Annotated in this window: 44 protein-coding genes (2 of these 44 cut by a window edge); 25 read left to right on the top strand and 19 right to left on the bottom strand. The window is 45.8% G+C overall.

Annotated features, from left to right (window positions below; genetic code table 11):
- A protein-coding gene (locus L5L91_RS06850; RefSeq protein ID WP_263235971.1) for a S41 family peptidase crosses the window boundary here: on the top strand, positions 1–1431 show its 3' portion. It extends 126 nt beyond the left edge of the window; the window shows 1431 of its 1557 coding nt (coding positions 127–1557); its start codon lies off the left edge, out of view; its stop codon occupies positions 1429–1431.
- Positions 1432–1492: 61 nt separating this feature from the next.
- Here L5L91_RS06850 and L5L91_RS06845 read toward each other — a convergent pair whose 3' ends face one another.
- From L5L91_RS06845 to L5L91_RS06825, 5 genes are all read right to left on the bottom strand, one after another.
- Positions 1493–3229 (bottom strand): hypothetical protein, encoded by a 1737-nt coding sequence (locus L5L91_RS06845; protein ID WP_263146428.1) that lies wholly within the window; start codon positions 3227–3229, stop codon positions 1493–1495.
- Between the two features lie 402 nt (positions 3230–3631).
- Positions 3632–4417 (bottom strand): monofunctional biosynthetic peptidoglycan transglycosylase, encoded by a 786-nt coding sequence (mtgA, locus tag L5L91_RS06840; RefSeq protein WP_212600420.1) that lies wholly within the window; start codon positions 4415–4417, stop codon positions 3632–3634.
- A gap of 753 nt (positions 4418–5170) precedes the next feature.
- On the bottom strand, positions 5171–5953 hold the full coding sequence (locus tag L5L91_RS06835; protein WP_263146435.1) for a phosphoadenylyl-sulfate reductase: 783 nt from the start codon (positions 5951–5953) through the stop codon (positions 5171–5173).
- Positions 5946–7643 (bottom strand): assimilatory sulfite reductase (NADPH) hemoprotein subunit, encoded by a 1698-nt coding sequence (gene cysI, locus L5L91_RS06830; RefSeq protein WP_113939010.1) that lies wholly within the window; start codon positions 7641–7643, stop codon positions 5946–5948. Before cysI ends, L5L91_RS06835 begins: the two co-directional genes overlap by 8 nt.
- A 99-nt stretch (positions 7644–7742) precedes the next feature.
- On the bottom strand, positions 7743–9542 hold the full coding sequence (locus L5L91_RS06825) for an assimilatory sulfite reductase (NADPH) flavoprotein subunit (protein WP_263235969.1): 1800 nt from the start codon (positions 9540–9542) through the stop codon (positions 7743–7745).
- Positions 9543–9961: 419 nt separating this feature from the next.
- Here L5L91_RS06825 and L5L91_RS06820 point away from each other — a divergent pair, with 419 nt between their 5' ends.
- The 3 genes from L5L91_RS06820 to L5L91_RS06810 all read left to right on the top strand — a co-directional run bounded on the left by L5L91_RS06820 (position 9962) and on the right by L5L91_RS06810 (position 13586).
- Entirely contained in the window at positions 9962–11488 is a 1527-nt protein-coding gene (locus tag L5L91_RS06820; RefSeq protein ID WP_263146441.1) for a Re/Si-specific NAD(P)(+) transhydrogenase subunit alpha, read from the top strand.
- An 11-nt stretch (positions 11489–11499) separates the two neighbouring features.
- Positions 11500–12984 (top strand): Re/Si-specific NAD(P)(+) transhydrogenase subunit beta, encoded by a 1485-nt coding sequence (pntB, locus tag L5L91_RS06815; RefSeq protein ID WP_105251576.1) that lies wholly within the window; start codon positions 11500–11502, stop codon positions 12982–12984.
- Positions 12985–13205: 221 nt separating this feature from the next.
- Entirely contained in the window at positions 13206–13586 is a 381-nt protein-coding gene (locus L5L91_RS06810; protein ID WP_263235968.1) for a hypothetical protein, read from the top strand.
- Between the two features lie 196 nt (positions 13587–13782).
- On the opposite strand, the gene L5L91_RS06805 is transcribed toward L5L91_RS06810, so the two are convergent.
- The 4 genes from L5L91_RS06805 to hldE all read right to left on the bottom strand — a co-directional run bounded on the left by L5L91_RS06805 (position 13783) and on the right by hldE (position 17421).
- Entirely contained in the window at positions 13783–14367 is a 585-nt protein-coding gene (locus L5L91_RS06805; RefSeq protein WP_263235967.1) for a hypothetical protein, read from the bottom strand.
- Between the two features lie 168 nt (positions 14368–14535).
- Positions 14536–15015 carry a TetR family transcriptional regulator gene (locus tag L5L91_RS06800; RefSeq protein ID WP_006082899.1) on the bottom strand — a complete coding sequence of 160 codons (480 nt, stop codon included), beginning with the start codon at positions 15013–15015 and terminating at the stop codon, positions 14536–14538.
- A 151-nt stretch (positions 15016–15166) separates the two neighbouring features.
- Positions 15167–15994 (bottom strand): hypothetical protein, encoded by an 828-nt coding sequence (locus L5L91_RS06795; protein ID WP_263146449.1) that lies wholly within the window; start codon positions 15992–15994, stop codon positions 15167–15169.
- Entirely contained in the window at positions 15991–17421 is a 1431-nt protein-coding gene (gene hldE / locus L5L91_RS06790; RefSeq protein WP_263235966.1) for a bifunctional D-glycero-beta-D-manno-heptose-7-phosphate kinase/D-glycero-beta-D-manno-heptose 1-phosphate adenylyltransferase HldE, read from the bottom strand. Before hldE ends, L5L91_RS06795 begins: the two co-directional genes overlap by 4 nt.
- Positions 17422–17524: 103 nt before the next feature.
- Between hldE and L5L91_RS06785 the strand changes: the two genes are divergently transcribed.
- A complete protein-coding gene (locus L5L91_RS06785; protein WP_168822581.1) occupies positions 17525–18451 on the top strand; it encodes an LpxL/LpxP family Kdo(2)-lipid IV(A) lauroyl/palmitoleoyl acyltransferase in 927 nt (308 codons plus the stop codon).
- A gap of 91 nt (positions 18452–18542) precedes the next feature.
- Here the strand turns inward: L5L91_RS06785 and L5L91_RS06780 are convergent, their stop codons facing one another.
- Positions 18543–20273, bottom strand: coding sequence for a potassium/proton antiporter (locus L5L91_RS06780; protein WP_105251569.1), 1731 nt, complete (start codon positions 20271–20273; stop codon positions 18543–18545).
- A gap of 895 nt (positions 20274–21168) precedes the next feature.
- On the opposite strand from L5L91_RS06780, the gene L5L91_RS06775 reads away from it, so the two are divergent.
- A complete protein-coding gene (locus tag L5L91_RS06775) occupies positions 21169–22083 on the top strand; it encodes a L,D-transpeptidase family protein (RefSeq protein ID WP_105251568.1) in 915 nt (304 codons plus the stop codon).
- Between the two features lie 92 nt (positions 22084–22175).
- Here the strand turns inward: L5L91_RS06775 and L5L91_RS06770 are convergent, their stop codons facing one another.
- Positions 22176–23003, bottom strand: coding sequence for a M14 family metallocarboxypeptidase (locus L5L91_RS06770; protein WP_105251567.1), 828 nt, complete (start codon positions 23001–23003; stop codon positions 22176–22178).
- Positions 23004–23219: 216 nt separating this feature from the next.
- On the opposite strand from L5L91_RS06770, the gene L5L91_RS06765 reads away from it, so the two are divergent.
- Together L5L91_RS06765 and L5L91_RS06760 are read left to right on the top strand one after the other, a co-directional pair.
- On the top strand, positions 23220–24638 hold the full coding sequence (locus L5L91_RS06765; protein ID WP_263235965.1) for a M16 family metallopeptidase: 1419 nt from the start codon (positions 23220–23222) through the stop codon (positions 24636–24638).
- Entirely contained in the window at positions 24635–26200 is a 1566-nt protein-coding gene (locus tag L5L91_RS06760; protein ID WP_263235964.1) for a M16 family metallopeptidase, read from the top strand. Before L5L91_RS06765 ends, L5L91_RS06760 begins: the two co-directional genes overlap by 4 nt.
- A gap of 44 nt (positions 26201–26244) precedes the next feature.
- Here L5L91_RS06760 and L5L91_RS06755 read toward each other — a convergent pair whose 3' ends face one another.
- Entirely contained in the window at positions 26245–27042 is a 798-nt protein-coding gene (locus L5L91_RS06755; protein WP_263236005.1) for a polymer-forming cytoskeletal protein, read from the bottom strand.
- A gap of 281 nt (positions 27043–27323) precedes the next feature.
- Here L5L91_RS06755 and zapE point away from each other — a divergent pair, with 281 nt between their 5' ends.
- From zapE to L5L91_RS06740, 3 genes are all read left to right on the top strand, one after another.
- Positions 27324–28610 (top strand): cell division protein ZapE, encoded by a 1287-nt coding sequence (gene zapE / locus L5L91_RS06750; RefSeq protein WP_263235963.1) that lies wholly within the window; start codon positions 27324–27326, stop codon positions 28608–28610.
- A gap of 581 nt (positions 28611–29191) precedes the next feature.
- Positions 29192–30211, top strand: a complete 1020-nt coding sequence (locus tag L5L91_RS06745) for a methyl-accepting chemotaxis protein (RefSeq protein ID WP_263235962.1) — start codon at positions 29192–29194, stop codon at positions 30209–30211.
- Between the two features lie 26 nt (positions 30212–30237).
- Positions 30238–30816, top strand: coding sequence for a methyl-accepting chemotaxis protein (locus tag L5L91_RS06740; protein WP_263235961.1), 579 nt, complete (start codon positions 30238–30240; stop codon positions 30814–30816).
- Between the two features lie 124 nt (positions 30817–30940).
- Here L5L91_RS06740 and L5L91_RS06735 read toward each other — a convergent pair whose 3' ends face one another.
- On the bottom strand, positions 30941–31939 hold the full coding sequence (locus tag L5L91_RS06735; RefSeq protein WP_173242949.1) for a LysR family transcriptional regulator: 999 nt from the start codon (positions 31937–31939) through the stop codon (positions 30941–30943).
- Positions 31940–32077: 138 nt separating this feature from the next.
- Here L5L91_RS06735 and L5L91_RS06730 point away from each other — a divergent pair, with 138 nt between their 5' ends.
- Positions 32078–33037, top strand: a complete 960-nt coding sequence (locus tag L5L91_RS06730) for a sodium-dependent bicarbonate transport family permease (RefSeq protein WP_263168337.1) — start codon at positions 32078–32080, stop codon at positions 33035–33037.
- A gap of 77 nt (positions 33038–33114) precedes the next feature.
- Here L5L91_RS06730 and L5L91_RS06725 read toward each other — a convergent pair whose 3' ends face one another.
- A complete protein-coding gene (locus L5L91_RS06725; RefSeq protein ID WP_113939024.1) occupies positions 33115–34086 on the bottom strand; it encodes a sensor domain-containing diguanylate cyclase in 972 nt (323 codons plus the stop codon).
- Positions 34087–34203: 117 nt separating this feature from the next.
- A complete protein-coding gene (gene glnE / locus L5L91_RS06720; RefSeq protein WP_113939025.1) occupies positions 34204–37059 on the bottom strand; it encodes a bifunctional [glutamate--ammonia ligase]-adenylyl-L-tyrosine phosphorylase/[glutamate--ammonia-ligase] adenylyltransferase in 2856 nt (951 codons plus the stop codon).
- Between the two features lie 238 nt (positions 37060–37297).
- Here glnE and L5L91_RS06715 point away from each other — a divergent pair, with 238 nt between their 5' ends.
- The 8 genes from L5L91_RS06715 to L5L91_RS06680 all read left to right on the top strand — a co-directional run bounded on the left by L5L91_RS06715 (position 37298) and on the right by L5L91_RS06680 (position 44331).
- Positions 37298–38269, top strand: coding sequence for a hypothetical protein (locus L5L91_RS06715; protein ID WP_263146478.1), 972 nt, complete (start codon positions 37298–37300; stop codon positions 38267–38269).
- A gap of 13 nt (positions 38270–38282) precedes the next feature.
- Complete coding sequence (locus tag L5L91_RS06710; protein ID WP_263235957.1) at positions 38283–39182, top strand: DUF350 domain-containing protein; 900 nt, start codon at positions 38283–38285, stop codon at positions 39180–39182.
- A 4-nt stretch (positions 39183–39186) separates the two neighbouring features.
- The gene (locus tag L5L91_RS06705; RefSeq protein ID WP_263235956.1) at positions 39187–40911 is read left to right on the top strand and encodes a polyamine aminopropyltransferase; all 1725 of its coding nucleotides are present in this window, start codon (positions 39187–39189) and stop codon (positions 40909–40911) included.
- 78 nt (positions 40912–40989) lie between these two features.
- Positions 40990–41403: a YjfI family protein gene (locus tag L5L91_RS06700; RefSeq protein ID WP_105251554.1), complete on the top strand. Its 414-nt coding sequence runs from the start codon at positions 40990–40992 to the stop codon at positions 41401–41403.
- A gap of 11 nt (positions 41404–41414) precedes the next feature.
- Positions 41415–42104 (top strand): PspA/IM30 family protein, encoded by a 690-nt coding sequence (locus L5L91_RS06695; RefSeq protein ID WP_028761835.1) that lies wholly within the window; start codon positions 41415–41417, stop codon positions 42102–42104.
- Between the two features lie 163 nt (positions 42105–42267).
- A complete protein-coding gene (locus L5L91_RS06690) occupies positions 42268–42921 on the top strand; it encodes a hypothetical protein (RefSeq protein WP_173242934.1) in 654 nt (217 codons plus the stop codon).
- 101 nt (positions 42922–43022) lie between these two features.
- Positions 43023–43352, top strand: coding sequence for a hypothetical protein (locus L5L91_RS06685; RefSeq protein ID WP_028761837.1), 330 nt, complete (start codon positions 43023–43025; stop codon positions 43350–43352).
- 154 nt (positions 43353–43506) lie between these two features.
- Positions 43507–44331, top strand: coding sequence for an ion transporter (locus L5L91_RS06680; protein ID WP_105253058.1), 825 nt, complete (start codon positions 43507–43509; stop codon positions 44329–44331).
- An 83-nt stretch (positions 44332–44414) separates the two neighbouring features.
- Here the strand turns inward: L5L91_RS06680 and L5L91_RS06675 are convergent, their stop codons facing one another.
- Positions 44415–45911 (bottom strand): inorganic triphosphatase, encoded by a 1497-nt coding sequence (locus L5L91_RS06675; protein WP_263235953.1) that lies wholly within the window; start codon positions 45909–45911, stop codon positions 44415–44417.
- A 231-nt stretch (positions 45912–46142) separates the two neighbouring features.
- Between L5L91_RS06675 and L5L91_RS06670 the strand changes: the two genes are divergently transcribed.
- From L5L91_RS06670 to putA, 4 genes are all read left to right on the top strand, one after another.
- Positions 46143–46823, top strand: a complete 681-nt coding sequence (locus tag L5L91_RS06670) for a TIGR00153 family protein (protein WP_105251552.1) — start codon at positions 46143–46145, stop codon at positions 46821–46823.
- A 26-nt stretch (positions 46824–46849) separates the two neighbouring features.
- Positions 46850–48139, top strand: coding sequence for an inorganic phosphate transporter (locus tag L5L91_RS06665; RefSeq protein WP_113939029.1), 1290 nt, complete (start codon positions 46850–46852; stop codon positions 48137–48139).
- Positions 48140–48363: 224 nt separating this feature from the next.
- Entirely contained in the window at positions 48364–48915 is a 552-nt protein-coding gene (locus tag L5L91_RS06660) for a TIGR04211 family SH3 domain-containing protein (protein ID WP_105251551.1), read from the top strand.
- 537 nt (positions 48916–49452) lie between these two features.
- Positions 49453–52647: a bifunctional proline dehydrogenase/L-glutamate gamma-semialdehyde dehydrogenase PutA gene (gene putA, locus L5L91_RS06655; protein ID WP_263146490.1), complete on the top strand. Its 3195-nt coding sequence runs from the start codon at positions 49453–49455 to the stop codon at positions 52645–52647.
- Positions 52648–52791: 144 nt separating this feature from the next.
- On the opposite strand, the gene L5L91_RS06650 is transcribed toward putA, so the two are convergent.
- From L5L91_RS06650 to L5L91_RS06640, 3 genes are read right to left on the bottom strand one after another with little or no spacing between them, the layout of a single operon-like run.
- Positions 52792–53637, bottom strand: coding sequence for a hypothetical protein (locus tag L5L91_RS06650; protein ID WP_263161533.1), 846 nt, complete (start codon positions 53635–53637; stop codon positions 52792–52794).
- Between the two features lie 5 nt (positions 53638–53642).
- Positions 53643–55253: a hypothetical protein gene (locus tag L5L91_RS06645; protein WP_263161530.1), complete on the bottom strand. Its 1611-nt coding sequence runs from the start codon at positions 55251–55253 to the stop codon at positions 53643–53645.
- 22 nt (positions 55254–55275) lie between these two features.
- A complete protein-coding gene (locus L5L91_RS06640; protein ID WP_263161527.1) occupies positions 55276–56829 on the bottom strand; it encodes an OmpA family protein in 1554 nt (517 codons plus the stop codon).
- 348 nt (positions 56830–57177) lie between these two features.
- Between L5L91_RS06640 and L5L91_RS06635 the strand changes: the two genes are divergently transcribed.
- Positions 57178–57671 carry the 5' portion of a DUF599 domain-containing protein gene (locus L5L91_RS06635; protein WP_263235952.1) on the top strand. 250 nt of this gene lie beyond the right edge of the window, so 494 of the gene's 744 nt are visible here — the first part of the coding sequence; its start codon is at positions 57178–57180; its stop codon lies off the right edge, out of view.

Here is a 57671-nt window from a genome sequence, read left to right as displayed (position 1 = left end):
CGCCAAGATCTCTATGCCTTATTGGATCAAATCGAGCAACACTCAGCGTTTTATGCCTTAACGGCCGACAAAGCCAACCCGCAGCTTAAATTTATGGCTAGCCTTATTGTTGAACAGTATCAAGATATTACTCCCAATGATCGCTTTGCTGCTGAAGTCACTAAATTACTCAATACCCTCAAAGATCCAGGCGCTCAAGTGCATAACTTCGATGATCAAAGCGGCGATCTCCCGTTAACGCTAAGGCCAGTCAACGACCAATGGTTAGCCTTGGATAACGGTAATAATCCAGTCAACAACGACTTCCCCTTTATCACTCATATCGATGGTTTACCTATGAGCAAATGGGTAGCGACCAGCCAAGCCTACTTACCTGAGCCGACAAAACAGAGCCAAGAAATGCAGTTACCTTGGCTGAAAAAACTTAACCTACTGCGCGAAGACTTAGGACTCAGCATAAAGCCCTATGTAGTCATTACGCTAATTAATGATGACCTGCAAAGCCAGCAGGTGACTCTCGCCCTGCCAAGCCATAAACCGCAAGTTCAATTAGCAACTATCAGTGAAAAAGACGAGACTCAAGATATTAATGTGCTCGAGTTTATTAACCAATTATCTCAATTTGAACGCACCGAATTTCAAGACATGCCAAATCAATTAGAGACGGTCAACAATACGACGGTCAAACTTAAGATCAGCGATCTCTACGCCTTTGAATTAGATAAAGAACAACAGCAAGAACTGCTCAAAGGCATGACACATCCATTACTGATCATTGATTTACGTGATGCCAGTGGCTTTAGTCCGAAATTATTGACTATGCTGTCGCGATATCAAGATGCGGATTTAAATAACACTTTAGCACCTAACGTGATGGGATTTGCGCACTATCGCCGCTCACCAGAGCTGAGAAATGACTATCTACAGCCGCTCAATTTTATGCCTCTGGATGCGTTAGAGTACAGTCAACCTAAGCTCAAATCTCTCACCCGTAACTTACCCTCTGTCGATAAAGAGAAATTCAGCCCTTGGTATGTTCGCACTAAGCCTGCGGTGGCTCCTGAAGGGCGAAATCGCTTAGCTCTACTCGTGAGTCCCCATTGTCGCCAAGAATGCGAGTGGATTGCCTATCGTACTAAATCTTGGTCTAGGGCAAATTTGATTGGTGAAAAAACCTCAGGCGACTTTGCACGTCAGTATCATTTCAAACTGCCAAACAGTGGATTAAACATAAGATTCAGCAGTTCGTTAACCTATGATGCACAGGGGCAACTCCTGTCCGGTATCGGGACTGAACCGGATATTTTGCTCCCTCAGAACAGTGATATTCAATGGCAAGGGCTCGTTAGTTTAATGCGCTCCGCCAAGCCAAAAGCACAACTTGTACTGCCAGCACAGCACACTAAGTTGGCTCAAGCTAAGCTAAATTAAGCCAAAAAAAGAGCCAGCAATCTGCAGGCTCTTTTTAAGCAAATATGAGTTTACTAACGCATTACTTCTTTTCAGTCGCTTTAGAATTGGCGACTGAACCTATGACCAAGCCTTGCTTATTCACATCAAAGCTCATTTGAACTCGCATGTTGTAATCTTTAAGCATTTGCATTTCTTCAGGGATCGGCTCACCGCTCATTTCTAACAGTGTAAGCACTGGCGTAAACATCTTGCCGTAATCAGCAGACAAGCTGTACATGCCATTCGCTGACAGTTTCTCGCCTGCTAATTTGTTGGCTAAAGCTAAGCCTTTATCACCGCTATACACCACTAAATGTTGACCTTTAATCGCCAGCATTGGCTTAACACCTAACTCTGGAGGCAACATCAATATTGGAGATAAATCAGTAGCATCGCCGTTATCGGCTAATTGCACTTCAGCCAGCATAGGGGCGAAAGGTTTGACCATATTGAACAACATGGATGGGTTTTCGGCGCTAAGGCTGACTAAAGCATCTAAGCTTTCTAACTTAGGCTCTTGATCTTGTGTGCTCATTTTAAAATCGAGCAATGAAACGCTCATGCCTTTCACACCGTTAGCCATGCCAGTAAACATGCCTAGCATAGCAGGGCTCTGTTGGCTCAACTCAGCCTGCAACTCTGCCAATGGTGTACAGGTCAGTTGTGGCTTTTGCAGATCATCCCAAATAGCCGTTAATGAAGGGGTAATTTCATTGATATCTAAACCTATACCCATGGAGAAGATTGTGCTGTCGATATCCGCCAGATGCGATGGAATAAAACCACGCATCTTTTGCATTGCCGCAAGAATAGGTTGATTCTTCGTTTCGACAACAAATGAAGCCGCCATATGGCTTTCTTTTTCAGTCACAGAAAACGCCGTTAAACCAGCAACGGTACGCGGCCAGTTAGCGGCAATCGCAGTCAGTTCGGTACGACATTCTGGTGTTCTGATTTGAGCTAATGGATCTTCACCCTCACTTTCATCAGCAAAAAATTGAGTCAGTTGCTTAGCTAGCATATTGCTATCTGCAGAGGTCAATGCCTTTACAATTTCCACATGGTTAATAAAGCTAATGCTGTCATCTTTAAAACCATGGGTCTTAATAATATCTTCTAATATGCCAGAAGCGGCTAATGACTGCGGCGCCTTCTTAATACCAAATGCCATTTCTAATAACTCAGGCTCGGTAATAGAGGTGCTGAAAGTCATCGTTAATATGCCATCTTTCTGGGCAAATAACAGTTCAGCTTTCTCTGCTGAGCTTTCATCCGATAGTGCATAAGCGCGATAATCAACATCGCCCACTTTACGCATTTCGTGGGTTACACCACTGTCTTTTTCGGCTTTATCTAATACAGCCCAAAATGCTTCAGCCTGATTAACATCAATCTTTAATACTGGCAAAGCACCTAAAGTATAAATATAAGGTTTAACTTCATCGGGGAAACCGAAGGTTTTTAACAGTAAGGCAGGATCTTTCATCCCATCCATATACTGCTGATAAATGCTAACGAAGAACTTGCCCATAGGGCTATCCTGCACACCGAGTTCATCAAGCGTGTTACTTGGATATTGCTGATAATTTCCAGAAATAGACTGTAAATACGCTTTTAACGGGAAGGGTTTTAACTGGCCCGAAAATATCGGCGTATCGGCAGGCACATAGTCGAGCAAAGGATTAGCAGAGGCACTAGAACCCGCGCCATTCTGCATATACCAATAACCACCAGCACCTGCTGCAATAATTGCCGCGGCAATCACAATCTTTTTCATTTAAGAAACTCCATTTAATGACATTCAATTTTATGAAAACAATACCTAAAGAACTCACCTTAGGTATTTAAATATTTATCCGCTCTTACATATCCCTTACGCAGATAATGCAAAATCAGAAAACACAACAACTCAGCCCTACGCAATACAAACCCAGTTTAAAATGCTTAGGCTAAGCGAAACTAAGGTATAAAATTTTCCCGATAATTTAACATTAAACCGACACAGAAGCGAACAGGATAGGAGTTCGCAGCATTAAAAACGCATTAGAATTAACGTTTATTAAACATAACTCCAATCTTATTTCAATTCGGTAATAAAACATCTCAAAGTCATCGACGATTAAGCAAAGAACTCAATGACAAATTAAGCTCATCTCACTCAAACTACCTCACCAGAGCGTCATCGTGCTTCGTGGACTTTTTTAAGCGTGACGTCACCTAGCTGACGCATTTGCTTACGGATCCAAGCAGAGCGCTGCTGCACATACGATGACGGTGGAGACACCTTATAGCGCCAAGGATTGGGTAAAATGGCTGCGAGTAATGAGGCCTCGTATTGGGTAAGTTTTGCCGCTGACTTTCCAAAATAATGCTTTGATGCCGCTTCGGCGCCGTAAATGCCTGGGCCAAATTCTACAATATTTAAATACACTTCAAGAATACGCGACTTATCCCAAGTCAACTCCATCAATAACGTAAACCAAGCTTCCAATCCCTTACGAAAGAAACTGCGACTCGACCACATAAAAAGGTTTTTCGCCGCCTGCTGACTTAAGGTACTTGCCCCGCGGACTTTGGTACCTTTTTGGTTGTATTTCAGTGCCGAACTTATCGCGGCTAAATCGAATCCAGTATGCTCAACAAAACGTTGATCTTCCGCAGCAATCACAGCCAATTGTAATTCGGGAGAAATTTGCGCTAAATCGCGCCATTGATGCCTGATCTCACCGATAGGAGCAGGTGGAAATAAGGCACGTTCGATACGCCAAGTCCACATAGGAGGATCGACGAATCGTAGTAGGATCACTAATAAAATTGAGCAAATAAATACCCAAACTAATCCCTTAAATAACCAAGACAATAAACGACGAAAACCACGCTTTCGTCTCTGAGGTGCTGGGTCACTCGACTTATTGACACTTGGACGCCTGACATGATCTCGCATCGCATATAAAGGGGCCGTCATTTATACCATCTCATCCACACACTCTCATTTCTTGTTTCTCATCTATCCAGTCAATCCCATTACAAGGATTCTTTGGGGCAACCTAGGCTTACAGAAAATATTCTAAAGCTTTACGCGAGTTGCAAGCTGATCATGCTACGAGAGTAAAGGAAACACCAAGGATATCTTACTCGATAATCAAAGATAGGTTGAGAAATAACCATAACAAGAACAAATCACTATTGGAGATTGACTGGGGTCGACTTAACTTGACCTCGGCAGCTTTGACGACAGCTGACCGAGGTAATGATGGCTGATTAACGAGAGCTAGCAAGTCAATCAAACTGCTTGATACTCGCAGGTGCGAGTCAGGTTTTCAACGCTTTCACTGCATCCAATCAAGCCATATCGATACACAGCAAACCCAGCCCATAAATACCGATATACAACAACTTAACCTCATAAAAGACATGAATCATGTCAATTAACGCAGTAAAACGCTTCAAAACCATCTACGGGAACTTCAAAATATAGCGCAGGCTTAACCAATGTGCATAACTCTGTGAGTAAAAATGTACAACATTTTTAGCATTTAAAAATGAATGCAAACTAACTCTATGAATATCAATCTATCTTAGTTAAATGACGCTTAAATGACATCACTTAACTTCCTCGACAATCCAGAGTATTAAATTCAATCCCACTTATCTTAAAATGATAAAAAAACGCCCCAAACTAAGTTGAGGCGTTTAATATTTAAAATCAATAAAATGACTAGATTTCGTAGTGCAGACCACACTCACGTTGTAGGCCATTAAAGCGAGTTTCTTCCTCTGTCATACCTAATTCGAGTGGTTTACTCGAATGGGTATCCCCCACAGAAACATAGCCTTGGTCCCAAAGTGGATGGTACGGCAAGTCAAATTGAGTCAGATAGAGGTGCACATCTTTATTCGACCACTCGATAATCGGCAGTAACTTAAAGCGAGTACCATGAATCGCCAGTATCGGCAACGCCTCACGGGTACTGGCTTGACTGCGTCTAAGCCCAGCAAACCAAGTGCCGACTTCAAGCTCGGCTAAAGCGCGTTGCATAGGCTCAACTTTGTTGAGACGGTTGTATTGCTCTAGCCCGTCTACCCCTTGCTCCCACAACTGACCAAAGCGTGCCTCTTGCCATGCAGATGTCATCACTGCTTGATACACTTTTAAATTCAGCGATAAACGCTCTGTCAGTTCATCGATAAACTGATAAGTCTCAGGGAATAAATAACCCGTATCCGTGAGGATAACCGGAATATTCGCCTGTGCCTGACTCACCATATGCAGCATCACTGCGGCTTGAATCCCAAAGCTTGAGGACAGCGCATGATTACCGGGCAAATAAGTTAAGCCCCATAGCACCCGCTCTTGTGCGCTTAATCCACCTAAGAACTGATTAATACGTTCAAGCTCTATCGCTTGCTCTGCCTTAGGCGCACTCAATAATGCCTTGAGTTCGGCAGCGCTGACCACAGTCGGCACTTTATCACTGGTTTTTTGCTCAATATCAGCCATGAAAATCCTTAGCGGCATCGATCACCGCCTTCACTACACCCACGCGGACGGTGAAGTTACCAAAGGTTTCGCCTGCATCACGCTCTACGGCGTAGCGGCCAAACAGGGCATCCAATTCGGCGAGAATGTCCGCCTCTTGGATATTTTCTCTGTGCATTTTGTTCAAACGAGTCCCTTCAAAACTTGCACCTAAGTACAAGTTATAACGACCCGGCGCCTTACCCACAAGCCCAATTTCAGCGGCAAATGGGCGGGCACAGCCGTTAGGACAACCCGTCATACGCACGACAATCGCTTGCTCGCTGATGCCGTGTTTTGCCTGTAGCGCATCGATATGATCGATAAACTCAGGGAAATAACGCTCGGCTTCCGCCATCGCTAATGGACATGTCGGCAACGCCACACAGGCAATCGAGTGACCGCGGGTTTGCGTCAACACTTGGCCCAGCAGACCATGTTTACGGGCTAAACCTTCAATCGTGGCTTTATCTTCTGCCGCTACACCTGCGATGATCATGTTTTGATTCGAGGTCATGCGGAAATCGCCCTTGTGGATCTTAGCAATTTCACGCAGCCCCGTTTGCAGGGTCTGGCCCGGTAAATCCTTAATGCGGCCGCTTTCGATAAATAGGGTTAAATGCCACTTACCGTCAACGCCTTCGACCCAACCATAACGGTCGCCGCGATCGCCAATCACGACATCACGCTTAGGTTCAAATTTTACTCCTGCACGCAGTTCAACTTCGGCTTTGAACTTTTCATAGCCGTGGTCAACGATTGTGTACTTAAGGCGCGAACGCTTACGATTAGAGCGATTGCCCCAGTCGCGTTGCACTGTCATGACAGCTTCAGCAAACTTCATCACGTCTTCAGTTTTGATAAAACCAAAGTCGTCAGCCAGGCGTGGAAAGGTTTCTACTTCGCCATGGGTCGAGCCCATGCCGCCGCCCGCCGTTAAGTTAAAGCCAACTAGCTCGCCGTTTTCGGCAACAGCAATAAAGCCTAAATCGTTAGTGTAAACGTCAACATCGTTATCGGGAGGAACCGCAACCGCCATTTTGAACTTACGTGGCAGATAGGTTTTGCCATACACAGGTTCGACGGTTTCATCTTCGGTCGAAAGTAACTTTTCTTCATCTAACCAGATTTCAGCGTAGGCGCGAGTGTGTGGTAATAGATGATCTGACAGTTGTTTCGCCACCGCATAGGCCTGCTCGTGCAGTTTCGATTCCACCGGATTGGGGTTACACATGACGTTACGGTTAACGTCACCACAGGCAGCAATCGAATCCAGCGCTTCGCGATCTAAGTCTTGAATAATGGTCTTCAAGTTACGCTTAGGAATACCGTGGTATTGGAAGGTTTGGCGGGTCGTCAAACGAATACTGTTCGAGCTGGTGAGCGTCGAGGCAATTTTATCTACGCCTAACCATTGCTGCGGAGAACAAATACCGCCGGGTACACGGGCACGCAACATAAAACTATATAAAGGTTCGAGTTTTTGCTCTTTACGTTCGTTACGTAAATCGCGGTCATCCTGCTGATAGAAGCCATGAAATTTGATCAGCTGCTGATCGCCGTCACTGAAACTGCCAGTCACAGAAGAATCTAAACCTTCTTTGATGGTCCCGCGCAGGTAATCACTGTCGGTCTTTAGGTATTCATTTAACGCTAACTTTTGCTCACTCATGGCAACTGCCTCTTAAAATTGGGTTCGCTGGCTGCACAGGTCATCACGTGTGCAGCTTTAGCTATTCTTATGCGTTTCTTATCTGCGCAACGGTTGAGATTAATACACGTCTTTTTGGTAACGTTTATCGCTGCGCAGGGTTTCAAAATAGGCTTCGGCAGCTTCGGTATTCAAACCACCGACTTCGACTGCCACCTCAATCAAGGCTTGGTGAACATCTTTCGCCATACGTTCAGCATCACCACAAATATAAAGATGCGCGCCATTTTGCAACCATTGCCACAGGGCTTGGCCTTGTTCTTTAATGCGGTGCTGCACATAAATCTTATGGGCTTGATCGCGGGAGAACGCCACGTCGATACGGCTGAGATCGCCATTTTTCAAATACTGTTGCCACTCAGTTTGATACAAGAAATCCTGCTCAAAGTGAGGATTGCCGAAGAATAACCAGCTATCGCCTTGAATACCTTGGGCGACGCGCTCCTGCATAAAGGCACGGAACGGCGCAACACCTGTACCAGGGCCCACCATGATCACCGGTGTTTCTGGATTTTCAGGTAAACGGAAATGCTTGTTCGACTCAACATAAACCTTAACTTGCGTGCCTTCCTGCGCAGATGCTAAGAAGTGTGACGCACCGCCAAAACGTGCTGAGCCATGGCGCTCATCTTCCACTAAGGCCACAGTTAAGTGGACTTCTGTTTCAACTTCGCTTTGACTTGAGGCGATAGAGTAAAGTCTTGGCGTTAATGGACGCAGTAGCTCAAGCAGTTTTGCTGCATTTAAGGTTACTGAGTTATTTGATAATGGATACTGAGTAACTAAATCGACAAATTGATGCTTAAGGATAAAGTGGCGCACTTGTTCTTTATCTTCGCTCAATGCCAGCAGTTCTGCGCTGCCGCTCAATTCGGCCCAGGCTTTGACTAATCCAGGGTATAACTGGGTCAGTTCTTTCTTATCAACCAAAGCTTGCTTAATGGACAAGGATTCTGTGCCTAGGGTTACTAACTCATCAGCGACCAATGACAGGCCTGCTAAGACTTCATCGACTAACACTTCGTTATTACTAAACCACACACCAAGGGCATCACCCGCTTGATAGGTTAACCCTGAGTCGCCTAAGTCGATTTCAACATGGCGCACATCTCGGTCTGATCCACGGCCGGTAATTTTCTGGCTCACAAGCACTTCGGCGCTATAGGGGTTTTGCTTAGTAAATTCACTTTCGCCAATCGCTTTAGCAGTGCCGATGGATACCACACTGGCGGACGAGGTTTCAATTAGCGGCTTAACGGCCTCTAATACATCGGCGTGCCACTGGCCCGCGGCAGCTTCATAATCCACATCACATTCAATTAAAGGTAACAGTGATTTAGCACCGAGTGCCGCTAGGCGGGCATCGAAGTCTTTACCAGTTTGGCAGAAAAATTCATAGCTAGAATCCCCCAGCGCAAGCACAGAGTAATGTAGATTGTCTAACTTAGGGGCACGTTTCGATGCTAAAAACTTGTGTAATTCAATCGCATCATCCGGCGCTTCACCTTCACCATGGGTGCTGACCACCAATAAAAGCACAGCTTCTTGCTTTAATTGGCGAACATTGTATTCGCCCATTGAAGCCAGATTGACCGCATAACCTTGCGCTTGCGCCTTATCGGCGAGCGCTTTGGCGACACCACGGCCATTACCCGTTTGGCTGCCATAGAGGATAGTCACAGTTTGAGCCGTTTGCGCCTGCGCGACGGGCGCTAATTGGCCCGCATTAGCTGTAGCAGCAAGATAGCCACTCACCCAGGCCAATTGCACAGCACTTAACTCAGAAGTGAGTTGTTTTAGCTTCTCGACTTGTCCTTGAGACAATGGCGAAGCCAGCGATGAAAGTTCTTTTAACAACATGAGACGGCCCTATGACAGTGTAATGTCCACAAGCTTATCGCGGTTTAAGAAAAGCAAAAAAGAATAAAATAGGATTTTTAATTCCATTTTGGAATATACAAAGTGCAAAATTTAAGCTACAAAAGTGTGCACTGGTTAAAAGTTTTTGATCCGACCAGTGCAGAAACGGCCTGCTTGAGAAATATGCACTTGTGCCAAGCTAAAGTATTGCCACAATGGTCATGAGCCTGTCGAACAATAATTTCTGTTGCCCACAGAATAGTTTGTTTTAAAAACAAAAAGTGTCCATCCTAGATTGAATGCCCTAACTGACTCGAATCACCCGCCGAATAAACGCTGGTGACGACGGATTTTGCAGTTGAGTACGATGAAGGAAGAACAGCAGGCGGAACGATTATATAAACCATCAGGGAGTAGTCATGCAGATTGGAATACCGAGAGAAAGTCTCGCCGGTGAAACTAGGGTCGCCGCGACCCCAGCCACCGTTGAGCAGCTTAAAAAACTCGGCTTTGAAGTTGTTATTGAGGCCAATGCGGGTCAACTGTCAAGTTTCGATGATGCAGCTTTTGAAGCTGCGGGCGCGAAGGTGACAACAAACGTTTGGCAAGCCGATCTGATCTTTAAGGTCAATGCGCCAAGCGACGCCGAAATTGAACAAATCAAAGACGGGGCGACTATCGTCAGCTTTATTTGGCCCGCACAAAACCCTGAGCTGGTTGCGAAGTTATCTAAACGTAAGATCAACGTGATGGCAATGGACATGGTGCCACGCATCTCCCGTGCCCAGTCACTTGATGCCCTCTCCTCTATGGCAAACATTGGTGGATATCGCGCCGTTGTTGAAGCCGCACATCAATTTGGCCGTTTCTTTACTGGCCAAATTACCGCTGCTGGTAAAGTACCGCCCGCCAAAGTGTTAGTCATTGGTGCTGGTGTAGCTGGCCTTGCCGCCATTGGTACAGCTGGATCGCTTGGCGCCATAGTGCGCGCCTTCGATACCCGCTTAGAAGTGGCCGAGCAAATCGAATCTATGGGCGGCCAATTCCTTAAACTGGATTTTGGTAACGAGGAAGGTGGTTCATCGGACGGTTATGCTAAAACCATGTCGGATGAATTTATTGCCGCCGAAATGGCGCTGTTTGCTGAGCAAGCCAAAGAAGTCGATATCATCATCACTACGGCGCTGATCCCTGGTCGTCCTGCGCCTAAGCTCATCACCAAAACCATGGTCGATAGCATGAAGAGCGGCTCAGTGATCGTCGATTTAGCCGCTGCGACGGGTGGTAACTGCGAATACACGCAATCGGGTGAGCTGTTTGTTACTCCTAACGGCGTAAAAGTGATTGGTTATACCGACCTTCCAGGTCGTCTACCGGCGCAATCCTCACAGCTTTACGGCACTAACTTAGTCAACCTGATGAAGTTAATGTGTAAAGAAAAGGACGGCACAGCCAGCATCAACTTTGATGATGTAGTCATGCGCAATATGACAGTGATTAAAGAAGGTGAAGTGACCTTCCCGCCACCACCGATTTCTGTTTCTGCGGCGCCAGCAAAACCAGCGGCGAAAATCGAGCCGAAAAATACCACTCCGAAGGCACCATCTAAGCTCAAATACGTGCTCGCCGCCTTAGGCGTTGCAGGGTTTGCTGCCGTGGCATCGGTAGCACCACCAGAGTTCCTGTCGCATTTCACAGTATTCTTGCTGTCCTGCGTTGTTGGCTATTACGTGGTATGGAACGTATCCCACTCACTGCATACACCTTTAATGTCAGTCACTAACGCGATTTCGGGCATTATCGTGGTCGGCGCCCTACTGCAAATCGGTCAGGGTTCAACTTTGGTCACTGTACTGGCGTTTATCGCCGTGCTGATCGCCAGTATTAACATCTTCGGTGGCTTTACCGTCACTCAGCGCATGCTGAAGATGTTCCGTAAGGATTAAGGGGGTTTAACGTGTCTCAAGGACTGGTAACAGCAGCTTACATTATTGCCGCCATTCTCTTCATCTTCAGTCTCGCGGGACTGTCGAAGCAAGAGACGGCAAAACACGGCAATTTATTCGGTATCTTAGGTATGGCAATCGCCCTACTGGCTACCATTTTCAACCCCGATACTAACGGAATTGCGTGGATCTTAATCGCTATGGTGATTGGCGGCGCGATTGGTATCCGTTTAGCACTAAAAGTCGAAATGACTGAAATGCCAGAACTGGTTGCTATATTGCACAGCTTTGTGGGTATGGCCGCGGTATTAGTGGGTTTCAACAGCTTTATCGACTTACATCCACAGGAAGTATCACAAGTCGTGGTGGCTGTCGGTGGAGATATCAATACGACCCTCGCCGCAGTACAAGATGCACTAAGTGAAGCGGTGAAGACCGCCAGCAAAGAGCACCTCACTGGCGCTATGCTTAACATTCACTTAGTCGAAGTCTTCCTCGGGATCTTCATCGGTGCGGTGACCTTTACGGGTTCTATCGTTGCCTTTTGTAAGTTACGCGGACTGATTTCATCTAAACCTCTGATGCTGCCACATCGCCACAAGCTGAACCTAGTCGCAGTGCTAGTGTCTTTCGCCCTGTTGGTATACTTCGTACAGACAGGCGGCACTATGCCAGCACTGCTGTTGATGACCTTGATTGCCTTCGCCTTTGGCTGGCATTTAGTGGCATCCATTGGCGGCGCGGATATGCCAGTGGTTGTGTCTATGCTGAACTCCTACTCAGGTTGGGCAGCGGCAGCGGCAGGCTTTATGTTGTCGAACGACCTCTTGATTGTGGTCGGCGCGTTAGTAGGTTCATCGGGTGCTATTCTGTCTTACATCATGTGTAAGGCCATGAATCGCTCGTTTATTTCAGTTATCGCTGGCGGCTTTGGCACAGATGGTGTGGCCTCGACTGCCGATGAAGAAATGGGTGAATACCGTGAAACCAACGCCGAAGATGTGGCGGATATGCTGAAAAATGCCACTTCAGTCATCATCACTCCGGGTTACGGTATGGCAGTGGCGCAGGCGCAATATCCTGTTGCGGAAATCACTCAAAAACTACGTGATCGCGGCGTGAAAGTACGTTTTGGTATCCATCCAGTCGCTGGTCGATTACCGGGCCATATGAACGTACTGCTCGCTGAAGCGAAAGTCCCCTACGATATCGTGCTCGAAATGGACGAAATCAACGAAGACTTTAAAGACACAGATGTCGTGCTCGTTATCGGCGCCAACGACACGGTTAACCCCGCGGCAATGGAAGATCCAGGCAGTCCAATCGCAGGTATGCCAGTGCTGGAAGTGTGGAAAGCGCAAAACGTGATTGGCTTTAAACGTTCGATGAACACAGGTTATGCCGGCGTGCAAAACCCACTGTTCTTCAAAGAAAATACCCAAATGCTGTTTGGGGATGCTAAGGCCAGTGTTGAAGCCATTTTAAAGGCACTTTGAGTTTGATTTAATATCAACAGAGTAGAAATCGTTTAGGCGATAAACACTATTCTAAAGAAATGAAGGGAGCCAATGGCTCCCTTTCTTTTCACATTTTTTTAAGCCTATTAAGCTAGTCTCTGCGCCAATATGATACGAGGCTTATCTGCCCACAATGCTGGTATGCTTAATGTAAGCTAAAACAGTAAGTTAAATCTAAAGCTGGTTTAAGGAAATAATAAATGTTGCTTGGGCTGTTTATCCTGTCTGCCGTATTAATCAAAACCACATTATTCGGGCTTGGCTGGATATCGATTACCATCGGCCTGAGTGGGTACCTATTTTGTCGATGGTTTAATATCAAGTTAGATATCAAACTGACTGATAAATTTAAACGACTCTTTATCACTGGCGCGGCTCTGCATCTTCTCGTCTATATCGGCTTAATCACTAAGCTTTTCCTTATCGACAGCTTTGAAGACTTGCCCACATTCCTAATAAGTCACTTAGTCTTCCACCACGCAGTCTGTGCCGTGATTGCTGCCGCATTAACCTTCTTGGCTATTCGCATCTATCTACAACAGCAAAAATTAACTCAAGCCTATCGACAGGAATTAAGCTAACTCAACAAGGTTTTGATGACAAATGCAGGCGAATAAAAGCTGGGTAAATTCATCATTAGCTTAAGTACCATAAAATAATGGGGGACTAAAGCAGACAATGTAGAGGTGTTGTCAGCAACACTGAATTCATCAATGGATTCAAACATCAGGGATAAGAATGACCCCTGATGCTTGGGGGGAGCTAAGCCAAGATACGTTAGTCGACGGCAATATCGTTATCTTTAAGCTCTTTTGACAGGGTTTCATAATTCGTTTTGAGTTTTGGCAAAGTATCTTCTTTGATTTTACTCAATACATTTTGCAACTGATCCTTACCGTAAGAAACGCTATAGTGACGGGTTTCAATATTACTAATGATCTTCTCAGACTCTAAATACAAACGACGAATATCAGACAAAATATCACTCGGTGTTTCTAGCGCATTGGCAGAATAGCGCATGTTATCCCAGACAAATAATCCCATCTGTGGATGCATTTTCACTAAACTATTACTACTTACAGTCTCAACTGTGTCAGCGTAATGACTCAAGATTTCAACATTGTCACTCACTTCGTCATATAGGGCATGACGCAGATGATAGTTATTCTGCATATTGCTCAGGGCATCAAATTTAATTGCCTGTGACAACCCTTCTTGCGCGGCTAAATACACGCCAACAACAGTCGCAATGATTATAAAAATCTGACTCACCCAAAAACTGGTTTTGATAAGCTCAGTGTTATCAAGCTTAATGGTGCGTTTAGGCATATCTGCCTCATTAGAGATGGAGGTCATGTCCATATGTTTTATCCTGTCAAATCAAGAGTACAAGGCAATATCACTAACTTAAATCATTATTGAGTGGTCATCCTACACTATTGGGGTATGACTTACCTCAGTACAAATCACGATTTTTACCCACAAAAAAGGAGCCATCTGGCTCCATTTTTATATTCATTGGTCAGTCTATTATGCTGCTTTTGCCACATCAAAATTGGATAGCAACATCACAGCTGTACGGCCTAATAAATGGTTGATCGTGCGATCGCCCGCTAAGCCTAACTCAGCAATCGCTTGCTGACGCGCTGTACTCACCGCTCTAAAGAGGGTGATTTCATTGTTGGCACCACCACAAAGACTAAAGAACAGTCTCAATACTGCACGGTAATGTTCTTCCTGCATTGCTTGCATCCACGATGTTTCCAATGCCTCTTGGCTAGAAAAATCCAGCGCAGCAACAAATAGATTGCCGATACGACTATCTAAACGAACAAGAAAATCGCTTTTGCGTGGAAAATGGTGACTAATACCTGTGCGACTAATACCCGTTGCTTCAGATAACGTAGTATAAGACATAGTCTCAAAGCCGATAGTCAAAATTTGTCTTAACGCTTCATCCATAATTTGATTTATGGTTTGCTCAGTTTGTACTCGCGAGCGCTTAGCCATAGTAATGTCTCCCCTCTTATTTTTAGGGGGAAAGCTTACCAAAGCCGCTCAGGGATTACTGCTGTTCACTGGGCCGTAACCAGCGTATTTCACTTTTGTTCAGCTAGGGTTCAGTTTAAAACAGGCTTCACCACAGATTTAATTAACACATTCATAACATTGAATTTTGTACCAACCAGTTATGTGCTTTTTCTTCGCCCATGAGTAAAACGAACGTCGGTTGGAGATAGTGTCCAAGATCAGCTTTTCGCCAAAATAGATATTCAGGAAGGGGTTGCAATACACTCGCGCCAAAAGTGCGTTGCATTAAGCTCGAATACTCACCTAATAATCTCGGCTCTAATTGCTCGGCTTTAGGGTAAAAATTCGTTAAAAAGTCCCGATACTCGGCAAATTTAGCCACTTGAGCAACATCGTATCGATGCAACACTTGTATCAACATTGGCGAACTCCAATGTGACAAGTATTGCGGGCTTGTTAATGCATCAAGATTGCGTCTGTGGTATTGCTGCCACGCCAAGGCAAAATCATTTTTCTCCCGTGCGATACGCCAAACCAAATAAATGTCAGCTAGCCATTCATGTTGATATGCACTCAAGTGAGTCGGTAACACAGAGCCTTGCAGAGCAAGGTTCTCCAAATGACCGAGCTCATGCCATAGGGTTAATTGCGGCTGTTCAAGCAAAGGTAATTGGTAGGTCACCATATCGACACTGGCTAACTGTACTTGCGGTGTCCGCTGCTCATTCACTAAGACTAGGCCCGCAATTTTATTGTCATCGACGGGCATGACCATGGCACTTCTGCGGCCTAAATCAAGCCTAAATTGTTCGAGTGTTGCAGGAAGCTGCACCAACACTTGCTCTGGCAATAATGCCAAGCAAGTACCAAGCTCTGGTAAAGGGCAAATCAAAGCCTGCTTATCGGCAATGGGCGTCCAAGTCAGGCTAGATGCGAATGCCAGAGCGACTAAGCTCACTGATTCGCCATAATATTTTGTATAATCGCCGTGGTTGAAATACCATCCTCAAAGCCCAGCACTTGCACTTGGCCACCGGCGGCAATCACTTCAGCGCCACCAGCAATATCCTCAAGCTTATAATCACCACCTTTGACCAGCAGATTTGGCAGCAATCGAGTAATGATGCGCTGCGGCGTATCTTCACTAAAAGGCACAACCCAATCAACAGAAGCTAAGCCAGCGAGCACAGCCATACGACGATCAACCTGATTAACTGGACGGCCTTCACCCTTGAGGCGTTTAACCGAGGCATCATCGTTTACCGCGACGATCAAACGATCGCCCAAAGCTTTCGCCTGTTTAAGATAGCTCACGTGGCCCGCATGTAAAATATCAAAGCAACCATTAGTCATCACCACACGTTCACCGCGTAGTTTGGCTTGCTCTAAGGCGTAGGCCAGTTGATCTTCACTCACCACCCCAAAACCCGATTCTCCATGGTGCAAAGCTAAAGCTTCAATAAGCTCAATGCGGCTCACGGTAGAAGTGCCAAGTTTACCGACCACAACGCCTGCGGCGGTGTTCGCAATCGCACAAGCTTGCGGTAAATCGGCGCCCGCGGCTAATGAGGTTGCTAAGGCCGAAATCACAGTATCGCCAGCCCCCGTCACATCATAGACTTCACGGGCAACGGTAGGAATGTGCAACTCAGGCGTATTAGCGGTCACTAAGGTCATACCCTTTTCAGAGCGGGTGACTAAAATGGCATCAAAATGATGTTGCTTGAGTAAACCACGGGCTTTTTCCAGCAGGTCGGCTTCAGAGGTCACAGTGCCAACAACAGCTTCAAACTCGCTCATATTTGGGGTAATGAGTGACGCACCATGATAACGACCAAAGTCACTACCCTTAGGATCGACTAATACCATCACACCTTTCGAACGCGCTAATGCAATAAAATCTCGCGGCTGATCGATAGCGCCCTTTGCATAGTCGGACAACACCACGACATCGACAGAATCGAGTAAAGCCTCGGATTGTTTCAATAAACGCACGCTATCGGCCTTGTCGAAGGCTTCTTCGAAATCGAGGCGGATAAGCTGCTGATTACGTGATAACACCCGCAGCTTAGTGATGGTTGGTTTATCAGCAATACTTAACCATTGGGGTTCAACCCCTAAAGTTTGCACACCGAGCGTTAGGGCATGGGCAGTATCGTCTTGACCGACGAGCCCGGCAAGTTGGACTTGCCCCCCTAAGGTCGCGATATTGAGCGCCACGTTGGCCGCGCCGCCGGGTCTGTCTTCGACTTGATTAATCTTCACCACAGGTACGGGGGCTTCAGGGGAGATACGTCCCGTAGGGCCAACCCAATAGCGGTCTAACATCACATCGCCGACGACTAACACTCTGGCTTTTTCAAATGCTGGCAGAGAAACCTTCATAGTGCTCTTATCTTTATGCAGAAATTAAACCGTGATTGTACCTAATTTTCAGCAAAAATTGAGTTAGAATGAGCAGTAATTTTCAAAAGTAGTGAGTATTTTTGTGGTCGAGAAAGCCGAGTTTTCATCTTCTTTATATCATCCTAAGCATTGGCCCATGTGGTTTGGCGTATTTTTGATGCGTTTAACTCAGCTTCTACCGCTTCCTTGGCAGATGACGCTGGGGAAGGGATTGGGTCGCTTAGTGATGAAATTCGCAGCTGGCCGCACCCACACAGCGCGCCGTAACTTGACCCTCTGTTTCCCTGAAATGACGGAAGCACAGCGAGAAGATTTACTCACGCGTAATTTTGAAGAAACGGGCAAAGCCATTTTCGATACCATCAATGCATGGTGGTGGCCCGATGAAAAAGTGCAGCAGCACATGAGTATCAAAGGCGAAGAACACGTACAAGACACGTTAAATGCTGGCCACGGCGTGATCCTCTTTGCCGTGCATTGTTTGCCGCTGGAAATGGGCGCACGTATCTTCGGCCAATTCCAACCCGGCGTGGGGGTTTATCGCCCACACAATAATCCAGTGATGGAATACCTGCAGGTCAAAGGCCGTTTACGCTCCAATAAAGGTCTCGTTTCTAAACGCGACTTGCGCCAAATGATACGCTGCCTCCGCAATCCCGATGTGATTTGGTACACGGCCGATCAAGACTTTGGCCGTTCCAGTGCGGTATTTATCCCATTTTATGCCATGCCAGATGCGGCAACGATTACCGGTGCCACCACGTTAGCTAAACTCGGCAAAGCCAAAGTCCTGCCTTTTTTTGTGGAACGTACTACAGATGATAAAGGCTATCGAATTGAAGTGATGCCACCGCTGGATAATTTCCCCGGCGAAGATGAATTAGCCGATGCCATTCGCGGTAACAAGATTATTGAATCCATCATAGATAAAAACCGCGCCCAATATATGTGGTTACATCGCCGCTTTAAGACCCGTCCCGACCCAACGGACAAATCTTTATATCAATAAGCTCAATTAGCTTTGAATACAAAAATGCCAGCAAATAAGCTGGCATTTTTTATGGTAACTTTCGATAGTAAGGACCATCTAGCACATAGGATTAGAGCGCATTCTCAGTCGGTAAACGAATACCTACGTTAGTGACTTTACCTTCATACAGCCCCGCCACCACCCAATGCAACGACTGCCAGTGGAACTGATCCCCAAGTACAGGATTGGCGCCAAGCTGAGATACCACAAGGTCTGCGACTGTCATATCATCAGCGAGATTATCTAAACTCAAACCATAAATAGGCGCGAGATCCGCAAGCTTAACGTCTGTTTCAATAAAGAAATCACCGAAGAATCGTTGTACTTCTTTATTTTCTGGCGCTTGGCTAAAGAGGTTACTCAAGGCTTCTAAACTTTTCTCCTGACCCAGCACACAGAGTATATCGCCCGCCTCGAGACGAGTGCTACCCGATGGATGCAGCAAAGTATCATCCCTAAATACCGCCGCAATCCGTGTCCCATCTGGCATAGCTAAGCGCTTTAGCGGCTCACCAATACACCACTTACTTTCACTCAAACGATAGACAAACACTTCCCATTCGCTGCTCGGGTAAATTTCAACTCCCGAGCGCGAAACGGGTAACGGCTTTGGGGGCAGTTCCACCTTAGCTAAACGCGCTGCAGTGGTCAAAGATGCACCTTGAACCAGCAACGACACTAATACAACGAAGAAGGCTAAGTTGAAGTACAACTGAGCACCCGGTAAGCCCGCCATCATAGGGAATACTGCTAAGATGATAGGCACAGCGCCGCGTAACCCCACCCAAGAAATAAACCAGCGGTCGCGGCTGCTAAAGCTCTTAAAGGGCAATAGACTGATCCACACGGCGACAGGGCGAGCAAATAAAATCATTCCGAATGCCAGAGCAAAACCTGGGATCATGATATCGACTAAATCTGAAGGGGTAAGCAATAACCCTAATACGAGGAACATGCCGATTTGACTGACCCAAGTCATACCATCCAGTACGTTCAAAATCGCATGACGGCCCCGGGTTGGCTTATTGCCGAGGAACAGACCCACTAAGTAAATCGACAGAATACCGCTACCACCCAGTTTGTTGGACGCAGCATAAATAATCAGACCACCGCTTAAAACTAAAATAGAGTACAGACCATCAGCTAACTTGCTTAAATTGACGAGCTTCCACAGCATCCAGCCGCCGCCCAAACCTAAACAGATCCCCAGACCAAATTGCTTAATAAAGCTAATAAGCATAAAGCTGAAGGACAACTCACTGTCGACATTGGCAAGAATGGCAATCAAGGTTACGGTTAAGAATACCGCCATGGGATCGTTACTGCCGGACTCAATTTCTAAGGTCGCACCAACCCGCTCGTTAAGGCTACGCCCTTTAAGCAGGGAAAATACCGCAGCGGCATCGGTCGAGCCCACAATCGCGCCCACCAGCAAACCTTGCAACCAATGCAAGTCGAACAACCATGCAGCCATCATGCCGGTAATACTGGTCGTAATGGCAACGCCAAAGGTCGCCAACGATAATGCAGGCCATAGCGCCACCCTAAAACTAGCAACGCGGGTGCGCATACCGCCATCGAGTAAAATAATCGCTAAGGCTAAGTTACTGACTAAATAGGAAGTTGAATAATCATCAAACTGGATTCCACCAAGTCCATCTTCGCCAGCCAAAATACCCACAGCGAGGAAAATCAATAAAATAGGGATGCCCAAACGGGAAGACATAGGACTAAGTAAAACACTCACTGCTGTAAGCAAGGCGCCAATCAGAAAAAAACTATTGATGGAATCTGCATCCACAAACGCCTCCTTAATACAGGTTGTTTAGTTAAACGATAGACAAATCACCGAGGTTAAAAATGACTCAACTCACAATTTTATGATTTTATATTAGCACAAAAATATCGAATTATTGGAGCGTTAAATATTAAATTTCAATCATCTACATAAAAAATGTCATAAAACCAACTTTATATTAACCTTTAGATAAAGGCTAACGTAAAACCTAAAGGATAGCAGAACATCGCCACACGACTTAATAAGCATTAAAATAAATGAATATCAAATAGTTAAAAATAACAAACTGAACGTAAACTCAAATCATTCAAGCAAAACTCAGCTCACAAACCTGTATAAACTAACGGTATCATGACCAATTTAGTGCCAGATAAAATAATGTCGTGTAAAGGGTGAATATTTGAACATTATTCTTAAGCTAATTGTTTTAACTCCATTTATTTGCCAATGAGATGATTTAAACTCACTTTATCCGATGAGCAATAGCCTTATCAGAAAAGGACCACACACTGTTTTCCCAAAACAAATCAATTCAGTTCCAGTAACGCCATACATGCTCGCCATTCAAACAGACACGTTTTAGATTGGTTAACACTACAAATATTTTTCATCAAGCAGATCAAGCAGGAAGGCATACACAAAACAATTGAGTACAGCAGGTTTTAACGACAAGACTAAATACTGGCAATTGACGCCGCCAAGAAAAACCGTTAAAACAAAAAATTAAGCGATAAATACGCCGTACTGATCATATTTCAGTTGAAATAATGTCCAAAATAAGGAAGGATGCGAGCTTCGCGCGCCAGTGCATTTTGCTCGACTAATTGCCGCTCTCGTTTTAAGAGAGAAAGCTGCGTTAAACACGCTTTTTTATTAACAGGAATCGTAGTATCCGCTTATGAGTATGCTTCGCACCACAGCTTTATTATTGACTTTGGTTTTCCCTAGTCTGTCCGCTTTAGCAACGGAATATCCTTTACCAGCCGCCCAAAGCAGGCTAATTGGCGAGAACCAGTATTATACGGTTCCAGAGGGTAAACACACTCTCGAAGATATCGCAGCCAAATACCAACTTGGTCTCAGTAACCTACTCGAAGCTAACCCAGGTGTGGATCCATTTCTGCCAAAACCAGGTAGCCAATTGATCATTCCATTGCAATTGATCCTGCCAAACGCTCCCCGTGAAGGCATAGTGATCAACGTGGCTGAAATGCGGTTGTATTACTATCCAAAAGGCAAAAAGACTGTTGAAGTATTGCCTATTGGTATTGGCCAAATTGGTAAAGACACACCAGAAAACTGGGTGACCACTGTACAACGCAAGCGTGCGAATCCAACTTGGACACCCACACCGCGCATTCGTAAAGAATATGCTGCTAAAGGTGAAATCCTGCCTGCGGTATGGCCAGCGGGTCCAGATAACCCTATGGGACTGTATGCGCTGTATATCGGCAACTTGTATGCGATTCACGGTACTAACGCGAGTTTCGGTATTGGTTTGCGTGTCAGTCAAGGTTGTGTGCGTTTACGCCATGAAGATATCGAGCATCTATTCAAGACTGTACCAGTGGGAACTCGGGTACAATTTGTGAACCAGCCGATTAAAGCAACCGAAGAGCCAGACGGTAAACGCTACTTAGCCGTACATCAACCATTGTCTCGCACTGTGGCGGAGTTTGAATCAAATGAGCCCGTTGCGATATCACTGCCAAAAGAGATCGCTAAGTTTATCGCTAAAGCTGACACTGATTCTTCTGTGATCAAGAAGCTACTCGATGAACGTACTGGTGTGCCAATGCGAATTAATCAATAATTCACTGGCGAATACCACCTAAAAAAATACCCGCAATCTGCGGGTATTTTTTTGTCATGTCAGGCTACTCACTAACGTAATAGACTAACATATCAATCACATAAAGGTGCACACAGGGCCAAGAAGTGAGTCATAGCGGCACTGTTTGCTAATACGCGTTGATCGAAGTTTTGCAACGCAGGCGTTTCAGTACAAGCACCGACACGAGCACCACTTCGTACTAAACAAGCTTCAAAAGACGTATCAAAATGATTGAAGATCAAACCATCCTTAACAGGACACCCATCAATCTCACCGTCTACCGCAATCGGGAAATAACCACCTAAAGTATCGCGTAGATCGAGACTAAAACGTCCAGGCACTTGGCTTGGCTCAAAAGAATACACATAGGCTTCACGACTCAAGACATCTTCATGGCAAGTTAAAATACCGTCTCGGCTCGCAGCAAGCAGTAACTGTGCGTGCTCTAACAATAGCTTACCTTCAACCGATGTATGTTCATTCGCTTTAGGTTTACCGTTCTCAAATACAAAACCACGATTTGGATTTTCGCCGTATTTATTAAATCTATGACCACGACTGAATCCAGTAGGATTGACGAGAGGCAATAAACTCAAGTTCACCCGTTCAAATAGGTCTGCTGAAGCTTCACTCAAAAAATGCAACAAACCCCATGGGCCTGCAGATTCTTCGCCATGAAATCCTGTGCTGATCAATAAAGAAGGTAAGCCTGACTTAGCGGCCGGTGACTGATACAAGCTAACATCGTATTTACCCACTTCACCCAATGTTTTCTCAACCATGCCCAAACGGGTCATTTCCTGCTCAAGCAGCAGATAGAAATTATCAATATCAGTGCTTTCACAGTTAAAAATATCGCTTTTCCACTGAAAGGATTCGAACGGAGATCTGCTTACCATATCTTGTACTTATGCCAGAAAAAGAACTGTGCCATCATAGCAGTTCTTTTCAAAAACTGAATGCTATTCAACTGATTTCGATGAAATCCGAGCAGTCGTCGACAGTGGTGCAATCTGTATCGATACCTGCGAATGTATCAATTGCCTGTCGTTAATGGTATCCAGCTTGAGTAAGACATTTGACAAATTAAAAAATAAGCTCGGCAGGACGCACTTATGAAAACTCAAATCACCTTTTTTATCGCCCTTTCGGCCAGTGTTTTCAGTCATACGCTACAGGCCCAATGTCGCGCCGAGCAAGATGCACAAGCCTTATATGCGATCGAAGCGAATATAGAGACCTATACGCTACAAAATGGCCTGACAGTGCGATTACTGCCCATGGCAGATAAACAAACAGTCACAGTCGCCAGCCAATTTAATTTAGGCGCCCGCAACGAAGCCCAAGGTCAGAGTGGTTACGCCCATCTGTTTGAGCACATGTTGTTTAAAGGGAGTGAAAATGCCCCCGGCGATACCTATGCTCAGCAGTTCAGTGCTTTAGGTGCACGTTTTAATGCCAGCACGCATTTTGACTACACCAACTACTATGTGACGCTGCCAAACCAAGCATTAGAACTGGGCTTATATCTCGAAGCCGATCGCTTTATCCGCCCTAGCCTTAACGCCACTACGGTTAAAAATCAGCAGGAAACCGTACTGCAGGAAGTGGCACAAACCATAGATAATCAGCCCTATATCCGCAGCGCGATGGCGTTTTTACTCGAGCAAGTAAAAGGCACTCCCTACGGTCACGGTATTATTGGCAGTCGCGAAGATATCTTGCAAGCCACACCAGAAAACCTAACAGCCTTTCACCGTGCTTATTATCGTCCCGATGCGATGCAGCTTTCCCTTGTCGGCAAACTAAGCCCACAAACCCGACAATGGATTGAGCAAAATTTTGCGGCTTGGTCTAGGCCAACGATTGCTGAACCTGAATTTTCTGAGTTAACAATCCAGCCTAAACAAGTACATGCTGAGTTAGTTGATGAGCGCGGACCTTGGCCCGGATTACTGCTCGCTTGGCATACAGTAGGTAAAGATCACCCCGATGCTGCGGCAATTCGGCTGCTAGAAGGCTATTTATTTCAAAACACCGCCAGTGCACTCGCTAAACTCAGTCTGCATAATCCCGAACAAATGCTCAGCTACTCCCTGCCCTTTGAGTTAGAAAATCACGGCATAGCGAATATCGTCTTGGTTCCACGGGCACGGACCTCACTCGATGCCTTAGTGCAAAAAGTATTGGGACTTGTGGCACAAACGCAGCAAGATGCTCTGGATGAAGCAAGTCTTTGCACACTTAAACAAGTGTGGTTAAACAATCAATTACAACAACTGGATGACACGCAGGCCTTAGCCATCAAGCTTTCCGCAACGTCGGCCCAAGATAAAGACCATCCCTTCACTGCGCAGTGGCAACGGATCAACGCAGTCACGGCCGACGATATCCAAAGCGTCGCAAAACGGTATTTTAACCAAGATTATGTCCGAGTCGACCTACTGCCACCTTGGTATATTCGCTGGGGTAAAACGCTACTGGAATGGCTGCCTAACGATATGAGTGACAGTTTAGAGGATGCGGTATTATGACGACTCAGACAATGTCAAAGCAGCTACAAGGCTTAATGTTCTGCGCTGTGGCTTTATCACTAAACGCCTGCCAGCAGACGCAAATCGTCTTCACGCCGAGCGAACCGCCGAGTTTGGCCCATTTTGAAACGCCAAACTCTTTAGCCCATTCTTTGCCTAGCTCTTTGAACAATAATTTACCCAAAAGCAGCGTCATTATCCCCGTAACGGATGAAATTTTTACCGATGAAGTCCATACCGAATTGGATTTACCCTATCAGTTACATCGCCTTGCCTCACTTCAAATGAATAACAGTGTGAGCAACAGGGTCAGTTTAGCGGCAGTGAGCCCGCAAGTTCCCTTCAATAATCCTGATATTTTACAGATTGCCTTTCAAGAAAAGGCCCGCACACTTGCCATTAGCCGCGCAGATCCCTGTCTTGAGACTTTCAGTATGCGTGTCAGCTTGCACAGCATTAATTTAAGCCTCACTTGCCCCGACGATGTTAACCATATCTACGGCTTACTACTGCAATTTTGGCAGCCAGATGCCTTTGTTGATGCGACAACCGCCCCCGTCGATGTCGACAATATTCGTCGTCAACTCAAGCTCAATAAACACTTAAACGCCTTTAGTGGCGCCGAGATAGATAAAGTGTGGCGCGATAAACTGCTCGGCCCTAAACATCCCTACAATAGAGTGATCAATAATAATACATTGTTCGATTCGCTCAGCCTAAGGCAACTGCAACAAATCCAACAGCAGGCGGTAACACAAGCACAGTGGCATCTTTTTCTACCCAACTCTTTGGCAAATAACGCTAAATTTAACCTTCAAGCTAGCCTTAAACTGTGGCCAATATTGCCTAATTCAGTGCCGAAAGTGGATAAACCAGAGACAGTAAAGCCTCAGCAAATCAAGAGGATTTACCTTATTGATGCGCCGGGCAGCGTGCAAACCCAAGTCCGCCTAGGTTATGCCATAGATCATGTCCTAAGTAATGCATCAACTCAGCAGCAACTGAACCCACAGGAAGTAGCCTTAAGCTGTCGCAGTTTATCCGCACTCATGGGCCGCAGTTTTTCGGGCAGACTTTACTATGATTTACGGGAAAAACGCGGCCTCACCTATGGCATCTACGGCCAATGTGCTAATGCACCGCTCTCCAGCAGTATCAAGTTTTACGGCAGTACAGCCATAGAACATACGGGCGCGTTTGTGGTGGGGATAGTAGATCACCTCGCACTCGTTAAGACGCAAGGTGTTAGCCAAGGTGAAATCGATGCACTTAAAACCTATTTGATCGGTGAAGATTTGCTCAGCCAAGACAACAGCATTCAGCGTGAAAACCAATATCTCCAACAAATTGCGACAGGATTAACTCAAGTTGATGTGCAAAAGCTGAATGCAGGATTACAAGCTCTGACGCCTGAGAGGCTACAACAGTTAGCAAACGTGGCGTTTAGCGGTGAGCCATTGATTATCTTGCGGGGCGATGTTGATCGAATTCTTCCTGACTTAAAAACTAAGCTACCAGAGTGGCAGTTTGAAAGGGTCAAGGTTGGCCTAACTGACAACTAAAGCCAAATAATCCTTCTAAAAGATTCAAATGCGCGATCGACAGATTAGAGCTTATTGGTCGCACTGTCGCTGGCTGGCGGTGCGCCATTATCACCCTGCGTCATCTGTTCATGGCCTTGTTCCATTTGTTGCAAATCTTCCATCGCCGAATCCTGCTGCATAGCCTGCGGATCAGGATCAGTTGCCGGTAATACCGCCATATTGTCAGCATTCGCGCTATTTAGCGTAGCAGGTTGATCAGGAGCCATACCATTTACTGCCTTAAGCTCCTCGATTGCCGGAGACGCCTCAGTTTTCAGCGGGCTGTTACTAAGATTCGGTAACCACTCACGCAATTGCTCGGGTCCAAAACTAAAACCTAACGCTATGACGACAGTTGCCACTGCAACATACAGCCAAGGGCGAATCGCCAGATGATCACCTCTTAGTAAAGTGCTTTCACTGGCATATAAATGCGCATCCGAGCGTTGATCTATTGGCGCGAGTGCTTGTAGCATGTCCGGCAAGGCATCGAGTTCAGGACCTTTAATACGCTGACCAATAAACTGCCCGCCTTCGTAAATCTCCATCTGATGACTGGCGACTTCACCGTCAACCACACCAGAACTGGTAATAATCAACTTATTACAACAGACTCTTCCGCGAAACACGCCGCAAACCCGCAGCTCATTACAACTGACTTCACCAGAGATCTCGCCGCCAAGTTCGATCTTAATTTGTCCTGCTGATCTAATCTTGCCCTGCAATTTACCCGCAATGAATGCCGCGCTCTCTAACTGAATGTCGCCCTCAATCAAGGTTTGCGCACTGATAACCGTAATGCCATTGCCCTTACTCGCCATAGGATTCATTCCATATCATTATTTTTGTGACAAAGATGTTATGGTAAAAGTCCTCGAGAATAAAGCACTGGTTTCGCTTAGTATTTAACCTAAGCCCCAGAGCGGGACTTAAGTCACGCCAGCGACTATGTTACCCTGAGCATCTTGCCATATGGCTCCCGAGTACCTGAATATGAGTAACAGGATGCCTCAAAAAGGTGAGTGTTGATATCGCACTAAAACAAAGCTAAAGAACACACTAGCAGCAAACACCGAAAACAAACCGCCAACGAGACCCCGACATGGCACATTCAAACTCCGCTAGCTCGCAATCGATAACCCCAATCGTGACACCACTTGAAGCGTATCGCGCCAAGGTGTGCATAGATCTCATTGACGATCCCGCGCAGCAACAGGCGGTGTTGGCGCTCGATGTGCTATTTAAGCAGTTGATGCTACAGCCACATTCAGCACACTTTCCCTTTATCAACAAACAAGCAATCAAAGGTCTGTATCTGTGGGGCGATGTGGGGAGGGGCAAAACGTTTCTGATGGATTTGTTTTTCGATTGCTTGCCGAGTGAAGGCAAGTTAAGACTGCATTTTCACCGATTTATGGCGCGGATTCACCAAGCATTACGCGAGCATTCGGGCAAACGAGATCCGTTAACACTCATAGCTAAAAATCTCGCAAAAGAGTGCAAGGTGCTGTGTTTCGATGAGTTTTTTGTCTCGGACATTGGCGATGCCATGATACTCGCGGGGCTCTTTGAATGCCTATTCAAACAAGGTGTGGTGCTGGTCGCCACCTCAAATATTCCTATTGAGCGCTTATATGAGAACGGCCTAGCTAGGCACAGATTTTTACCTTGCATCCAACTGCTGCAAACACACACTCAAATGCTGCATCTCAATGGCAACCAAGACCATAGGATGCACGCTAGCAATCCTTCATTAAACAACGAGATTATCATTGATAGCGCTGAAGTTAACGCCTCAATTTCCCGCAATATCGGCATTACCGGAACACTCGATTTTGAGCAGATTTTTGACAAGCTAGTGAATGGGTTAACGCCAAATACACCCTATATGAGCGCTATTGGCATTAGTGATAGCAGAATGAGTAATGCTAGCCTCACCATCTGCAACCGTGAAATTCCAGTGATCCGCGCCGCTATAGCACCAACAGGCAACTCAGTCGCTTGGTTCGATTTTTATGCCCTATGTGACGGCCCGAGATCCCAGCTCGATTATATCGAAATAGCCAGTCGATTTAAGATCTTAATGGTAAGCGGCGTTCCCAAATTAGGCGGCGAAGTAAAAAGCTGGATCCGTGCCCGCGGCACAGAAGACGGTACAGGTGATAACCAAGCCGCAGCCACGGGCGAGCGCAAACTCTCCTATGCTGCCAACGACGACCCAGCACGGCGCTTTATTAGCTTAATTGATGAGTTATATGATCAAAATGTCAGCTTATATCTCAGCTGCGACGTGCCACTGAGTGAACTCTATCAAGGTGGCGCACTCAGTTTTGAATTCCGCCGCACCTACAGTCGATTAATAGCAATGAGTCGAAGTGAATGGCCGTAAAACATTAGCGATTTATCGCTCTGTTGAGTTAGACCAAAACCCTAATATTGATAAGCGAGAAGTTAGTCATCACGATAAAAATTCGAGGAACAATTAGTGACAAGATAATTCATGCATTAAGAATATAACAAGTCAAATATGCTATTTGCAGAGACAAGCCTAGAAAGATGAATAAGTACCTAAATTGAAAATCTGCAATCATAGACAAACTAGTACAGCAAAAACATTATAATAATTAAAAATCAAATACATAAAATAGAAAATCCATCTGCCATAATCGATTCAATCCACACAACTAAATGACTCATTACGTTCAATTTGCTTCTAGCTGTTGCTAACCTTGAGTTTTAAGGTACGGTGTAACTTAGTTTAAATTGTTCTAATTTACAGCCTATAGGTTTAAATCGATCAAATTTACAACCTGCAACATAAAAGCTCAAAAATATAATCTATAGTTTATGCAACCAACTAAAGACTCATGATTCTGAATAAGCGCCATGACACTTAGTTCGAAGTATTCGCTAGAAAATATTAAGAACAGCCTTAAACGGAACTCTTTTAAATACAGGGACGATTAACTTATGTGGTTACGACAATTTAAGATTGGCTCACGATTAATTGCTGCGTTTGGATTACTTGCTCTTGTGTTGCTACTTCAAGGAATCATGTCATTACAGACAATGTCATCCATGCGATCCACTGCAGAAGAAATTGAAGATAATACCCTACCTACGCTGGTCAGTCTGTCGAGCATCAACCTCAATGTGATGCGCGCTAGGGTGTTTACATTTCGCCTGTTATTAGCAAATTCGGCAGCAGAACTTAACAAAGGACTCGATACATTAAGGCAAATCCGCCAGAGTATTAAAACGGATCAAAAAAACTATGAGCCTTTAATTAGCCTGCCAGGTGAGCAGGAGCTCTATCAAGAATTTAGTGGCAGCCTTGATCTGTATTTAAAGCATCAAGATGAGATGATCAGCAAGCTACAGGCGAATGATGCAGCCGAAGCTAAACGGATCATGGATGATGTCATGATAGTGCAAGCCGAAAAAATGACAAAGACGCTCATTAGCATTGGCAGCTTGAATACTGAATATGCAAAGGAACAAGGTCAAATAACTGCACAAGCCTACGACGAGAGTAAATGGCTAAACAGCATTATGATAGTGGGCTCCTTAATCGCTGCATTTGTAGTGGCAATATTTTTAACTCGCAGTATCGTGCAGCCAATGAAGGAAGCTGTAGGCATTTCAGTGGCTGTCGCAAGGGGGGATTTAACGCAGAAAATCAGCACAGAGGGTAAAGATGAAACCAGTCAACTGATGCAATCATTAGCTGAAATGCAGCAAAACCTGCGCGACACTTTATCCCATATAGCAAACTCCTCTAGCCAGCTCGCCTCCGCCGCCGAAGAACTCAATTCCGTCACTGAAGATGCTTCCCGCGGCATACAGCAACAAAATGATGAAATACAGCAAGCGGCAACTGCGATTACCGAAATGAGTTCGGCAGTAGATGAAGTTGCCAATACGGCGGTGCTCGCTTCAGAAGCCTCTGAAGAAACCGCCCGCAGTACCGAATTAGGTAAAAACAGGTAGATCAGACAGTCGCAGCCATTATCGACATGAATCAGGATGTAACGCAAAGTTCACAGGTTGTTCAAACCTTAGCGATTCAAGCGAGGGATATAGGTAAAGTTCTCGATGTGATCCGCGCCATTGCTGAGCAAACAAATTTACTGGCCTTAAACGCAGCCATTGAAGCGGCGCGAGCGGGCGATACAGGCCGTGGTTTTGCGGTTGTTGCTGATGAAGTTCGTGCCCTAGCCCATCGCACTCAGTCCTCGACCCGTGAAATTGAAGACATGATTAACAAAATCCAGCACGGCACCGAAACGGCTGTGCAATCGATGCAGCACAGCGGCCAAAAGGCTGAACAGGCACTCTCAGTCGCAAGATTGGCAGGGGATGCATTAAACACGATTAATCGCCAAATCAGTACGATGAATAACAGCAACATGGTCATCGCAAGCGCCGCCGAAGAGCAAGCGAAAGTCGCACGCGAGGTCGATAAAAACATTGTGAATATTAGTGATCTTGCCAGCCAAAGTGCTGCGGGGGCACAGCAAACCAGTGCCTCGGCACATGAACTCTCAAGACTCGCCGTTGAACTGAACAATCTACTGACGCGATTTAAAGTCTAGAGTATCACTTTATAATGGAATCAGAGGGTAATGGCACAAGATGTGTTAAACCGTTACCCTCAATGCATAACGCTATGATCTAGTTTAATAAAGCATTCCATAATACAAGCAAGACTCAAGAGTGCTAGGATCGAGTTTGCGGTGCATGATTAAAGTGCATAGCCAGTTCACTGATATCAGTGGCAACCCATTCTGGCTCGATACACTCGACCAAATGCGCCGCCATAAAGTCCACCAGTTGCATGGCGGCATAGGGCAAACGGCGATCTTTACGGCCAACTAGATACCAGTTACTTTCGAGCGGAAACCCCGTAACAGTTAGAATTGCAGGTTTTTCGCGCCCTTCTTGCAAGGTATGCGCCGAAATCACCGACAAACCTAAGCCCGACGCGACGCTCAAGCGTATCGCCTCATTACTCTCGATTTGCATAGTGTCACCGAGCGTGATGCCTTGGCCGCTGCACCAAGACTCGAACATTAAGCGGGTGGCTGACCCCGGTTCGCGAACGATAAAACGCTCATTTTTAAGCTCGTTAAAATTCACTTGTTCACGACCCACAGCCCAATGCTCCTTTGGTGCAATCAGTTGCAGCGGATTTTTGATGATGCGTGCAGATAACACGTTATCGCCACTTGGAGGATGACTAAACAGGTATAAATCATCTTCTTGACGTTCAAATCGGCCTAATACATGGGCACGGTTACCAATGTTTAAGGTCACTTTAACCTGTGGAAACTGCCGATAAAATGCCCCTAAAATCCGTGGTAACACGTATTTGGCGGTAGTGACAATACCGATATTAATGTGACCGACACTGCCACCTTTAGCCTGCTGCATAAAAGCATCGAAATCCTCAAAACGACTCAAGGTATCGCAGGCTGCGCGGTACAACTCATTACCAATCAAGGTCGGTAACATGCGGCCATCACGACTCTCGAGTAATGGCTCGCCCAACACATCGGCCAGTTTTTTAAGCTGTAATGACACTGTGGGTTGAGTTAAATGCAATGCCCTCGCCGCTGCGGAAATATTGCCTAACCGCACCACTTGCACATACACCTGCAGTAACCGAAAACTCAAATGCCGCAATTTAAGCTGAGTCGATGACGAACGCTTATCCATAGACAATTATCTATACCTAGGTGGTAAACAATTTATTTTTCAATATAACTAATTAGGTCCAAAATCACCAGCCATCAGGATCACTCGACAAACAAGCGCGTTTTGTACGGCTTAAAAGTCAAACTTAATGAGATACTTATGCCCGATATTGTCATTGCATTTTTCGCCTTAGGCCTGTTAGCTGGCCTAGTGAAATCAGATCTTAAAGTCCCCCCCGCGATCTACGAAACCCTATCCATACTGTTAATGCTTACCTTAGGTTTAAAGGGCGGAATGGCGCTCCACGGTCACACTCAAAACTTAGTGATCACTGAGCTGTTAGCGGTTGTTGCCTTAGGTTTGATTATCCCCTTGGCCTTATACCCTGTACTAACTCGGCTGGTTCGCATTGGCCATACCGATGCCATTAGTATTGCCGCCCATTACGGCTCCGTCAGTGCGGGAACCTTTGCGGTGGTGATGGCTATGGTTGAAAAATCTGGGCTGATCTTAAGGCCAGAAACGACCCTATATCTCGTGCTGCTGGAACTACCTGCTATTGTCGTAATGCTCTGGTTACACAGATACTTAAGTGCCAAAAAAGCAATTGAAACATCACCCAAAAATGAAAATCAATCAAGCGTGTTGCACGAAGCCTTAACCAGCCGCGGCGTTGTCTTACTCCTTGGCGGTGTGGTGATAGGTTGGCTTTATGGCCCAACGGGACTTGCGCCGCTTACACCTGTGCTACTAGGCGGGTTCAAAACCTTACTGGCATTATTTTTACTGGAAATGGGCTTAGTAACGGCCAAAGTGTGTTTGCCGCTACCACTTAAACAATGGCGCTTATTAGCGTTTGCCGCCGTAGCGCCCTTTGTATTAGCTTGGTGTGGTATTGGTGTAGGCGTTTGGCTGGACTTACCTTCAGGCAGCATTTTAGTGTTAGCGGCATTAAGTGCCAGCGCATCTTATATCGCAGCGCCAGCGGCCATTCGTGCCGCAATCCCCGAAGCCAATATAGGTCTGGCTATGCTAGCCTCACTGGGGATCACATTTCCGGTTAACGTATTAATTGGCTTACCCTTATATCAACATTGGGTAACGCTCATTACAGCTTAGTGCTTCTTCGCCGAATAAAGTCCAATGAAAGGGGAGGCATTATTGTCTCCCTTTTCATTGGCATAAGCGTAAACAATTTAAGATGCATCACTGTGATGTGTGGCTTTATCCTGATACATGGCTTTATCGGCGGAATCTAACAGATCCTCTAAGCTCATATCTGAATCCAGTGTCCAATGGGCGATACCTATGCTGGTCGCCAATCTATGTTGCTTAGGATGCTGTTGATTATATTGCTCAAGTAACTGCTTAAAACGCTCGATGACCCGATTGACTGTATCTCTATGCACAAAACTTAACAGCACCACAAACTCATCGCCGCCAAGCCTTGCGATCACATCCGACTCCCTAAAAGCAGTCATTAAGATATGGGCAAAATCATATAACACCTGATCGCCCTTGCGATGACCAAAGCTGTCATTCACTTCCTTAAAAAAGTCGAGATCGAAGAATACTAAGGCCGCCTCAGATTCGGTACGTCGACAACTCGCCAGTGACTGATGGGCCAGTAATTCAAAACCACGTCGATTCGAAATAGCCGTCAAGGGATCTAAGGTATTTTGCGCGATAGAGAGTAATTCAGCCTCTACCATTTGTCCTAAATCCGTTAAGGTTTCAATGTCTTCAGCCGTAAAATCCCGCGGTTCAGTGCCGATTAAACACAAAGTACCCACCCGATATTGCCCGTGAATGGTGAGGGGATAGCCGGCGTAAAAGCGAATATGCGGCTGCTCAGTCACCAGTGGATTGTCACTAAAGCGCGGATCTTTGAGGGCGTCATTCACGATAAAAATATCGTCTTGATTGATTGCATGGCCACAAAATGAGATTTCCCGTGGTGTTTCAGTCACCTCCAATCCTTGGCGAGATTTAAACCACTGCCGCTCGGCATCCACTAAGGTCACAACACAAATCGGCAAAGAGAAAATTCTGCGCGTGAGCCGAGTAATACGATCGAAACGTTCTTCGGCATCAGTGTCGAGCACATTGAGTGCGCGTAACGTGGCCAAACGTTGCAGCTCGTTTTCAGGGATAGTAGGTAATTGCATGGTGCTCTCTGCTAACTGCTCTCATTAAACTCTAGCCTAAATTGTGCATTCTTGCGGTGTTAAGGCTGATATTCGTTTCAGCCTTACTCCCTTTAAATGACTGTATAGATGACTGTACTATTCAAGCACAGCGCGATAGATATTGAGCACTCGCTCGGCATGTTCCTCAACCTCTAACACAGGTAACTGCCCCGCCTTTTGTTGCAGAGTCAGGCGATGATTTTCATCCCGCAGTAAGCAATAGGTCTGAGTTAAATGCTGGGCACTCATCATTGGCAAGAGTTCAAGCTCAGCTAATACCCCAAAAATCCGCACATTGTCGGACCAAATCGTTAGCTCTGGATACTCGTGGGCATTAGCCAGCACTAAGTACTGGGCAATAAACTCAATATCGGCAATCCCGCCTGGACTCTGCTTTAAATCAAACATGCCATCACTGACTTTAAGCAAGTGATCGCGCATCTTCTGACGCATCTCACGTACCGCTTTTTGCAGCTCAGCTTTATCACGGGGCTTTTCCAATACTGAAGCGCGAATATGACTGAATTTAACTGCTAAACTATTGTCGCCAAAAACAAAACGCGAGCGCACTAAAGCTTGATGTTCCCAAGTCCACGCCTCATTAGCTTGGTATTCGCCAAAACGCTCAATCTCACTGACCATCAAACCCGAGGCGCCAGAAGGACGCAGGCGCATATCCACTTCATACAACTCTCCCGAAGTGGTGCGAGTCGAGAATAAATGCAGAATGCGCTGGGCGAGTTTGAGGTAAAAATGACCAACTTCAATCGGGCGATCACCATTGGTCAGGCCGTTCTCTGTTTTATTTTCACACAAGAAAACTAAATCGAGATCGGAGCCGTAACCCAATTCAATCCCGCCGAGCTTGCCATAACCGACAACGGCAAAGCCTGTGTCACTGCCCTCAAGGTATGCTGGCACGCCGTGGCGCACTGAAACCTGTTGCCACGCCTGCATCACCACTTGTTCGATAATAGCTTCGGCTAAAAAAGTTAAGTGATCGCTCACTTGCATCACGGGTAAAACACCCGTGACATCGGCTGCGGCGATTTTAAGTTGTTGTGAAAGCTTAAATTGTCGCAGCGCTTCCATTTGCTGCTCCATATCATCCTCGGGCACGCGCATCATGTACTGACGCAGCTCGCTCGGATAATCGTCGATGGAGGTCGTGTCATAGAGCTGCGACGGATCGATAAGCTCATCGAGCAACATGGGGAATTTAGCCAACTGCGCGGCAATCCAAGGACTGGCGCAACACAAGCTCACTAACTGCTGCCGCGCACCAGGGTTTTCACACAAAAGCTCAAGGTAAGTGGTGCGAGTTAAAATCTGCTCCAGCACCTTAGACACGGGCTCAAAAGCTGACGATGGACTCTGTTGATTAATCAATTCTTCCAATAATCTTGGCATTAATTTATCTAAGGTTTCTCGCCCGCGTGGACCAATGGAACGCTTAGTCACTGTTTCGCGCCAACTGCTGAGCATAGGGCACAGCTTGTCATCATCAATTTGCTGTTCGGCCAACAACGCTATGCCATCATCAAGGTCTTGCATGTTCCACAGCTGCGTCGTCCAATGTTCAGCTTTTTCTTCGCCTTCTTCGCCGCCCACTGTGGCTTTAAAATGACGATGGATTTTGCTCATTGCCGCTTCAATATGAGTGCGTAAATCAACCTCATTAGCCATATCGAGTACATGGCACAATCGAGCCCAATCCAATGGATTATTCGGTAAGGTTTGGGTTTGTTTATCGTCAATGGCTTGCAGCAGATTCTCAACCCGGCGCAGCAGTAAATAACTGTGTTTAAGCTCATCCACCGCCAAATATTCAAACTGCCCTAAGCTGTAAAGCGTATCGATAGCACCGAATAAACTCTGCTGACGCAACGCAGGCTCACGGCCGCCACGGATCAATTGAAAACTTTGCACCACGAACTCGACCTCACGAATACCGCCTGCACCGAGTTTAATATTGTCGGTCAAATGACGGCGCCGCACTTCTTGCGCGATGAGTTGCTTCATTTTCCGCAGGGATTCAATTGCCGAAAAGTCGATATAACGGCGATACACAAAGGGTCTCAGGAGGCTGTGTAGTTCATCGGAGAAATGATTCCAAGGCCCGAGCGCACGCGCCTTGACCATGGCATAACGCTCCCAGTCTCGTCCTTGTTCTTGGTAATAATCCTCAAGACCGCTAAAACTCACCACCAAGGGGCCACTTTCACCGTAGGGACGCAAACGCATATCCACGCGGAACACGAAACCATCGACGGTGACTTGATCGAGCAAGTTCACTAGCCTTTGCCCCATGCGGATAAAGAATTGTTGATTATCTAAACTGCGACGACCGCCGACGGTTTCGCCATGCTCAGGAAACGTGAAAATCAAATCGATATCGGAGGAGAAATTAAGCTCGCGGCCGCCTAACTTACCCATGCCTAAAATCAGTAGCGGTTGCGGATTCCCTTCTCTGTCCATCGGCGTGCCATATTGAGCGCACATATCTTTATAGAGCCAATCGCGGGCGCAGATCACTAACGCTTCGGCGAGCGCCGACAGATCAAGCAAGGATTCCTCTAAACTGGCATAGTCTAAAAAGTCACGCCAAGCTAAACGTACCATTTGATAGTTACGAAACCGTCGCAGGGTGGTTTTAGCCATCTCCTCTGTGGTCGTGCTAGCCAGTTCTTCATGTAAATCAACATCAAAGTTTTTACGATCAATCAGGCTTAAATCGCCCGCAAACAGCATAGCGATCCACTCGGGATGTCGGCATAGTTGAGCCGCCACATAATCACTGAGTCCCAAAACCGTTTTGAGTTCTTGCTGCTGAGCAGGCGTTAATTGCGCAAGTCCTTCGGACCATGCTTCCTCTAATCGCAGCCAATTGCGTTCAGCGGTTTGATTAATAAGAATAGACAATGACTTATTACTGTCTTTTTGCATGGTCATAATAATCCCTAACAAATTTAGCTATCGACATATTATGTCGTAAATGATATAGATTGACGCCACATCATGTTATGTTCGACGAGACTTGCAGCTACCTGATGTAACACACAAATAAAGGTTTACACTTTTATCTGTGGCATTTAAGGGTACTATAACCTGCGCGGCAGGCATATTGGGCAAGCGGATTATTATTGCCTGCAAGTATTTGAGTTTTATTTCATTACCTTTTGGAGAAAACATGGCAGGAATGCTAACCCGTGTTCTCACATCGATACTTTTTTTAGCCGTTTCGCTATCGCTGACGGGTTGTGGCGATGACAGACCGGATAAAATCGCGAAGTATCAACAACTCACACAGCAACGTCTCGCTACGCTCACGACGATGATCGATGACGGCCAGTTGCGTAACGCTAATCTCTTAAAACAATACACGACACTGCTAAAGCAACAGAAACCCGATTTAGCACCCTTACTCGATGAATTAGCAAAGGATTCTGGTACCCAAGGTCCCATGTATACCTCGCTAAAACGTCGTTTAGATGAATCGAAAGTGGCGAGTAACTTTGCTGATCTCGATCAACAGCTGGCCGAAGCAGAAAATCTTTATCAAGCCGCAGATCCCAGTCTGTTTAACGATATGTTGTCTGATCCAGTCAACGTGGTCGCCGATATGTCCGACGGCAAACTGGCTCGCGTGAATTCGATTAGCCGTGAGGCCGCAACATTAGCCAATGGCGGTGAAGATTTTGGTCCAGGCAGTCAATTAGTTGGTAATCCCTCTTACGGCAACTGGCAAACCGACTCAAGCGGCACTTCGTTTTGGGCTTGGTATGGCATGTATTCGATGTTTTCGAATGTTTTCAATCGCCCAGTTTCCTACGATCGTTGGTCGGGTAACCGAGGTTATAGCTATTACAATGACGTAGGTCGTTATCGCTATACCTCACCCAAACAAGCGGATGCGCAAAATAAGACCTTCGAACAAACGAAAAAACGTTTCGACTCACAAGGCAAGCGCTTTGACAGCCCTTATGCTAAACCGCGAACTGGTGGCACGGCGTTATCCCGTGAAAGTACCAGCGCACCTAAGGCCAGCACGACAAGTGCGAGCAAGAGTTCGAACAGTAAGTTTCGATCTAACTATGCTAAAGACAGCAGTTTCCGCAATTCCAGCAATCGCACGACCCGCAGTGTGCGCCGGGGCAAGTAACTAAGGATTTCCAATGACATTATTTCAGGATTTCGGTATCACACCAGAGCTAGCCATCATTCTGGCTATCGACCTCACCATAGCCGTGATTTTGCTAACGCTAATGCGTTATTTGCAAGGTTGGAGTGTAAAGGTCAATAGCAGTAAAGAGCTGGCAGAGCGGGATAACTTTGCCTTTGGCATAAGTATCGCTGGCGCAGTTGCCGCCCTAGGCATAGTGCTTACAGGCGCTATCACAGGCGCTGCGGCACACTCTTATCTTACCGAAGCGATTGGCATGAGCTGCTATGGTTTATTCGGTTTAGTACTGATTAAACTCGGCCGTTTTCTCCACGATAAAATAGCGCTAAATGAGTTTGATAAGAACGAGCAAATCATCAAAGGTAATGTGTCCGTCGCTATCGTCGATGCTAGCGTTGCTATTGCTACCGCCATTATCATTCGCTCCGTCTTGCTGTGGGCAGAAGATTTAACGGTCGATACCTTCATTGCCATCTTCAGCGCCTTTGCGATTTCGCAGTTGATGTTAGTGCTACTCACGCGGTGGCGTGAAAACCGTTTCGCAAGCCGCAACCAAGACTCGTCTATGCAACAAGCCTTAGCCCAAGGTCATACAGCGTTAGCGCTACGCCATGCGGGTTACATGATTGCTATGGCACTGAGCTTTAATGCCGCCAGTCACTTTATTATTTATAATCCAACGGCTTATGTGACTAACGTGATCGGTTGGTTAGTGTTCTCAGTCATTATGCTGATCGCACTCTCCTTACTGCTGTTCGTCGTGAAGAAACTGGTATTGGCCCGTATCGATTTAGCCGATGAAGTGGAAAGACAACACAATATCGGTATCGCCGCAGTAGAAATGGCGATCAGTATCGCTATCGCACTTATTCTTACGGCACTGATGGCTTAATCGAATGCAAGAAATTAGCTTAACTCCCTCGGCGGCTAAACCTAGCCGCCTAGGTTGGTTCGACGATGTTCTCTTATTGGGCATTATGGCCGTATTAGCAGGTTGCGGCCTGATCTACGAATATCTTTTATCCCACTATGCGGGCCGCATTTTAGGCGCATTAGAAGCCGCCATTTACACCATGATAGGCTTAATGATTGTCTCCATGGGGCTAGGTGCCTTCGCCGCGCGTAAGATCCGTGATGCCTTTACCGGTTTTGTGATCTTAGAACTCACAGTTGCACTCTGTGGCTCACTCGCCATTTTAATCACAGCAGCGGTGATTGGTTTTGGTCAACAACTGCCATTAATCATTGCTAACACCTTAGGTTTACCGCCAGATCAACTGCCCGAAGGTGGCATGATAGGCTCGCTGCAAAAACTCAGCGAATACTTACCCTATGTGTGGGGTGTGTTATTGGGCCTGATGATTGGTATGGAAATCCCGCTGATTGCTAGGGTTCGCCAATCCCTTTCCGACGAGCATTTACTGCATAACGCGGGCACAATTTACGGAGCTGATTACATAGGCGCAGGCATAGGTGCCGCCATTTGGGTTGGCTTTATGCTCGCCATCGATATCCAACTCGCCGCCGCCTTAACTGCCAGTTTCAATCTATTGGCAGGTTTTGTGTTTATCTGGCGATTCTGGCCTAAAATCCGCCGCCCTAAACTGCTTTTGAGTGGGCATTTTATCGTGACTGGTGTCTTACTCGTATTAGCAATCCACGGCCCACGCTGGGAGCAAGAATTCAATAATTTGCTCTATAAAGACAAAGTGGTTTACGCCAAGGCGACACGTTTCCAACAGCTGACCTTCACCGAGCGGTTGCGCGGTAACGGTCTGCCGCCAGTTTATGCTTTATACATCAATGGTCGCTTACAATTTTCTAGCATAGACGAGCACATCTACCATACGTTTCTCGTTCATCCTACGCTCGCGGCCAGTGCCCGTCACAACAAGGTGCTGATCATTGGCGGCGGTGATGGACTCGGTCTCAAACAAGTACTGCGCTGGGAGCCTGAACAAGTCACGCTGCTCGATCTCGATGTGGGCCTAGTGCAATTATTTAAATCGCCCGATACAGATATGCCAGATAGTCTCAGTCGCGCTATGTTGGCGCTCAATGGCAATGCACTGAACGATCCCCGTGTCACAGTGATCAACGACGATGCATTTAATGGTGTCGATAAACTGATTGCCACAGGCGTGAAATACGATGCGATTATCGTAGACTTGCCCGATCCGAGCCATCCCGATCTTAATAAGCTCTATTCGGACTATTTCTACCGTAAATTAAAGGAACTTATGAGCAGTGATGGCGCTCTGACTGTACAGTCAACATCGCCTTACCATGCCCCTAAGGCCTTTATTTCGGTAGCAAAAACCTTGGCATTGGCGGGATTTGACGTAAAGCAGTACCATCATAATGTGCCCAGTTTTGGCGAATGGGGCTGGAGTATTGCAACCTTAGGCGGACTCGATGCACAACACAGATTAGCGAAGTTAACTGAGTTGCCCATCAAAGATGACTGGCTCACTTTAGGTTTAGTGGATGGCGCCTTTGAGTTTCCAGCCAATTTTTATCATGATGCCGCCAACATAAAACCCAATGAATTGGGTTCATTGCAGCTGTATCACTACCATTTGCAAGATTGGTCCGAGAATCAAGGACTGAATCTTTTTTAATAGGATGAGATAGTACTTGACATATTATGTCTCGGTGCTATATTTGAACACAGACATAATATGTCAATAAGGACAAATATGAATATCCATACCATTGCCAATCACCTCAACAGTCTTGGCAACAACAGCCAAACTGGCTTTCAATTTGATTGTTATCCAATCGATGGTGAAGTTGAAGTGTTGCAAGTGAATGTGGTCGGCCGTGAAGAAATCCCGGTATTTGTATCGGTAACGGACAACCAAGTACTTTGCATCAGCTACCTGTGGGGCGAGAACGAAGTAAATCAAGAACGTCGCAGTGAAATGTTTGAAACCATGCTAGAGCTCAACATTCCAATGCCCTTGTCAGCTTTTGCAAAAATTGATGACAAATACGTGGTTTACGGTGCGCTATCACTACAATCTAGCATGCTCGAAATCGAGCAAGAATTAGCAGTTTTATCTGATAACTGTTTAGAAGTTATTGATGAATTGGTCGACTATCTGAAATAAGGAGCCACTAAATGGGCATTCTGAATAAAATTTTAACAGCGTTTCGCGGTGGTGCCACCGAAGTTGGCCAAAGCATCGTTGACGCAAACTCAACCCGTATTTTCGAACAGGAAATCCGTGATGCAGAAAAGCATTTAACCAATGCTAAACGTGAACTGACCGATGTCATGGCAAAAGAAATGCAAGCCAGCCGTGAAATCGACCGTCTGAAACGTTCGATTGCAGAACACGAAGGTTATGCGACTCAAGCATTAGACAAAGGCAATGAAGCCTTAGCGATTGAAATTGCTGAAAAGATTGCTCAGTTAGACCAAGAGTTGTCTGAGCAACAAAGCGCCAACGACAGCTTTAGCGCCCATGCTGCACGCTTGAAAGACTTAGTGAAGAAAACCGAACGCCAACTGTCTGATTATCAACGTCAGTTGAGCATGGTTAAAACCACTGAAAGCGTGCAAAAAGCGACGGCAACCATTACTGACTCGTTCGCGTCTAGCAACTCTAAGCTGCTGAACGCTAAAGATTCACTAGAACGTATCAAGGCACGTCAGCAACAATTTGACGACCGTTTAAAAGCGGCTGAAACCTTAGCCGATGAAAACAGTGATAAGTCGTTGCAAGCCAAACTAGCCGAAGCGGGTATTGGTGAGCAAAAGTCAAACGCAAATGCAGTGCTAGATCGAATCAAAGCACGTAAAAGCTAAGCAATGATTGACCGAATGCCGAGTCTCAGTGGGATCATCACCCCCTACTGACCTCGGCATTTTTTGTTTCATCCTCATTAAATAAAAATGACCACTATTGCCCGTGAATATCCGCAGCCAATCAATATGAGGCCGCACGCGAGCATAGTCAGCAGGAGTCACTATGGGATTTTTCAATAGTATTTTTGGTAAGAAAGCCCCGCCACAGCGCGAGCTAAATCACCCGTCCCAGCTCGATGTCGGCGACATGATCTCAATCGATGATAGTTTTGCCCTGCCACCACAACTCCGTGGTCAACAATTAAGAGTCGAAGCCGTACATACTTACGAGTCTGAACGTAAACAACACTCCGAGTGGTTACTCAAGGGACATGGTAGCGATACTCTCTTTTTGAGCATTGAAGAAGACGACGAAACCTATCTCGCCTTTTCGATTAAGGTTTCCCGCGCCCAAGTGGAGCAATTATTCGATCTCGAGCAATTCAGCGCCCTGTTCGAGGAACCGGGTCATGCCGAGTTAACTACGCAAGTATTACCGGCCGACTTAGCTGAACAACTTGAACAATGGCTTGGAAAACAATACCACCAAGTGACTTTTGCCGCTTTTGGCTATTTTCATCGTCAGGATTATCGTGGCCAAAAGCCGCCACAGGATGCCAATGGCGCCACAGGTGAGCCCTTTGAGTACTATTTATTACTTGATGACAATGAAAGCTGCGCCGTCGAAGTGGAAGTCTACGAAGGGGGTGATACCGATGTTGTCTTGACCCTATATCGCCCGCTAACGGATATTCGGGAATACTGGCCGGCGAAATAACACGAAAATAAGATAAAGTGCGTGCTCGCACTTTATCAATAATCCCAATACAATCTCACAGATAAGCGCTAGAAACGGTTGATAGCAATAGGTAATACGCCATGAGTAAAACCAAACACCCTCTGCCCGAGCAATGGTTAAAGAACCAACAAGCCGCTAAGGCGACACAGGTTGCCTTCGATCTCGATGAAAAATTTCAATACTCTATTCGTAAAGCCGCGTTAGATGCAGGCGTTAGCCCTTCTGATCAAATTCGCACTATTTTAGGTCTTAGCGTATCGAAACGGCCAACGCGTCCGCGTCTTACCGTGTCACTCAATGCAGATGACTATGTGCAACTGGCAGAGAAATATGGTTTAAGTGCCGATTCACAGCTAGAAATTAAACGTCGTGTACTCGACGATTTAGTCCACTTTGTTGATGAAACCTAAAGCAACGCAGATCTCAAGCGCAACCCTTCTTACCATTGGCTGGCGCGATTAATCGATTTATAGCCCTTTTATTTACTCAGTCAATTTACTCACAGCCTAAAGTCTTTTACTTTAGTAGTGATATTCGCCGCACTTAACAGGGATCATGTTTGGCATGACAGATAAAACCCCATGGTCGCTTCGCACCCTTGGCACTCCTTCTCCATTCGAAATGGCGATGATGCTATTGTCCTTGCTGTCGGTGATCATAGTACTTGTCATGACCTTCGGCCGCCTAGATAGCGAAACCTACCGCTTGCTCTTCTTTGTCGATACCAGTATTTGTATGATTTTTATGATCAACTTCTTTGTTGGGTTGATCCGTGCTCGCGATAAACGCTTTTTCATTAAACACCATTGGATTGATTTTATTGCCAGTATTCCGGCGATTGAAGCCCTACGCATGGCACGGCTTTTTCAAATCCTACGGGTAATACGCCTGATCCGCATGAGTCGCTCACTGTTGCTCCCACTGGTAAAACAACGTAAACAAGCCACCTTAGCCAGTCTACTGGTTGCTATGGTGACGATTCTGACATTAGCTTCCGTCATTATGCTCATCGTCGAAAGCGGCACCGAAGGCGCCAATATCCAGACCGCTGAGCAAGCGATTTGGTGGGCATTAGTCACTATCTCTACCGTCGGCTACGGCGATTATTATCCTGTAAGCACAGCAGGCCACATCATAGGTGGTGTGGTCATTGTCAGCGGTGTGAGTTTTTTTGGTGTGATTTCAGGCTATATGGCGTCGGTATTTGTCGCGCCAGATGAATCTGAACGCCAAGAACGCCAAGATGCACATAAAGCCGAAATCAAATCAGAACTTGAGCTAGCCTTAGCAAGAATGGAAGAAAACCAACAAAAAATAGAACAAAATCAAGCGCAAATGCTGGCTCAAATTGCGGAACTTAAGCAGGCTATCGAAACAAAAAATAGCTGACTTTGTTGCGAAAACGAACTAATGAAAAGGCTCAATCTATTTTAGATTGAGCCTTTTCCGTTTATCAGCGATAAAAAGTAATACTACCAGTAGACCTGCTGTTGCATCGCGTTACGGCGTGTCGATTCCATAGCAAACAACAAACTCTGCTGCTTGTCTTCCAGCCACTCAGCTAAATTGATATCTAACTCCCGACTCGCATCCTGTAAGGCGCGATAACAAGCCAAAGTTTTAATCCCAAGCGCGAGATCTTGCCAAGGTGCACGAAATGCGTCCCGTGATTTCGCCTCATATAAACTGCCGTAGGCATGACCCACAAGAATGCTCGCATCCAACACTGTGGCCACTTGTAGATAATTTGCCGCTGTAATGACGCTATTGAGTGGCATGACCTCAATTATCGCCATCCAAGAAGCTTGCTGAGCACGATCGGCATGCTGGCGTAAGTTAGGCTGATGGGTGATGTCCACTTCACCAGCACTGATCTTTAGCAACAGTTCAACAATAGCCAGCTGTAATTGACCATATTCGGTCTGTTGCCATAGGGAGAGTAAACGTCCCGTCAGATTAATCTCTGTCAGTTGCACCAGAAGTCGCACTTTAACTTGGGCGTGTTGGCCAAGTTTAGCAAATAAGCCTCTTTGGCTACCAAGCAAGGCGGTCAACGCCTGTGCCTGCTCAATAAAATCGAGCTGCTTTTCAATCAGCATAAATTGGCTAGACAGTGTCACATTCAATAATTCGAACTGATTTAAGGTCATGCGCAGCAAACGAATACAGGCGCGCATCCGCCACCATAGTACCACACAGGCTTCAGGGTCGCTTTCCTCTGCGATCATGCTCTCTAATAATTGCCAACGCTCAAGGGCGGTTTCAAGCAGGATTTGGCAGTTTGCACTTAAATCCTGTGAAGAAGAATCGTGTGACTCGGCCAGTGGCAGAAATTCCAATGCTTTTAAATCGAGCGGCTTAGCCTTGCCCGCCAATCGATAGCCCCGCTGCGCTTTACTGGCCTTACCTAAACGCACGGGCACAACGCTCGCCACTTGCATCGCCAGCTTAAGTAGCGCCTCAGTATCGCCGCTGAGGAGTTCAAACTCGAGCTCACACAGGGCTTCTTGCTGGCCATTTGCGGTGATTTCACCTATGTCTAACGCCACTTCGACCACGCTGTTATCAATCTGAACATGCCAAGCGCGACGATAAAAATCGGTGTGAAATATACAAGTCAACTGAGCTTGAGTTGCCGCTAAATCGGCATCAGTGGGCCAAATGCTGGTAGGAAATAGACTTAAATCTGGGCTATCGGATTGGATAGTCACATTGTATTCGGGCCGCGAATGAATGCCGCCCACGACTTGTCCTGCGGTTTTTATGGTCTGCTCTCGGTGCGCATCGTAACCGCGCACCCGCAATCCCATGTCCCACTGACGTAATTGCAAGTCAGGGGTGTCGAAGTAACCATTCGCCAAACGACGTTGACCTTGAGGTACGGCATTATCGAGACTATCTAACTTATTTATCAGGGATTCTTGATATATCGGCAGGAAAAACAGTTTTAATTCAATCTCAGCATTCATTGCGTAACCGCTCACTTTGTCATCAAATATTCATCGATGCGTCATCTTTAGTTCATAATGTCACAAATGTGTCATAAAAATCCCGTAGGATTTGGTTTTGCAGTTGGTATATAACCCGTTAGAATAAACCTGTCGTTTTTTCTGAAAAAACACAGTTTCAATACGCGGACGCATAGGTTAACATGCGCCCGCTTTTTCCAATAATGGAACAATCTAAATAGGTAAACGGCAATGCCAGTAAACTCTATTTTGGGCGTGTTTGCAAAATCGCCAATTAAGCCTCTTCAAGAGCACATGGACAAAGTACACGATTGCGCATCGTTACTCGTCCCCTTTTTCGAAGCCACTATCACAGGCAACTGGGACAGTGCAGTTCAATTACGTAAGCAAATTAGTTTAGCCGAGAAGCAAGCAGATTCACTAAAACGTGAAATCCGCCTTACTCTGCCAAGCGGTTTATTTATGCCAGTAGAACGTACAGATTTATTGGAACTTTTAACTCAACAAGACAAGATAGCCAACAAAGCCAAAGATATTTCCGGTCGTGTTATCGGCCGTCAGCTGTTAATCCCTCAGGTCATGCAAGTCCCATTTATTGCTTATCTACAACGCTGTATCGATGCGGTAGCACTAGCAAAACAAGTCATTAATGAACTCGAAGATCTGTTAGAAACAGGTTTCCGTGGCCGTGAAGTCGACTTAGTGGCAAAAATGATCAACGAACTCGATATCATCGAAGAAGATACTGACGATCTACAAATTCAGTTACGCCGTCAGTTATTCGCTATGGAATCTGAATTGAATCCTGTCGATGTGATGTTCCTCTACAAAACGATTGAATGGGTCGGTGGTCTTGCAGATCTTGCCGAACGCGTCGGTTCGCGTCTTGAGCTTATGCTGGCTCGCGTTTAACAAATTAAGGTTATCAAGGTATCAATATGGTTGATGCAGGTATTGAGGTGGCTAACGTCTTAGTCACCAATGGCCCGTGGCTTATTGCCATTGCGGCTGCATTTGGTTTTCTCATGGCATGGGGTATTGGGGCGAATGACGTCGCCAATGCGATGGGAACCTCTGTAGGTTCAAACGCAATTACAATTAAACAAGCGATTATTATCGCAATGATCTTTGAGTTTTCCGGTGCATTTTTAGCTGGGGGCGAAGTTACCAATACAATTCGTAGCGGTATTATTGATTCTAGCTATTTCACTGCAACTCCTGAATTGCTGGTTTACGGCATGATAGGATCATTGTTGGCAGCAGGTATTTGGCTTGTCGTCGCATCGGCTCTTGGCTGGCCAGTATCAACGACTCACTCCATCGTCGGTGCCATTATTGGCTTCGCCGCCGTGGGTGTTGGTGCAGATTCAGTCTCATGGGATAAAGTAGGCGGGATTGTAGGCTCTTGGATCGTAACCCCCGCTATTTCGGGCTTTATGGCATTCATCCTCTTCCAAAGCACTCAAAAACTCATTTTCAACACTGACGATCCATTGAGTAATGCTAAGCGTTTCGTACCTTTCTATATGGCATTTGCTGGTTTCATCATGTCATTAATGACGATTATGAAAGGCTTATCCCATGTTGGTCTGCATTTCTCAGTTACCGAGTCTTACCTACTCGCAGGTGCTATTGCTGCTGTAGTTGGTATCTTAGGTAAAATCGCCATTTCACGCTTACAAATGAGTGATAAAGCAGATCGTCAAACCCAGTTCAAAAACGTTGAAAAAGTGTTTGCGATCCTGATGGTTTTGACTGCTTGTTGTATGGCTTTTGCCCATGGTTCAAACGATGTAGCAAATGCGATTGGTCCATTAGCGGCGGTTGTTTCTGTCGTCAATAGCGGTGGTGAGATTGCAGCGAAATCACCTCTAGTCTGGTGGATTTTACCTTTGGGTGCCGTAGGTATTGTGATGGGTCTGGCGATTTTTGGTCAGCGCGTTATGCAAACTATCGGAAAAAACATCACTCACTTGACGCCAAGTCGTGGTTTTGCGGCAGAATTAGCCGCGGCAACGACTGTAGTTATTGCTTCTAGCACTGGTTTACCTATTTCTACCACACAAACCTTAGTGGGTGCGGTATTAGGTGTAGGTATGGCCCGTGGTATCGCAGCGATTAACATTGGTGTGGTACGTAATATAGTCGTATCTTGGGTTGTGACCTTACCAGCAGGTGCTGGCCTATCAATCATCTTCTTCTATATGATTAAAGGTATTTTTAATTAAGAAGTCTCGCTAAATGTGTTGCTGACATTAAGCAGTATTAGCGCCTAGGACTAGAAGGTCGTAGGAAAGATTGAATTAAATTGGAATGGTCATAGCATGGATGCCGTAAAGTTGAGGGAAGTCTATGACTTCCCTCTTGCATTACAGGCCTCAAATCCCTAGCATGTGCAGACTATTTCGTTGATGAGAATACAAAAGTGTTTAGACTCCTGACTCTGGTAGGAATGATCTTGCTGTCTTCCAACCTGCTGGCCGAAGGCCAATCCCGCTACATCTCGGATAACGTGTTTCTGTATCTTTTAGGTGGCCCTGGTACTGAGTTTCGAATTGTTGGATCAATTGAAGCGGGTCAACCTGTGACACTGCTCAACGAAACTCAAGGTGATTACTCCAAAATAATCGACCATAAAGGCCGTGAAGGTTGGGTACAAACCAACTTGATCAGTTCGACTCAAAGTTTCCGTGAGCAAGTCCCTGCGTTAACAACTGAACTCGCACAGGCCAAAGCTAAGTTAGCAGAAGTATCAAGTTCAACGGATAATCATGCCGGCGAACTGCTCGAATTAAAGGCTAAACTAAGCGAGTTAGAAACCAACCTAGCTAAAACGACTCAAGAACGTGATCAACTGAAAAATGCGGTAGATCGCACAGCTCAAGACGAGCGTTTTGAACTTTGGCGCCAAGGTGGATTAATCGCAGGCATGGGCTTAATCCTAGGCATTATTTTAGTGTATTTACCTAGACCACAACGTCGCAATAAAAAACGTTGGATGTGAGTCTGACACACAAAAAGTCTTAATTTACCTTCCAAAAGCCAGTGTTTTCAAACACTGGCTTTTTTGTCAATCAAGCGTTACATCGACTGATACCAATCACCTTAAATATCTAATCAGTTGAGAGCCTCACAGGCATCTCAATCCAAGGCGTATTGACGCAGAAATGGTTATTCCCTTATAAGTCAATGCAACACGGGAGTGGGATGCCTGTGTGGCTCCCGAAGGGCGGCTGATGTTCACTACATGGCAACGCGCTTTATACTGCGTTCAAGGCTTTCGACAGAGCACCACTATGCCTTCAAGCCTTCGCCTTGTCTAAAGCGCGTTGAACTCCCGCTGAATAAACAGATATTTAATACGATTGGTATTATTAACAAGCTAATCAAACAAGCTTCACAATCTTTCACGCTATAGTGTTGTCCGTCACATTTTGGTTGTATAATCTGCGCGCGCAAACCTTCATATTGTATACAAAATATCAAATGCGTTTGGCGCCTCCCAATTTGTTTCAACAATAGCGCCCCAATAACGGCCAAGATGGAAGCGATAACTATGTTCAAAGCGAGTGAAGTGCTGGCAGGCCGCTACGATTCTGCCAATCTCGACGAACTGTTCAAAGCAGTCAGCGACAACTACATTGTCGATGAAGAACAATACTTGTCAGAGCTGATCAAACTAGTGCCCTCCAGTGATGAAGCCATAGAGCGCGTCACTCGTCGTGCCCACGAACTGGTCAATAAGGTTCGTCAATTCGATAAAAAAGGCTTGATGGTCGGCATAGATGCCTTCCTGCAACAGTACAGCTTAGAAACACAGGAAGGCATTATCCTGATGTGTTTAGCCGAAGCTTTACTGCGAATTCCCGATGCGGCCACTGCCGATGCGCTGATTGAAGATAAGCTTTCAGGCGCTAAGTGGGATGAGCACATGAGCAAGAGTGACTCAGTACTGGTTAACGCATCGACCTGGGGCTTAATGCTCACAGGTAAAATCGTTAAACTCGATAAAAAACTCGATGGTACTCCAAGCAACTTGCTGAGCCGCTTAGTGAATCGCCTCGGTGAACCCGTGATCCGTCAAGCCATGATGGCAGCGATGAAGATCATGGGTAAGCAGTTCGTACTGGGCCGCAACATGAAAGAAGCCCTAAAAAACAGCGAAGATAAACGTAAGTTAGGTTATACCCATTCCTACGACATGCTGGGCGAAGCGGCGTTAACTCGCAAAGATGCCGAGAAATACTATACCGATTACGCCAATGCGATCACTGAGCTCGGTGCTCAAAGCTATAACGAAAATGAATCACCGCGGCCAACAATCTCCATCAAGCTGTCGGCATTGCACCCACGTTACGAAGTGGCCAATGAAGACCGCGTCTTGACTGAACTGTACGACACAGTGATTCGCCTGATTAAGCTGGCACGTGGCTTAAATATCGGTATATCTATCGATGCCGAAGAAGTCGATCGCCTCGAGTTATCACTAAAACTGTTCCAAAAACTGTTTAATTCTGAAGCAACTAAAGGCTGGGGATTACTCGGCATAGTAGTACAAGCCTACTCTAAGCGTGCCCTGCCCGTACTGGTTTGGTTAACGCGTCTGGCAAAAAATCAAGGGGATGAAATCCCAGTGCGTCTGGTAAAAGGTGCCTATTGGGATAGCGAACTTAAGTGGGCGCAACAAGCTGGCGAAGCCGCTTATCCACTCTACACTCGCAAAGCCGGTACTGACGTTTCTTACCTCGCCTGCGCCCGTTACTTGTTATCGGATGCGACTCGCGGTGCTATCTACCCACAATTTGCTAGCCACAATGCGCAAACGGTGGCGGCAATTTCCGATATGGCGGGCGATCGTAACCATGAGTTCCAACGCTTACACGGCATGGGACAAGAGCTGTACGACACGATTTTGGCTGAAGCCGGTGCTAAAGCGGTACGTATTTATGCGCCTATCGGTGCGCATAAAGATCTACTGCCCTATTTAGTCCGTCGTCTGCTGGAAAACGGCGCGAATACTTCGTTCGTCCACAAACTGGTGGATCCTAAAACCCCCATCGAGTCATTAGTGGTGCATCCGCTAACAACGCTGACGGGCTATAAAACCCTGGCTAACAACAGAATCGTTTTACCTGCCGATATTTTCGGTAGCGAACGCAAAAATTCCAAGGGACTCAATATGAACATCATTTCCGAATCTGAGCCATTTTTCGCGGCACTAGAACAGTTTAAAAATACCCAATGGCAAGCGGGCCCTCTGGTTAACGGTAAAACCTTAACTGGCGAACATAAAACTGTTGTTAGCCCATACGACACTACCCAAACCGTAGGTCAAGTCGCCTTCGCCGACAAAGCTGCAATCGAAGCAGCCGTCGCGTCTGCTGAAGCAGCATTTACCTCTTGGGCACGCACACCAGTGGAAACCCGTGCCTCTGCACTGCAAAAATTGGCCGATTTATTAGAAGAAAACCGCGAAGAATTGATCGCCCTGTGCACCCGTGAAGCGGGCAAGAGCATTCAAGACGGTATCGACGAAGTACGTGAAGCCGTTGATTTCTGTCGTTACTACGCAGTACAAGCCAAGAAGATGATGGCAAAACCTGAACTGCTTCCAGGCCCAACGGGTGAACTGAACGAACTGTTCCTCCAAGGCCGCGGTGTATTCGTGTGTATCAGCCCATGGAACTTCCCATTGGCCATCTTCCTCGGTCAAGTGTCTGCGGCATTAGCGGCGGGTAATACAGTCATCGCAAAACCCGCGGAACAAACCTCGATTATTGGTTACCGTGCGGTGCAACTCGCTCATCAAGCGGGTATTCCTGTCGAGGTGCTGCAATTCTTACCAGGTACTGGTGCAACTGTCGGTAGCGCAATTACGGCCGATGAACGTATCGGTGGCGTGTGCTTTACCGGTTCTACTGGCACAGCAAAACTGATTAACCGCACACTCGCCAACCGCGAAGGCGCGATTATTCCATTAATCGCCGAAACGGGCGGTCAGAATGCCATGGTAGTGGACTCAACCTCTCAACCCGAGCAAGTGGTTAACGATGTGGTTTCATCATCATTCACCAGCGCGGGCCAACGCTGCTCCGCACTGCGCGTGCTATTCCTCCAAGAAGACATCGCCGATCGCGTGATCGAAGTCCTGCAAGGCGCCATGGATGAATTGGTGATTGGAAACCCAAGTTCAATCAAAACCGACGTAGGCCCAGTGATTGACGCCACCGCCAAAGCCAACTTAGATGCGCATATCGATCATATCAAGCAAGTCGGTAAGCTTATCAAGCAAATGCCGCTGCCTGCTGGCACTGAGAACGGTCACTTCGTGTCGCCAACAGCAGTGGAAATCGACTCAATCAAAGTGCTCGAAAAAGAACACTTTGGCCCAATCCTGCACGTGATCCGCTACAAGGCAGCCGAACTGAGCCAAGTGATCAACGAGATCAACAGCACAGGCTTTGGCTTAACCTTAGGTATCCACAGCCGTAACGAAGGCCATGCCCTTGAAGTTGCCGACAAAGTGAATGTGGGTAACGTCTACATTAACCGTAACCAAATCGGCGCTGTGGTGGGTGTACAGCCTTTCGGTGGTCAAGGCCTGTCAGGCACAGGTCCTAAAGCCGGTGGCCCACACTACTTAACCCGTTTTGTGACTGAAAAGACCCGCACCAACAACATCACCGCCATAGGTGGTAACGCCACGTTACTGTCACTGGGTGATAGCGAAGAATAAGCACACTGAACTTGCTTTAGAATATCGCTATGCATCTTTAGCCATCGCGATAACAATAAAAAAGCCAGACTGAGTCTGGCTTTTTTATTAGAGTCTAAAACGGTACTTATCTATGACGTAACAATTTAATTAAAATCTCAGTCATTACATATCCGTCATTAATACGGGTTGGCCAAAACCTTTAAGTTCAGCATGGGAGGACTCAAAATACTGTTGCCAAAACTGTTTCAACGGCAACATTACTTGACCGCCTCTAAATCCTTTTGATGTAGCAGGAACCCAACCCGCACCTAATACGTAAATATCTGCCTGCTTAAAATCACTCAGCATATTCGCTTTTTGTATTTTTAGCATTTCTTGCTCAGGTTCGATAACTTTTAAGGTGTTTTTACTGTAAAAGCTGGTCACATCTGAATTTTCAACCATATCGGACACAAGTAACAATACTCGGCGTCCTTCGGTATCGGCAGCCACTTGCGGCGCAATAACCTGAGATAAATTACTGAGGATTTCAGTTTTGGGCAAATCCACATCATTAGGTTTAAAAGCATGTTTTATATGGGCATCAATTTTACTTCTAACGAACTGAGCTTGCTTGTTCATGCAATTATCAAAAGCCATTAGATTTTTCTTCGATACGTCATCCCTGTCAGCAATATCAGTATCCAGCCTGCCACTAAACAAAACATCGGTATAAAAATCTTTTACATAAGCACTAAAGCTAATGATAGTAATTTTATCCCCAGCTTGTAGGAAGAGATGCACTTTCTCATGAACTAACTGTTTAATATTTATGTCCGGAGAAAAAGTACCATCGATCGCCACAAACAAATGTCGGCCAGAAACTGTCTTTGCCGTTAGTGGATCAATTTTGGCAAACTCGTAGCAACTTTTAATATCATTTCTCTCAGCGGCCATCGCAGGCAAACACATAAAAATAGCTAAAGTGCCAAACAAGCCAGTAACCACCAACTTAGCAAGCTTTGTCATTCCTGTCATGAACTTAACTCTCCAAGTATCTCTTTGCGTAAACGATCGCGCATCTGCTCTTCCGTTTCAACAACCTTTTTTTGCTGAGTTATTTCAGCAAGCAGCTCTTGTCGAATACGTTGTTCAGCTTGTTCTGGCGTTTCGGCCTCTGCAGCCTTTTTAGCATTCGTTTCAGCAACAAGCTCGGCTTTCAATCTTGCTTCCATCGACTCTGGTGCTTCGGAAGTTTCTACCTCAACAACATGAGACGTTGCCACCACAGCGGCACTTTTCATCGCCTGATGGCTGGCTAATGTTTGATGCTCACGTAAACGTACCGATTGATCATATCGATTTTCGGCATTACCTAAATCTTCCATATACGTCAAGAATGAACGCTCACCACATGCCTCTAACACCTCTAGCACCTTAGGATCTTGGCAATTAGTTTCGGCTTTTTGATTCATTCTTTGCTGCAAGTTAGTTAGGCGCTTCTGGGCTACGCGCGCGACTTGCTGCTTTAAACGAGAATAATGCGTCTTAAACTCACGCTCACTTTTAAAGTTGCCAATTTCTTTGCGCGCATCTTTAGAATGCTTGCCAGCAAATCCGGTTTTAAAACCAATTAAAATACCGAAAATCTGTAATAGGATGAATAAGAAAGCAAGAAAAATAAAAGTTCCCCAACCGCCTTTCTGTTCACGATCCCACACGTCATCCTTTGCTTTATCACCTGCACTTTTAGACTCATCCAGTAAGAGTGCTGGAGGTGCTTCAGCATAGGGGTCTTGTTCTTGATACAATCCACTCGTTTGCTGAATATTGACTTCATCAATGTGCATTTTTTCAAGCACTTGACCACGCACATAGGTTGCCAATACTGCAATCACTAGGATCGCAATAGCTGTAACCGTGGTGATGAAATAACGGGGCTTAACCTCTGCGTTAGTAGAGATCCGATTAATGAGTTGCTTATATTGAGGCTCATTATCATCCTCAAAGGTTTTATCTAAATTAATGCGAGTATTAGGTGCCAGTTCTGGCGTCGATTTGTCGCGGTTTTTAGCATTTTTCCACCAGACCTTGGCTTTTTTAATGAGCGAGTTAGCATGCAGCTCATGTCCAGTAAAGTGAGTTAAACCTACCAGTAAAACCGAGATGATGAAGGCGATACCCACAGCACCTTGCTGCTGTAGTTTTTCCGATGCTCCGGGAATCGTGAAACCTGAAAGAACGTAACTAAATCCCATTGCTTCAACAAACACTAAGGCGGCAATCAATATCCACCCCAAAATATGTAAGTTGTTACGACCATTTTCAGTCACTTTACCTAAATAGTCTTGGCTTTTACTGAAAAGCTCCTCGTCCTTATTCACTTTCTCATAATGAGCCGCAAAATCAGTACATAGTGTGACTTCAGTATTCAACCAATCCTTATCGTAAATCTTAACTTGGGTTTCATAATCTTTCGCTAAGCGACTCTCCTTACCGATTACCGGAAAGGCATACCATGTATTAAGCCACCAGAAACTGACCTTATCCCACCAAACCGTAATAATGACCACTAATACCATCAACGAAAGTAACAGCGACACTAACGTGCGATACTCATTAAATAACATAGACACAAAATCCATTTACCGCTCCTAAGCACATTGCTTATAACAATTTGGGTTCAAAATCGGCTTCATAAACCGTTTTATTCTTCTCGTAGTACAACTTGCCAGCAATCGCGGTCGCTGAACGATCGATTGGCATCACCACATCCATACAGCGCACAGGAGAGTCTTTGTCCGTTGTAAAAACACGATATAACAAGCCTTTATCACCATAATAAGTCTCTACATGGCTCGTAAGCTGATAATTTGGATCATCTTTACTTGAACCTTTGTAATTCTTCCAAATATTCACTTTAGGCGCAGAAACAGCCGTGCCACTGTCCTTAATTACAGCAACAGGGGTCAAACCAATATAATGGCCATTCACTTTATAACCCCAAGCAGTACCATTCATACCCGGTAAATAATCTGCTGTGTTGTAATCCTTACGATTATAGCTCTCACCTGTGGCTAAACTCTTCACGTCACCCGTGACTCTCGGTCCCTCAACGGCGCAATTTAGGCTAGAGACTTCAGATGCATACGCCTTGCTAAATAATGCAAAACCGCTCTCTTTTTTAGCACCCACTAACTGGGTAAAGTTTGTCGATGGGTCGAGCATTTTCTTACCGCCAAAATCTACCAAGGCTTTTTGCAGTTTCACTGGCTCAAGTAACTTGACGATTTCCAACTCCGTCATTTGTATTTGAGCTGGTGAAGTGCTCGGTTTATTTGGCTGAGTTGTAGGCTGCTTTTCCACTTGAGTCGTAGGCTTGGCTGCTGCCACTTTATCCTGCGATCGGCGGGATAAATAACTCAAATTTGCCTTCTGTTTGTATGAATAGGCCAGTAATTGATCCGGTTTACCGTCAATTTCAATAATTTCTACTCGACGATTTTTTGCTTTGCCAGCGTCATCACTATTAGCTGCAACAGGCTGTGACTCCCCTGCTCCTTGGAAGAATAATCGCTCAGTCGGAATGCCAGCTTGATTAAAGAGGGTTGCCACATAACGCGCTCTCGCTTCGCTAAGCTCTTGATTTAACGATTCAGCACCACTGGCATCTGTATGACCTGTAATCAAAATGTTTTGTTTAGAGTCTTTATAGATAGCGGCGAGTTTTTGAAATTTTTGTTTAGCTTGTGGCGTCGCCTCTGAAGCTCCAGAAGCAAACATCACTTCACTATTACTCGAAACTGTCGCAGCCATACCCACAACTTGATAATTAGCGTACTTTTCTGAATCTTCCTTCGACATGGTTTGTTCGGTTGAACTGATCAGTAAGCTACTTTGTTGTTCATCTGATGCTTTTGAAGCGCGGATTGAAGTAAATTGAATATCAAGATTTTCTGTTTTCGCTAACTGTTCTAATGCTTCGCGTTTTTGCTGAAAATCATAACCAACGGTACAACCAATCGCAGCACCAGCGGCACCGCCATAAAGCATACCTTCATTGCCACCTAAATAATTCCCAATCAATACACCTAAACCAGTACCAATAGCACAACCAATAACAGTTTCTTTATTATCTTCAACAGATTGAGTGATGGCACAACTGCTAAGCGCTAATACGCCAGCAACTGCGAGCGATATGGATTTCAAATTTGACTTCATAGTCATCCCTAACTTTTTAAAAATTCAAAATTGAATTTTAGATGCAATAAATTAAGTTAAGGATTAGAAGGAATTAGCTCTAAAAAGTCAATCTAAAGTTGATACTGATGTAACCAAAATATTAATTAAGGCTGAAATTTGTGAGCAACTTTATATCGAAGATATTTAAGCGACTGACACAGGAGTTGTCATAAAACAGTTTTATCCTAATGTGAAGTCACAATCACTATGCAAAAAAATCATTACTGGGAATCGTTTCTCAGTTGCACCAAATCTTTCATAGACCTCATAATCTGCACATGACTAATCTCTCTCTTTCTCCCCATATTACATTTTACTAAGGTGGCTATGACATTTTCGTTGTTAGATATTTCTGCATTGGTGTGGTTTATCGTTTCTTGGGCTGGCTACACCGCCTTTGCCCGTAGCAAGGCGAGAGATACCGACTGTATTGCCCGTGGTCTGCATAAGCATAGAATTTACTGGATGCTTGAGGTGATGACCCGCGGTGTGCGCGTGGGTGATGCGGCACTACTGGCCAACCTTGAGCGCAATATTGCTTTTTTTGCCTCGACCACGCTGTTTGTGCTTGCGGGTGTACTGACCTTATTCGCGCAAGTTGAACGACTAGAAAGTGTTATTGCGACGATTCCCTTCGCTACGCCACCGAATCATGCGCTGGTGCAAGTCAAGTTAGCTCTGTTAGTCGGCATTTTTGTGATGGCCTTCTTCCAGTTTACTTGGTCAATGCGCCAATACGGCTTTGTGAACGTGATGATAGGTGCGGGTCCTCTGGACACCGATGGCTCAAATGACAATCTCAAAGCCTATGCAAGACAAAT

The sequence above is a fragment of the Shewanella sp. SM55 genome, assembly GCF_025654025.1.
GTDB classification, from domain to species: domain Bacteria; phylum Pseudomonadota; class Gammaproteobacteria; order Enterobacterales; family Shewanellaceae; genus Shewanella; species Shewanella oncorhynchi.
Note: the sequence above shows the minus strand (reverse complement) of the source record. Positions and strands in the feature narration are given on the sequence as shown.

Bases quoted from the DNA above. Each gene is read 5' to 3' on its own strand.
- L5L91_RS06845 (WP_263146428.1), bottom strand. From the start codon at position 3,229: ATGAAAAAGATTGTGATTGCCGCGGCAATTATTGCAGCAGGTGCTGGT.
- mtgA (WP_212600420.1), bottom strand. From the start codon at position 4,417: ATGACGGCCCCTTTATATGCGATGCGAGATCATGTCAGGCGTCCAAGT.
- L5L91_RS06835 (WP_263146435.1), bottom strand. From the start codon at position 5,953: ATGGCTGATATTGAGCAAAAAACCAGTGATAAAGTGCCGACTGTGGTC.
- cysI (WP_113939010.1), bottom strand. From the start codon at position 7,643: ATGAGTGAGCAAAAGTTAGCGTTAAATGAATACCTAAAGACCGACAGT.
- L5L91_RS06825 (WP_263235969.1), bottom strand. From the start codon at position 9,542: ATGTTGTTAAAAGAACTTTCATCGCTGGCTTCGCCATTGTCTCAAGGA.
- L5L91_RS06820 (WP_263146441.1), top strand. From the start codon at position 9,962: ATGCAGATTGGAATACCGAGAGAAAGTCTCGCCGGTGAAACTAGGGTC.
- L5L91_RS06810 (WP_263235968.1), top strand. From the start codon at position 13,206: ATGTTGCTTGGGCTGTTTATCCTGTCTGCCGTATTAATCAAAACCACA.
- L5L91_RS06805 (WP_263235967.1), bottom strand. From the start codon at position 14,367: ATGGACATGACCTCCATCTCTAATGAGGCAGATATGCCTAAACGCACC.
- L5L91_RS06800 (WP_006082899.1), bottom strand. From the start codon at position 15,015: ATGGCTAAGCGCTCGCGAGTACAAACTGAGCAAACCATAAATCAAATT.
- hldE (WP_263235966.1), bottom strand. From the start codon at position 17,421: ATGAAGGTTTCTCTGCCAGCATTTGAAAAAGCCAGAGTGTTAGTCGTC.
- L5L91_RS06775 (WP_105251568.1), top strand. From the start codon at position 21,169: ATGAGTATGCTTCGCACCACAGCTTTATTATTGACTTTGGTTTTCCCT.
- L5L91_RS06770 (WP_105251567.1), bottom strand. From the start codon at position 23,003: ATGGTAAGCAGATCTCCGTTCGAATCCTTTCAGTGGAAAAGCGATATT.
- L5L91_RS06765 (WP_263235965.1), top strand. From the start codon at position 23,220: ATGAAAACTCAAATCACCTTTTTTATCGCCCTTTCGGCCAGTGTTTTC.
- L5L91_RS06760 (WP_263235964.1), top strand. From the start codon at position 24,635: ATGACGACTCAGACAATGTCAAAGCAGCTACAAGGCTTAATGTTCTGC.
- L5L91_RS06755 (WP_263236005.1), bottom strand. From the start codon at position 27,042: ATGGCGAGTAAGGGCAATGGCATTACGGTTATCAGTGCGCAAACCTTG.
- zapE (WP_263235963.1), top strand. From the start codon at position 27,324: ATGGCACATTCAAACTCCGCTAGCTCGCAATCGATAACCCCAATCGTG.
- L5L91_RS06745 (WP_263235962.1), top strand. From the start codon at position 29,192: ATGTGGTTACGACAATTTAAGATTGGCTCACGATTAATTGCTGCGTTT.
- L5L91_RS06740 (WP_263235961.1), top strand. From the start codon at position 30,238: ATGAATCAGGATGTAACGCAAAGTTCACAGGTTGTTCAAACCTTAGCG.
- L5L91_RS06735 (WP_173242949.1), bottom strand. From the start codon at position 31,939: ATGGATAAGCGTTCGTCATCGACTCAGCTTAAATTGCGGCATTTGAGT.
- L5L91_RS06730 (WP_263168337.1), top strand. From the start codon at position 32,078: ATGCCCGATATTGTCATTGCATTTTTCGCCTTAGGCCTGTTAGCTGGC.
- L5L91_RS06725 (WP_113939024.1), bottom strand. From the start codon at position 34,086: ATGCAATTACCTACTATCCCTGAAAACGAGCTGCAACGTTTGGCCACG.
- glnE (WP_113939025.1), bottom strand. From the start codon at position 37,059: ATGACCATGCAAAAAGACAGTAATAAGTCATTGTCTATTCTTATTAAT.
- L5L91_RS06715 (WP_263146478.1), top strand. From the start codon at position 37,298: ATGGCAGGAATGCTAACCCGTGTTCTCACATCGATACTTTTTTTAGCC.
- L5L91_RS06710 (WP_263235957.1), top strand. From the start codon at position 38,283: ATGACATTATTTCAGGATTTCGGTATCACACCAGAGCTAGCCATCATT.
- L5L91_RS06705 (WP_263235956.1), top strand. From the start codon at position 39,187: ATGCAAGAAATTAGCTTAACTCCCTCGGCGGCTAAACCTAGCCGCCTA.
- L5L91_RS06700 (WP_105251554.1), top strand. From the start codon at position 40,990: ATGAATATCCATACCATTGCCAATCACCTCAACAGTCTTGGCAACAAC.
- L5L91_RS06695 (WP_028761835.1), top strand. From the start codon at position 41,415: ATGGGCATTCTGAATAAAATTTTAACAGCGTTTCGCGGTGGTGCCACC.
- L5L91_RS06690 (WP_173242934.1), top strand. From the start codon at position 42,268: ATGGGATTTTTCAATAGTATTTTTGGTAAGAAAGCCCCGCCACAGCGC.
- L5L91_RS06685 (WP_028761837.1), top strand. From the start codon at position 43,023: ATGAGTAAAACCAAACACCCTCTGCCCGAGCAATGGTTAAAGAACCAA.
- L5L91_RS06680 (WP_105253058.1), top strand. From the start codon at position 43,507: ATGACAGATAAAACCCCATGGTCGCTTCGCACCCTTGGCACTCCTTCT.
- L5L91_RS06675 (WP_263235953.1), bottom strand. From the start codon at position 45,911: ATGAATGCTGAGATTGAATTAAAACTGTTTTTCCTGCCGATATATCAA.
- L5L91_RS06670 (WP_105251552.1), top strand. From the start codon at position 46,143: ATGCCAGTAAACTCTATTTTGGGCGTGTTTGCAAAATCGCCAATTAAG.
- L5L91_RS06665 (WP_113939029.1), top strand. From the start codon at position 46,850: ATGGTTGATGCAGGTATTGAGGTGGCTAACGTCTTAGTCACCAATGGC.
- L5L91_RS06660 (WP_105251551.1), top strand. From the start codon at position 48,364: ATGATCTTGCTGTCTTCCAACCTGCTGGCCGAAGGCCAATCCCGCTAC.
- putA (WP_263146490.1), top strand. From the start codon at position 49,453: ATGGAAGCGATAACTATGTTCAAAGCGAGTGAAGTGCTGGCAGGCCGC.
- L5L91_RS06650 (WP_263161533.1), bottom strand. From the start codon at position 53,637: ATGACAAAGCTTGCTAAGTTGGTGGTTACTGGCTTGTTTGGCACTTTA.
- L5L91_RS06645 (WP_263161530.1), bottom strand. From the start codon at position 55,253: ATGGATTTTGTGTCTATGTTATTTAATGAGTATCGCACGTTAGTGTCG.
- L5L91_RS06640 (WP_263161527.1), bottom strand. From the start codon at position 56,829: ATGAAGTCAAATTTGAAATCCATATCGCTCGCAGTTGCTGGCGTATTA.